At 61.5% G+C, this 57,671-nt stretch carries 43 protein-coding genes and 2 riboswitches (1 of these 45 only partly in view); of the genes, 22 read left to right on the top strand and 21 right to left on the bottom strand.

Annotation, left to right across the window (positions count from 1 at the left end; genetic code table 11):
- Positions 1-2: 2 nt before the first annotated feature.
- The 6 genes from NPS56_RS18565 to NPS56_RS18540 all read right to left on the bottom strand — a co-directional run bounded on the left by NPS56_RS18565 (position 3) and on the right by NPS56_RS18540 (position 5,330).
- Positions 3-665, bottom strand: coding sequence for an amino acid ABC transporter permease (locus tag NPS56_RS18565; RefSeq protein ID WP_274075951.1), 663 nt, complete (start codon positions 663-665; stop codon positions 3-5).
- Between the two features lie 47 nt (positions 666-712).
- A complete protein-coding gene (locus NPS56_RS18560; RefSeq protein ID WP_274075950.1) occupies positions 713-1,561 on the bottom strand; it encodes a transporter substrate-binding domain-containing protein in 849 nt (282 codons plus the stop codon).
- Between the two features lie 266 nt (positions 1,562-1,827).
- Entirely contained in the window at positions 1,828-2,109 is a 282-nt protein-coding gene (locus NPS56_RS18555; protein WP_274075949.1) for a type II toxin-antitoxin system RelE family toxin, read from the bottom strand.
- On the bottom strand, positions 2,099-2,347 hold the full coding sequence (locus tag NPS56_RS18550; protein WP_274075948.1) for a type II toxin-antitoxin system Phd/YefM family antitoxin: 249 nt from the start codon (positions 2,345-2,347) through the stop codon (positions 2,099-2,101). The genes NPS56_RS18555 and NPS56_RS18550 overlap by 11 nt, the downstream gene beginning before the upstream one ends.
- Positions 2,348-2,598: 251 nt before the next feature.
- Entirely contained in the window at positions 2,599-4,158 is a 1,560-nt protein-coding gene (locus NPS56_RS18545; protein WP_274075947.1) for a TerC family protein, read from the bottom strand.
- 305 nt (positions 4,159-4,463) lie between these two features.
- The gene (locus tag NPS56_RS18540) at positions 4,464-5,330 is read right to left on the bottom strand and encodes a LysR family transcriptional regulator (RefSeq protein ID WP_274075946.1); all 867 of its coding nucleotides are present in this window, start codon (positions 5,328-5,330) and stop codon (positions 4,464-4,466) included.
- Between the two features lie 103 nt (positions 5,331-5,433).
- On the opposite strand from NPS56_RS18540, the gene NPS56_RS18535 reads away from it, so the two are divergent.
- Positions 5,434-6,978 (top strand): MFS transporter, encoded by a 1,545-nt coding sequence (locus NPS56_RS18535; RefSeq protein WP_274075945.1) that lies wholly within the window; start codon positions 5,434-5,436, stop codon positions 6,976-6,978.
- A gap of 155 nt (positions 6,979-7,133) precedes the next feature.
- Here the strand turns inward: NPS56_RS18535 and NPS56_RS18530 are convergent, their stop codons facing one another.
- The 4 genes from NPS56_RS18530 to cobW all read right to left on the bottom strand — a co-directional run bounded on the left by NPS56_RS18530 (position 7,134) and on the right by cobW (position 13,725).
- On the bottom strand, positions 7,134-7,679 hold the full coding sequence (locus NPS56_RS18530; protein ID WP_337994665.1) for a vWA domain-containing protein: 546 nt from the start codon (positions 7,677-7,679) through the stop codon (positions 7,134-7,136).
- Positions 7,680-7,798: 119 nt separating this feature from the next.
- The gene (locus NPS56_RS18525; RefSeq protein WP_274075944.1) at positions 7,799-8,797 is read right to left on the bottom strand and encodes an ATP-binding protein; all 999 of its coding nucleotides are present in this window, start codon (positions 8,795-8,797) and stop codon (positions 7,799-7,801) included.
- 32 nt (positions 8,798-8,829) lie between these two features.
- The gene (cobN, locus tag NPS56_RS18520; RefSeq protein ID WP_274075943.1) at positions 8,830-12,654 is read right to left on the bottom strand and encodes a cobaltochelatase subunit CobN; all 3,825 of its coding nucleotides are present in this window, start codon (positions 12,652-12,654) and stop codon (positions 8,830-8,832) included.
- 3 nt (positions 12,655-12,657) lie between these two features.
- Positions 12,658-13,725 carry a cobalamin biosynthesis protein CobW gene (gene cobW / locus NPS56_RS18515; protein WP_274075942.1) on the bottom strand — a complete coding sequence of 356 codons (1,068 nt, stop codon included), beginning with the start codon at positions 13,723-13,725 and terminating at the stop codon, positions 12,658-12,660.
- 99 nt (positions 13,726-13,824) lie between these two features.
- Positions 13,825-14,036: riboswitch (cobalamin riboswitch) on the bottom strand.
- Positions 14,037-14,212: 176 nt separating this feature from the next.
- A riboswitch (cobalamin riboswitch) is annotated at positions 14,213-14,436 on the top strand.
- Positions 14,437-14,557: 121 nt separating this feature from the next.
- On the opposite strand from cobW, the gene NPS56_RS18510 reads away from it, so the two are divergent.
- The 4 genes from NPS56_RS18510 to cobM all read left to right on the top strand — a co-directional run bounded on the left by NPS56_RS18510 (position 14,558) and on the right by cobM (position 16,707).
- A complete protein-coding gene (locus NPS56_RS18510) occupies positions 14,558-14,752 on the top strand; it encodes a CbtB domain-containing protein (protein ID WP_274075941.1) in 195 nt (64 codons plus the stop codon).
- 11 nt (positions 14,753-14,763) lie between these two features.
- A complete protein-coding gene (locus NPS56_RS18505) occupies positions 14,764-15,468 on the top strand; it encodes a CbtA family protein (protein ID WP_274075940.1) in 705 nt (234 codons plus the stop codon).
- On the top strand, positions 15,465-15,878 hold the full coding sequence (locus NPS56_RS18500; protein ID WP_274075939.1) for a cobalamin biosynthesis protein: 414 nt from the start codon (positions 15,465-15,467) through the stop codon (positions 15,876-15,878). The genes NPS56_RS18505 and NPS56_RS18500 overlap by 4 nt, the downstream gene beginning before the upstream one ends.
- An 82-nt stretch (positions 15,879-15,960) precedes the next feature.
- Positions 15,961-16,707 (top strand): precorrin-4 C(11)-methyltransferase, encoded by a 747-nt coding sequence (gene cobM, locus NPS56_RS18495; RefSeq protein WP_274075938.1) that lies wholly within the window; start codon positions 15,961-15,963, stop codon positions 16,705-16,707.
- Positions 16,708-16,829: 122 nt separating this feature from the next.
- Here cobM and nfuA read toward each other — a convergent pair whose 3' ends face one another.
- Positions 16,830-17,414, bottom strand: coding sequence for a Fe-S biogenesis protein NfuA (gene nfuA, locus NPS56_RS18490; protein WP_007912592.1), 585 nt, complete (start codon positions 17,412-17,414; stop codon positions 16,830-16,832).
- Between the two features lie 192 nt (positions 17,415-17,606).
- A complete protein-coding gene (locus NPS56_RS18485) occupies positions 17,607-19,904 on the bottom strand; it encodes a fatty acid cis/trans isomerase (protein WP_274075937.1) in 2,298 nt (765 codons plus the stop codon).
- Positions 19,905-20,060: 156 nt separating this feature from the next.
- Between NPS56_RS18485 and metH the strand changes: the two genes are divergently transcribed.
- Positions 20,061-23,771 (top strand): methionine synthase, encoded by a 3,711-nt coding sequence (metH, locus tag NPS56_RS18480; protein WP_274075936.1) that lies wholly within the window; start codon positions 20,061-20,063, stop codon positions 23,769-23,771.
- Between the two features lie 65 nt (positions 23,772-23,836).
- On the opposite strand, the gene NPS56_RS18475 is transcribed toward metH, so the two are convergent.
- Positions 23,837-30,433 (bottom strand): NEL-type E3 ubiquitin ligase domain-containing protein, encoded by a 6,597-nt coding sequence (locus NPS56_RS18475; RefSeq protein WP_274075935.1) that lies wholly within the window; start codon positions 30,431-30,433, stop codon positions 23,837-23,839.
- 122 nt (positions 30,434-30,555) lie between these two features.
- On the opposite strand from NPS56_RS18475, the gene NPS56_RS18470 reads away from it, so the two are divergent.
- On the top strand, positions 30,556-30,774 hold the full coding sequence (locus NPS56_RS18470; RefSeq protein WP_274075934.1) for a DUF2970 domain-containing protein: 219 nt from the start codon (positions 30,556-30,558) through the stop codon (positions 30,772-30,774).
- Here the strand turns inward: NPS56_RS18470 and NPS56_RS18465 are convergent.
- On the bottom strand, positions 30,771-31,844 hold the full coding sequence (locus NPS56_RS18465; protein ID WP_274075933.1) for an ABC transporter substrate-binding protein: 1,074 nt from the start codon (positions 31,842-31,844) through the stop codon (positions 30,771-30,773). The two genes, NPS56_RS18470 and NPS56_RS18465, sit on opposite strands and share 4 nt — an antisense overlap.
- Before the next feature lie 523 nt (positions 31,845-32,367).
- On the opposite strand from NPS56_RS18465, the gene NPS56_RS18460 reads away from it, so the two are divergent.
- Positions 32,368-34,026 carry a nitrite/sulfite reductase gene (locus tag NPS56_RS18460; RefSeq protein WP_274075932.1) on the top strand — a complete coding sequence of 553 codons (1,659 nt, stop codon included), beginning with the start codon at positions 32,368-32,370 and terminating at the stop codon, positions 34,024-34,026.
- On the top strand, positions 34,010-34,504 hold the full coding sequence (locus NPS56_RS18455; RefSeq protein ID WP_274075931.1) for a DUF934 domain-containing protein: 495 nt from the start codon (positions 34,010-34,012) through the stop codon (positions 34,502-34,504). The genes NPS56_RS18460 and NPS56_RS18455 overlap by 17 nt, the downstream gene beginning before the upstream one ends.
- A 68-nt stretch (positions 34,505-34,572) precedes the next feature.
- Here the strand turns inward: NPS56_RS18455 and NPS56_RS18450 are convergent, their stop codons facing one another.
- Complete coding sequence (locus NPS56_RS18450; RefSeq protein ID WP_274075930.1) at positions 34,573-38,400, bottom strand: dermonecrotic toxin domain-containing protein; 3,828 nt, start codon at positions 38,398-38,400, stop codon at positions 34,573-34,575.
- A gap of 177 nt (positions 38,401-38,577) precedes the next feature.
- Positions 38,578-39,600: a protease SohB gene (gene sohB / locus NPS56_RS18445; protein WP_274075929.1), complete on the bottom strand. Its 1,023-nt coding sequence runs from the start codon at positions 39,598-39,600 to the stop codon at positions 38,578-38,580.
- A gap of 201 nt (positions 39,601-39,801) precedes the next feature.
- Between sohB and NPS56_RS18440 the strand changes: the two genes are divergently transcribed.
- From NPS56_RS18440 to NPS56_RS18415, 6 genes are all read left to right on the top strand, one after another.
- Positions 39,802-40,512 carry a histidine phosphatase family protein gene (locus NPS56_RS18440; RefSeq protein WP_274075928.1) on the top strand — a complete coding sequence of 237 codons (711 nt, stop codon included), beginning with the start codon at positions 39,802-39,804 and terminating at the stop codon, positions 40,510-40,512.
- Positions 40,513-40,590: 78 nt separating this feature from the next.
- Positions 40,591-40,905, top strand: coding sequence for an SCP2 sterol-binding domain-containing protein (locus NPS56_RS18435; protein WP_008059234.1), 315 nt, complete (start codon positions 40,591-40,593; stop codon positions 40,903-40,905).
- Between the two features lie 294 nt (positions 40,906-41,199).
- The gene (locus NPS56_RS18430; RefSeq protein ID WP_274076004.1) at positions 41,200-43,047 is read left to right on the top strand and encodes an amidohydrolase; all 1,848 of its coding nucleotides are present in this window, start codon (positions 41,200-41,202) and stop codon (positions 43,045-43,047) included.
- Positions 43,048-43,268: 221 nt separating this feature from the next.
- Positions 43,269-44,132: a LysR family transcriptional regulator gene (locus tag NPS56_RS18425; protein WP_274075927.1), complete on the top strand. Its 864-nt coding sequence runs from the start codon at positions 43,269-43,271 to the stop codon at positions 44,130-44,132.
- Between the two features lie 748 nt (positions 44,133-44,880).
- Positions 44,881-46,032 carry a sterol desaturase/SRPBCC family protein gene (locus NPS56_RS18420; protein WP_274075926.1) on the top strand — a complete coding sequence of 384 codons (1,152 nt, stop codon included), beginning with the start codon at positions 44,881-44,883 and terminating at the stop codon, positions 46,030-46,032.
- On the top strand, positions 46,029-47,120 hold the full coding sequence (locus NPS56_RS18415) for an SMP-30/gluconolactonase/LRE family protein (RefSeq protein WP_274075925.1): 1,092 nt from the start codon (positions 46,029-46,031) through the stop codon (positions 47,118-47,120). The genes NPS56_RS18420 and NPS56_RS18415 overlap by 4 nt, the downstream gene beginning before the upstream one ends.
- 123 nt (positions 47,121-47,243) lie before the next feature.
- Here NPS56_RS18415 and NPS56_RS18410 read toward each other — a convergent pair whose 3' ends face one another.
- Together NPS56_RS18410 and NPS56_RS18405 are read right to left on the bottom strand one after the other, a co-directional pair.
- Positions 47,244-47,486, bottom strand: coding sequence for a hypothetical protein (locus tag NPS56_RS18410; RefSeq protein WP_274075924.1), 243 nt, complete (start codon positions 47,484-47,486; stop codon positions 47,244-47,246).
- A gap of 97 nt (positions 47,487-47,583) precedes the next feature.
- A complete protein-coding gene (locus NPS56_RS18405) occupies positions 47,584-47,814 on the bottom strand; it encodes a DUF465 domain-containing protein (RefSeq protein ID WP_274075923.1) in 231 nt (76 codons plus the stop codon).
- 218 nt (positions 47,815-48,032) lie between these two features.
- Between NPS56_RS18405 and NPS56_RS18400 the strand changes: the two genes are divergently transcribed.
- Entirely contained in the window at positions 48,033-48,554 is a 522-nt protein-coding gene (locus tag NPS56_RS18400) for a DUF4142 domain-containing protein (RefSeq protein ID WP_274075922.1), read from the top strand.
- A 60-nt stretch (positions 48,555-48,614) separates the two neighbouring features.
- On the opposite strand, the gene NPS56_RS18395 is transcribed toward NPS56_RS18400, so the two are convergent.
- Positions 48,615-48,803, bottom strand: coding sequence for a hypothetical protein (locus tag NPS56_RS18395; RefSeq protein ID WP_274075921.1), 189 nt, complete (start codon positions 48,801-48,803; stop codon positions 48,615-48,617).
- A gap of 213 nt (positions 48,804-49,016) precedes the next feature.
- Between NPS56_RS18395 and NPS56_RS18390 the strand changes: the two genes are divergently transcribed.
- Genes NPS56_RS18390 through NPS56_RS18365 form a run of 6 tightly spaced genes read left to right on the top strand, consistent with a single transcriptional unit; the run spans position 49,017 to position 54,441 of the window.
- Positions 49,017-49,868: an STAS domain-containing protein gene (locus tag NPS56_RS18390; RefSeq protein WP_274075920.1), complete on the top strand. Its 852-nt coding sequence runs from the start codon at positions 49,017-49,019 to the stop codon at positions 49,866-49,868.
- 1 nt (position 49,869) lies between these two features.
- Complete coding sequence (locus NPS56_RS18385) at positions 49,870-50,232, top strand: STAS domain-containing protein (RefSeq protein WP_274075919.1); 363 nt, start codon at positions 49,870-49,872, stop codon at positions 50,230-50,232.
- Complete coding sequence (locus NPS56_RS18380; RefSeq protein ID WP_274075918.1) at positions 50,229-50,633, top strand: anti-sigma regulatory factor; 405 nt, start codon at positions 50,229-50,231, stop codon at positions 50,631-50,633. The genes NPS56_RS18385 and NPS56_RS18380 overlap by 4 nt, the downstream gene beginning before the upstream one ends.
- Positions 50,630-51,640 (top strand): ATP-binding protein, encoded by a 1,011-nt coding sequence (locus tag NPS56_RS18375; protein WP_274076003.1) that lies wholly within the window; start codon positions 50,630-50,632, stop codon positions 51,638-51,640. The genes NPS56_RS18380 and NPS56_RS18375 overlap by 4 nt, the downstream gene beginning before the upstream one ends.
- Positions 51,633-52,508: a sensor histidine kinase gene (locus tag NPS56_RS18370; protein ID WP_274075917.1), complete on the top strand. Its 876-nt coding sequence runs from the start codon at positions 51,633-51,635 to the stop codon at positions 52,506-52,508. Before NPS56_RS18375 ends, NPS56_RS18370 begins: the two co-directional genes overlap by 8 nt.
- Positions 52,498-54,441: a response regulator gene (locus NPS56_RS18365; protein WP_274075916.1), complete on the top strand. Its 1,944-nt coding sequence runs from the start codon at positions 52,498-52,500 to the stop codon at positions 54,439-54,441. The genes NPS56_RS18370 and NPS56_RS18365 overlap by 11 nt, the downstream gene beginning before the upstream one ends.
- A gap of 83 nt (positions 54,442-54,524) precedes the next feature.
- Here the strand turns inward: NPS56_RS18365 and NPS56_RS18360 are convergent, their stop codons facing one another.
- Complete coding sequence (locus NPS56_RS18360; protein ID WP_274075915.1) at positions 54,525-57,158, bottom strand: excinuclease ABC subunit UvrA; 2,634 nt, start codon at positions 57,156-57,158, stop codon at positions 54,525-54,527.
- A gap of 138 nt (positions 57,159-57,296) precedes the next feature.
- A protein-coding gene (locus NPS56_RS18355) for a hybrid sensor histidine kinase/response regulator (protein WP_274075914.1) crosses the window boundary here: on the bottom strand, positions 57,297-57,671 show its 3' end. 1,737 nt of this gene lie beyond the right edge of the window; the window shows 375 of its 2,112 coding nt (coding positions 1,738-2,112); its start codon lies off the right edge, out of view; the stop codon is at positions 57,297-57,299.

The following is a 57,671-nucleotide window of genomic DNA, read 5'->3' as shown; positions in this document are numbered from 1 at the left end:
TCCTATCGGCGGATCGCCAGGCGCTGCTCGAGGTAGCGCAGCATCATGGCAATGAGGTAGCAGGCCGCCACATAAAGCGCCGTGGTCACCAGCCAGGTTTCAATCACCCGGTAGCTCTCGACATTGATCTTGCGCGCGTAATAAGTCAGCTCCGGCACGGCGATCGCGGCCGCCAGCGAGGTGTCCTTGAACAGCGAAATGAAGTTGTTCGACAGCGCCGGCAACACATTGCGCAGCATCACCGGCACGGTGACGTAGGCCTTGACCTGCCATTCGCCCAGGCCGATGGCCAGGCCGGCTTCGCGCTGGCCCTTGGGAATGCTCAGCAGACCGCCGCGGAACACTTCGGTCAGATAGGCCCCGGCGTACAGCGACAGGGTGATGATGAACGACGGAATCTTGTCCAGGCGAATCCCCAGGCTCGGCAAGGCGAAGTAGATCAACAGGATCAACACCAGGATCGGCGTGTTACGGATCACCGTGACATACACCGAAGCCAGCACCCGCAACGCGCGATGCTTCGACAGCAAGGCAAACGCCATCAGCAGGCCGATCACGCAGCCAATGGCGATCGACATCAGCGCCAGTTCAAGGCCCAGGCCGAGCCCCGCCAGCAAGCTGTCGAAATCGCGCCATACGGCGGCAAAGTTCAACTGATAATTCATGGTCGGCAGTACCTTGAGCGGGGCGCGAACGCCCCGCCCTCACGGGATCATTTGAATTCGGCGGGAAAACCGATGGCTGGCGTCGGCAGGTCGACACCGAACCACTGCTTGAACGACGCCGCGTAGGTCGGGAACTCAACGCCGGTCATGGCTTCATGCAGGGTGGTATTGACGAAGTTCAGCCAGTCCTGATCGCCGCGCTTGACCGCGCAGGCATAGGTTTGCGGGCTCCAGGCATAAGCCGGGCTCCGGTAGCGGCCAGCGTTCTGCACCATCAGGTACTTCACCGAAGACTGGTCGGTGGCCGCCGCATCGGCACGGCCGGAGTTCACCGCCTGGTACATCAGGTCGACGCTGTCGTACTGATCGACCTTGGCCTTGGGCAGTGCCTGGTGCACCAGCTCTTCGGCGTAGACGTTTTGCAGCACCGCCACGGTAACGCTGTCCCCCGCGGCTCGCATGTCGTCGATTTCCTTGTACTTGCTGTTGGCCGGCAACAGCAGGCCGACGCCTTCACGGTAGTACGGCAGCGTGAAGGCCACCTGCTGGGCACGGCTGGCGGTCACGGTGATGAACTGGCAGCTCATGTCGACCTTGTCGGTCAGCAGGTTGGGGATCCGCGCATCGGACGACTGCACCACGAACTCGACCTTGCTCGGGTCGTTGAACAGGCCTTTGGCGACCATGCGCGCAATATCGATATCAAAGCCCTGCAACTTGCCATCCGCCCCCTGGAAATGCCAAGGCGCGTTGGTACTGCCGGTGCCCACGATCAGCTTGCCGCGGGCAAGAACACTGTCGAGCTTGCCGTCCGCCGCCTGGGCCACGCCCACGACTGCAGCAGACGCTGCAAAAAGAAGAACACACGCTTTGAACAAGGAAGGTCGGCGATGCATGGCAAGCACTCCAGGGTGATGTTTATTCCGCTATACCGGAATACGGTATGTAACAACGGAATAGACAGCAGAAAGTGTGCCACAGGTTGTGGACGAGATGTAGGGGGAATGAAAAGTGTTTTGAATCAGGTGGATGCGTGAAAACCGGGAAACAACTCAGCGAAAGGGACGATTTTAGAAGCGCTACCGTTGGCTACGGGGGGCGGGTAGCAGGTTCACAACTAGTGCGCCCTTGCTTGTGAAACGAGCAGTCACGCAGCGATTACTTAGCGGGTGCCAGCGTCTTTATACACATCACCCCGCTCTCTTTTTCCGATCGCAATGACAGTCACCACCAGCACTTCATCCACGACCCGATAAACCAATCGATATCCGGCACTGCGTAGCTTGATCTTGTACGCGTTTCCTAGACCGCTCAGACGGTCCGCCGGTACGTGTGGATTGACCAGTCGCTCTTGAAGCTTCTTTTTGAACTGCTCTCGAAGATTTACCCCCAGCTTCCTCCACTCCTTCCAGGCCTTTTCGGAAAACTCCAACTCATAGGTCATCAATCGAAACCTTTATCGTCGGATCGTTTTCTCGCTCTCTACAAAGGGCAACCAACTCCAGATCTTCTAACCGGTTCATCATCGCCTCGTATTCTTTGGCCGGGACGCAATAGAACGCGGGCTCGTTGCGGTTGAGGATCGCGACGGACGACCCTCCACCGGCTGCGACTGTACCCATCGGGTTTTTCTTGAGCTCCGAGATACTCGCTACTACATGCGAAAGCACGATATGCGGCATGAAAGTGTTCCTTAGAGTGCTATTAGAAGTGCTAAAAATAGCACTCGCAAGCAAATCTGACCTCACTACTTTTGCCATAAGACCCCTTAATATCGATTGTTGAGAACGTGCAAAAGTTAGCACTTTGTGCGCTTCTCAGTTTCCGAGAGTCCTATGGGGCAAGTCCTGAAGTCAGGTGAGGGAGTGTCTGAACTTCTGTAGGAAAATTCTCCAGAACGCGGCACTCGATCCACACAAGGCCCGGCAATGAATCAACCGCCCAAACGCACCAGAGATACCCGCGTCACCCGCCGCTCTTCAACCGACATGACGGTCAACCGCCAACCTTCCCACTCGTGGCTATCCCCGATCATCGGCAGCCGATCCAGCAGGCTCACCACCAAACCGGCCAGGGTTTGATAGTCGTCGGTCGGTTGTGCCGCAAACCCGGTCCGCTGATGCACCCGCGCCAGGTTCAATGCGCCGCTGACCACGAAACCGCCCTTCTCCTCGACCACGTCCGGGCCTTCGATTTCGCTGGCGTCGGGCAGCTCACCGGCTATCGATTCAAGAATGTCGGTCATGGTCAACACGCCGACGAAGTCACCGAACTCATTGACCACGAACGCGATGTGGGTCGAGGCCTTGCGCATCTGTTCCAGGGCATTGAGGATCGAATAGCTGTCCAGCAGGTTGATGGTCTGGCGCGCCAGGTGTGCAAGATCGGGCTGGTTGCCGCCCAGGTATTCCTTCAACAGCTCCTTCTTGTGTACGAAGCCCAGTGGCTCATCCACCGCGCCGTCGCGAATCAGCGGCAGCCGCGAGTAGGACGAATGCATCAGCCTTGTACGAATCGCCTCGGCGTCTTCAGCCAGGTCGATGTGATCGACGTCGGCGCGTACGGTCATCAAGCTGCGGATCGGCCGCTCGGCCAGTTGCAGGACACCACTGATCATCACCCGCTCACGACGATCGAACAGCTGTTCGCCCGGGGCCTCACCGTTATCCAGCATGTCGGCAATGTCTTCACCAACCTCTTCCACCGCCAACTTGCGCCCGCCGAGCAAGCGCATCACCGCATGGGCGGTACGCTCACGCATCGGTCGCAAGCCCTGCATCGAGCGCTTGCGGCGTGCCCGGGCGATCTGGTTGAACACTTCGATCAGGATCGAGAAACCGATGGCCGCGTACAGATAACCCTTTGGAATGTGGAAGCCCAGGCCTTCGGCGGTCAGTGCAAAGCCGATCATCATCAGGAAGCCCAGGCACAGCATGATCACTGTGGGATGCGCGTTGACGAAGCGGGTCAACGGCTTGCTGGCGACGATCATCAGGCCAATGGAAATGATCACCGCGATCATCATCACAGCGAGCTCGTCGACCATGCCCACTGCGGTAATCACCGCATCGAGGGAGAACACCGCATCGAGCACCACGATTTGCGCCACGATGGGCCAGAACAGCGCGTAAGTCGTGTTGGACGTGCGCTCGCCGACATGGCCTTCGAGCCGTTCATGCAGCTCCATGGTCGCCTTGAACAACAGGAACACACCGCCGAACAGCATGATCAGGTCACGCCCCGAGAAGCTCTTGTCGAATACCTCGAACAGCGGCTGGGTCAGGGTCACCAGCCAGGAAATACTCGCCAGCAGGCCCAGGCGCATCAACAAGGCCAGGGACAGCCCGATGATTCGCGCGCGGTCGCGCTGTTCGGGTGGCAATTTATCCGCCAGGATCGCGATGAACACCAGATTGTCGATGCCCAGCACCAGCTCCAGCACAATCAACGTCAACAAGCCCAGCCACGCGGTGGGGTCAGCTAACCATTCCATTTAAACGTCTCGATCTCTTCAGTGAATTCAGAATGCCGGGCACGGCAAGGCACGGCGCAGAGGCCGGGGAAGTGCAATGACAGGGAGATCGGGACGCCAGAAGACCGGATGTTTCGCGTACATCAAGACCGCGCGTTGGCGCGAGGGGAAAGGATAACTGGGGGGCTCCGTAAGGGTGTTCATGCAAGTCCTGAAAAGGAAAAAGGACTTGAATCGTACAGGCGATAGAGACAATTCCTACAGCTGGAAACTATTTCAAGATCTGTAGCAACCCTGGAGTTGTGTTGCTCTGGAGGCGATGCTTTTCAACCATTCTTCACTCGCTCGATGTACCGCACCACAGCAGGGGACTTTTCGAACCGCCGATGAATCAACGCCAGCCATGACGATGCCTTGCAGTCGTTGATCTGGCGATAAACCACATTCGGCAAACTGACGTGGCCGACCACCGACTCCGGCACCACCGCCACGCCCTGCTCCAGGGAAACCAAGGCAATCACCGCCACCAGCCCACCGGGCTGCGCACCGAGTTTCGGGACGAAATGACCTTGGGAAGCGACTTGCAATGTACCCACGACCTGTTCCGGGAGAATGAAGTTTTCATTCTGTAAATGCGCCGAATTGATCACCGGCAAACGGTTCAGCCACGAGTCGACCGGCAACGCCAACACAAAGCCTTCGTCGCTCAACTGCACAGCCTCGATGCCCTCGGGCAGGGCCAGCGGGCAACGGATATAGCCCAGGTCGAAGCGCCCTTCAAGGATCATGTTCGCCAGGCTGGCCATGGGGCTTTCCCGCACATTGAGGCTGACATCCGGGTACTCGGCGGCAAATCCCTGCACCTGTTTTTGCAGCAGCCCCGAATACACCGCCGACGCGACATAACCCAGTTCGATGTGGCCGATATCGCCACGCCCGGCACGTTGGGCGTTTTGCTGGGCGTATTCGAATTGCCGCACCGTCGCCTCGGCTTCGATCAACAGTGCGGCGCCGGCTTCGGTCAAGCTGACTTCACGGGTCTGGCGCACGAACAGGCGCGTGCCCAGTTCGTTTTCCATGTCCTGGATCTGCCGAGTCAAGGTCGGCGGTGCGATGCCGAGTTGCTCGGCGGCGCGAGTGAAGTTGCCTTGCCGGGCAACAGCGAGGAAATAGCGGAAATGACGGATATCCATCGATGCATTAGCTCAAAGGTAATGAAGTGACGGTGCGCGCCTAACAAAGGCCGCGTCAGCCAGCGATAAGCTGCACTCAACCTCACAGTAGAGAACCCTGGCCATGTCCGTCAAACCCAAGGTGAGCCCGCGCCTGACCTTGCTCACTGCCTCTGCGGTATGCTCGCTGATCGTGCTCGACACCAACATCGTCGCCGTTACCTTGCCCAGCATCGCCCGGGACCTGGGGGCGAATTTCGCCGACATCGAATGGGTGGTCAGCGCCTACATGCTGGCCTTCGCCGCGCTGTTGCTGCCCGCTGGCAGCCTGGCCGATCGCTTTGGCCGGCAGAAAATGCTGATGTGGGGGCTGGGCATTTTCATCCTTGCGTCGATTGGCTGTGGGGCAGCGCCGAATGCACTGTTTCTCGACATTGCCCGCGCCATCAAGGGCGTCGGTGCGGCGCTGCTGTTGACCTCAGCGCTCGCCTCCATCGGCCACACCTTCCACGATGAAGTCGAACGGGCCAAGGCCTGGGCATTCTGGGGCGGTTGCATGGGCGTGGCGATGACGGCGGCGCCGACCCTGGGCGGCTTGATCACCGAGTACATTGGTTGGCGCTGGATCTTCTATCTCAACCTGCCTGTGGGGATGGTGCTGATGGTTATGGTCTGGCGCGCGGTGCCGGAATCCCGCGATGCCCAGGCTGCGCGCCTCGATCCGTGGGGCAGCCTGGCCTTCAGCGCCAGCCTGTTGTGCCTGATCTGGGGCTTGATCGAAGCCAACCGGATCGGCTGGGACAACCCCGTCACCTACACCCGCCTCGTGGGCGGCGCCCTGTTGCTGGGGTTGTTCGTGGTGATCGAGCGCCTGCAAGAGCGGCCGATGATCGATCTGCAACTGTTCCGTCACCCGCGCTTCATCGGCGCGCTGCTCGGCATGTTTTCCTACGCCGCGTGTGCCCAGGTGATGATGACCATGCTGCCGTTCTACTTGCAGAATGGGCTAGGTTTTACCGCCATTTCCGCCGGGCTGGGCATGCTACCTTTTGCCGTGACCATGCTGATCTTTCCGCGCATTGGTGCACGCCTGGCGGGACGTGTGACGCCGGCAAACATGATGGCCATCGGACTCACCTTGGTGGGCAGCGGTAATTTGCTCAGCGCCTGGGCGGTCAATAGCGGCGGTTACCTGCCCTTCGCCCTGGCCATTGCCGTGACGGGTGCCGGCGCGGGACTGCTCAATGGCGATACGCAAAAAAACATCATGGCCTGCGTGCCTAGGGAACGCACCGGCATGGCCTCGGGCATGAGTACGACGATGCGCTTCAGCGCGGTGATGCTGGCGATTGGTGTGTATGGTGCGTTTCTTTCGGGGCATAGCGAACAATTGCTGCACGACGGCCTGGCGGCACAGGGTGGGCAATGGCTTGAACAGACCCAAGGGGTTGCCTCGCGGGTGGTGGCCGGTGACATGGCGGCGGCGTTGAGTCTGGTGCCGGAGGCTGCGCGGTCGGTGGTCGAGCCGCTGGCGAGAGAAGCGTTTGTGGGTGGTTTCAGTCTCTTGCTTTGGGTCGCGGGGTTGGCGGGATTGTTTGGTGCGTTGGTGGTGGGCTTGCTGATGCGCAACCCGATTCCAGTGCCCCGGACTGCACTGGTGCTTGAGTGACGCGTACCTGGCAATTTCAGCTTTGAACCTGAGGCCCTCATCGCCAGCAGGCTGGCTCCCACAGGGGAATCCGGCGTTTATGATTTCTGTGTCTCACCCGCATCACTGTGGGAGCCAGCCTGCTGGCGATTGGGCCAGCACAGACAACGCAGAACTCAGCTGGGAAGCAGTTCGTCGATATGCCGATATTCAGATTGCAATTGCGCCGCCAATACCTTGCTGCGTTCGAGACGAATCGGCCCGCGTTCGATGTCGATCACCAATGCAGGACAATCGAGCGTGGGCAACGACGGCCATTCTTTCAGACGGCCATCGGTCACCAGCAACAAGCGTTGCTGCTCCGCCGGAAAGCGCTTTTGCCGCACGGCCAGCCAGCGCCCCGCTTCACCCAGCGCCGCCAGCAACGGCGTACCGCCACCGGCGCCCAGGCCATCGAGCCATTGGCGCAACCCCGTCGACGCTTTCAGCCCCTGCACCTGCCACTTCGGCAGCGCACCGCTGGCCGTCAGCAAGGCCAGGCGCGCGCGCTGTCGGTAGGCGTCGTCGAACAATTGCGCCAGCAAACCCTTGGCATCACTCAAGGCTTGATGACGCCGGGTGGACGCCGAGGCATCGACGATCACCAGCCACAGTTCATGAGCCGAACGCGTGCGTTGCTGGAACAACACGTCCTGGCGCTGGCGCGGCCGACCGTTGAGCAGCGTGCCTGGCCAATTGATCGAGCCACCATCGGCCGCGTGACGTTTACCCTGTTTGCCGGAATCGAGCCGTCCGGCACGGGGTCTGGCATTCGCCCCCGCGTCAGATCGAGGGCGAATGCCTAGGGCTTTTTTGGCCAGCTCGGCACTTCACGTCGCGCACCCACCGGCAGCGCTTGAGCGGGCATTTCGCCCCACTGGCCCTGGCCTTCGCTGGGGTTGGAATTCTGCCCGGACTGGGCCTGGTTCTGTTGTGGTGCAGGTGGCGTATGCTCTCGACGACGATGGCGCAGGGCAAACTCGGCGACCGCGTCGATATCCTCTACATCAATCGATGCAGCCCCGCGCCACGCCGCATGCGCACGCGCCGCGCGCAACCAGACCAGATCGGCGCGCAAGCCATCGACACCGGCGGCGAAGCAGCGCTCGGTAATCTGCGCCAGCGCTTCGTCGTCGAGGGGAATGCCCGCCAATGTGCTGCGGGCTTTTTCGCAGCGCTCACGCAACGACTGCTGCTGGCTCTCCCATTCGGCGCAGAATCGTTGCGGATCACTGTCGAAATCCAGGCGCCGACGGATGATCTGCCCGCGCTCGGTCGGGGCGGTGTGACCACCGAGGACGACGTTCAAGCCAAAGCGATCGAGCAATTGCGGACGTAACTCGCCCTCTTCCGGGTTCATGGTGCCGATCAGCACGAACTTCGCCGAATGCCGATGGGAAATACCGTCGCGCTCAACCAGATTGGTGCCGCTGGCGGCCACGTCGAGCAGCAGGTCAACCAGGTGATCGGGCAGCAGATTGACCTCGTCGACATACAACACGCCGCCGTCAGCCTTGGCCAGCACACCCGGGGAAAATTGTGCGCGACCCTCACTCAGGGCCGCGTCGAGGTCGAGGGTGCCAACCAGGCGTTCTTCGGTGGCCCCCAAGGGCAAGGTGACGAACTGGCCGCTGGCCAACAGGTCCGCCAGGCCGCGGGCCAGGGTCGACTTGGCCATGCCGCGCGGGCCTTCGATCAATACGCCGCCGATCTTCGGGTCGATGGCGGTCAGGTACAGCGCGAGCTTCAGATCGTCGGCGCCGACCACGGCGGAAAGCGGGAAATGGGGGGTGTCGGTCATTGTTCAATCTCGGTCATGGTCGGTGGTGTTTATCAGCTGTCTTCTTCTATATCCAGCAACAGGTTTTCCAGTGCCTCGCGGTAATCCCCCGGCTCTTTCCACATCCCTCGCTGTTGCGCTTCGAGCATGCGTTCGGTCATGTCGCGCAGGGCATGAGGGTTGTGCTCACGCACGAAATCCCGCGTACCCGGATCGAGCAAATAGGCATCCGCCAGCAGCGCGTACTGGTGATCGTCGATCAACTGCGTGGTGGCGTCGAAGGCGAACAGGTTGTCCACCGTCGCCGCCATTTCGAAGGCGCCTTTGTAGCCATGGCGCTTGACCCCGTCGATCCACTTCGGATTGGCCGCCCGGGAGCGGATGACCCGGTTCAGCTCTTCCTTCAGTGTGCGGATCTTCGGCAAGTCCGGCTGGCTGTGATCGCCGTGATAACTGGCCGCTGCCTCGCCACGCAGGCTTTCCACGGCGGCCAGCATGCCGCCCTGGAACTGGTAGTAGTCATTGGAGTCGAGCAGGTCGTGCTCGCGGTTGTCCTGGTTTTGCAGCACGGCTTGCATCTGGCCCAGGCGCTGGGAGAACTGCTCACGGGCTGCGGTGCCTTCGTCGGAACCGCCGTAGGCGTAGCCGCCCCAGTTCAGGTAGACCTCGGCCAGGTCCTCGCGGCTTTGCCACAGTCGACCGTCGATGGCGCCCTGCACACCCGCGCCATAGGCGCCGGGTTTGGCGCCGAAAATGCGCCATCCGGCCTGTCGCCGGGCAGCGTCTTCATCCATCCCCGATTGCAGCAGCGCCTGACGTTCGGCGCGAACCTTGGCGGCCAGGGGATTGAGGTCGTCTGGCTCGTCCAGCTCGGCCACCGCTTGCACGGCGGCATCGAACAGCCGGATCAAGTTGGCAAAGGCATCGCGGAAGAAACCCGATACACGCAGGGTAACGTCCACCCGCGGTCGATCAAGCAAGCTCAACGGCAGGATTTCAAAGTCGTCTACCCGCTGACTGCCGGTGGCCCAGACCGGGCGCACGCCCATCAACGCCATGGCCTGGGCGATGTCGTCGCCGCCGGTGCGCATGGTCGCGGTGCCCCAGACCGACAGGCCGAGTTGACGCAAATGATCGCCATGGTCTTGCAGATGGCGTTCAAGAATCAGGTTGGCCGACTGGAAACCGATGCGCCACGCGGTGGTGGTTGGCAGGTTGCGCACGTCCACCGAATAGAAGTTGCGCCCGGTCGGCAGCACGTCGAGGCGACCGCGACTGGGTGCGCCGCTTGGGCCGGCGGGGACGAAACGGCCACTGAGGGCGTCGAGCAGGCCGCGCATCTCCGCCGGACCGCAAGCATCGAGTCTGGGGGCGACGACTTCGCGCAGATGGTCGAGGATGGCGTTCACTTCAGACCAACTCGCCTCCTGTGGGAGCCAGCCTGCTGGCGATGGAGTGCCAGCCACATTGATGTCGACTGACACTCCATCGCCAGCAGGCTGGCTCCCACAGGAGATCACCTGTGTGGCGAATAGCTCGAGACGTTCGCGGGTATCGCCGGTGGTGCGCCAGGGTTCCTCGCTTAGCGATAATAATGCGTTGGGGCGCGGTCCGCTCCATGGGTCGGCCAGCGCACAATCCAGCGGATCGAAGCCCAATTCGAACGCCTTGGCCAACGCCCGCAGCAGACTCGACTGTGCACCACGACCATCGCCCCGGGGAATACGCAACAGCGCGAGCAAGGTATCGATGCGCAGCCGTCCCACCGGGGATTCGCCAAACACGTGCAAACCATCGCGGATCTGCGACTCTTTCAAGTCGCACAGGTAGGTGTCCAGGCGTGGCAGCCAGATCGCCGCGTCGGCATCGCTGTCGAGTTTTTCGTCCAGCTGCAATTCGCGATCAATGTGCGTGTCGCGCACCAGTTGCAGGATATCGCGCTGCAATTCCCGGGCACGGCGCGGGTCGAGCAATTGCGCCTCGTAATACTCGTCGGCCAACAGTTCGAGGTTGCGTAGCGGCCCGTAGGTTTCGGCGCGGGTCAGCGGTGGCATCAGGTGATCGATGATCACCGCTTGCGTGCGGCGCTTGGCCTGGGCGCCCTCGCCCGGATCGTTGACGATGAACGGATAGATGTTCGGCAGCGGCCCGAGCAGTGCATCCGGCCAGCAGTGCTCCGACAGCCCGACGCCCTTGCCCGGCAGCCATTCCAGGTTGCCGTGCTTGCCGACGTGGATCACGCCATGGGCACCGTAGGTGTTGCGCAACCAGAAATAGAACGCCAGGTAGCCGTGGGGCGGCACCAGGTCCGGGTCGTGGTACACCGCACTCGGGTCCACCTGATAACCCCGCGCGGGCTGGATGCCGACGAAGGTCAGGCCAAAACGCAACCCGGCGATCATCATTCGCCCGCCACGGCACATCGGATCGCTGTCCGGCGCACCCCAGCGGTCCAGCACGGCCTGGCGGTTGGCTTCGGGCAAGGCATTGAACATGAGCCAATAGTCGTCCATCGCCAGGCTTTGCTGGCACGGACGCTGGTCGAGGGTATCGAGGTCGTTGCTGACACCGCCGAGCAATTGCTGGATCAACGCGGTGCCGCTGCCTGGCAACTGCGCCGGTAGCGGATACCCTTCCCTGTGAAGCGCACGCAAGATGTTCAGCGCTGCGGCCGGGGTATCGAGGCCAACGCCATTGCCGATACGACCATCGCGGGTCGGGTAATTGGCCAGGATCAGCGCAATGCGTTTTTGCCCGTTGGGTACCCGCGCCAGCTCGATCCAGCGCCGCGCCAGTTGCGCGACAAAGTCCATGCGTTCCGGCTGCGCGCGGTAGCAGACCACGTCGGACTGACTGCGCTCGCTGCGCCAGGCCAGGTCCTTGAAGCTGATCGGCCGGCTGATGATGCGCCCGTCCAGTTCCGGCAACGCAATGTGCATCGCCAGGTCTCGCGGGCCAAGCCCCTGTTCGCTGGCGCGCCAGCCCGGTTCGTTGTCCTGGGCACAAATGGCCTGGATCACCGGGATATTGCGGCGAAACGGTCGCAAGTGCGGTGCTTCAGGGCTCGATTGGGCGAAACCGGTAGTGTTCAAGATCACTGAGGCTGAAGTTTCATCCAGCCAGTCCTCGACTACGCAAAGGCAGCCAGGCTCTTTCAAACTGGCCAGCGCAATCGGCAACGGGTTCAACCCCGCCGCCTGCAGGCGCTGGCAGAAAACATCGATGAACGCGGTGTTCGCCGCCTGCAAATGCGAGCGGTAGAACAGCACCGCCGCCACCGGTTGACCGGCCTGCCAGTCGGCTTGCCAATCGCTCGGTTGCGCGGGGCTTTTTCGCGGGTGGTAAATCGCCGTTCGCGGCAGGGTTTGCGGTTCGGCCCAGGCGTAGCCGCGATCCAGCCAGCGATTGGCCAGACAGCGGAAAAAGTCGAGGGCATTGCCCATGCCGCCCTGGCGCAGAAATTGCCAAAGCCGGTCACGATCCTCAGAACCTACGGTGCTGAGGTCGCTGAGCTCCGGGTCCGGGCGGTCATCCCCTGGTACCAGAATCAGCTGCACGCCGCGCTGCGACAGCTCCACCAGCCGCTCGACGCCATAACGCCAATAGGCAATGCCGCCGTGCAGCGAAATCAGAATGACTTTGGCGTGGCGCAACACTTGGTCGACATACAGGTCGACCGACGCATGGTTCTGCACCTGCATCGGGTTGGCCAGGCGCACGCTCGGGTAGTCGTCGGGCAACTGCTGCGCCGCTTCGGCGAGCAGCGCCAGGCTGGAGTCGCCGCTGCACAGGATCACCAGCTCGGCGGGGGTTTGTCCAAGGTCGGCAATGTTGTCATCCGACACGAATCCGCCGGGCTGGGTCCTGAGCAGGTGCATGGGTTACACGCTGAGCGCGGCGCGCAATTGCGCTTCGAGCAAGGTGGCGTCCAGTGCCTGGCCGATCAATACCAGGCGCGTGGTACGTGCCTCTTCAGCGCCCCACTGGCGGTCGAAGTGTTTGTCGAAACGGGTGCCCACGCCCTGGATCAGCAAACGCATAGGCTTGTTCGGGATCGCCGCGAAACCCTTGACGCGCAGGATGCTGTGCTCGACCACCAGTTGGGTCAACGCATCCATCAGCAGGCTTTCGTCGGCTTGCGGCAGTTCGATGGAGATGGAATCGAAGGCGTCGTGATCGTGGTCGTCATGATCATCGCCATCGTGGTGATGATCATGGTGGCTGTGACGGCTGTCGATGTGCTCTTCGGAACCGGCGCCAAGGCCGATCAGCACGTCCAGCGGCAAGCGACCGCTGCTGGCTTCGATAACTTTCACCGCCGGCGGCAATTCCTCGGCGACTTCCAGGCGCACGCGAGCCAGGTCTTCAGGGCTGATCAGGTCGGCTTTGTTGAGGATCACCAGGTCGGCGCTGGACAATTGGTCGGCGAACAGTTCGTGCAGCGGTGATTCGTGGTCCAGGTTCGGGTCGAGTTTGCGCTGGGCGTCGACCTGATCCGGGAAGGCGGCGAAGGTGCCCGCCGCCACGGCCGGGCTGTCGACCACGGTGATCACCGCATCGACGGTGCAGGCACTGCGAATTTCCGGCCACTGGAAGGCTTGCACCAGCGGTTTTGGCAGGGCCAGGCCCGAGGTTTCGATCAGGATGTGGTCGAGATCGCCGCGACGGGCCACCAGTTCGCGCATCACCGGGAAGAACTCTTCCTGCACGGTGCAGCACAGGCAGCCGTTGGCCAGTTCATAGACACGGCCGTTGGCTTCTTCTTCAGTGCAACCGATGGAGCACTGCTTGAGGATTTCGCCGTCGATGCCCAGTTCGCCGAACTCGTTGACGATCACCGCGATGCGGCGGCCCTGGGCGTTGTCGAGCATGTGCCGTAGCAAGGTGGTCTTGCCCGAGCCGAGGAAGCCGGTGACGATGGTGACGGGGAGTTTGGCCAGTGTTTTCATCGGATGCCCTTTGGCAAGGTGGCGGGCATACGGGACGAGGACCGGCCACGCACAAGCGCGCCAGAAGCGTTCGCCACCGGATCACCCCGCCCGGTTGTAGTGAGAATCTGTATCGAGGCAGGTCTCCTGGCTGACGGTGTGCTGGCCTTCAAGCCTGGCATTCGCTGCGCCTTCCCGCGGGCTCGGACTTGAGCGTGCAGTGGCGTGGCAGCGAACATCACCGTTCACAGTTGCGGGGGCAGCCGCGGCATTGACCGCGTTCCCTTCTTAGCTTCGACAAACGCCGAAGAACCTCGAATGCGCAAGGCTACGCATGGTAATGGGGCGGGTCAATGTCTTGTGGTGCCTGTACGGGCCCCTTCGCGAGCAAGCCCGCTCCCACATGGAAATGCGATCACCTGTGGGAGCGGGCTTGCTCGCGAATGAAGCGACTCGGTCCCGAGTTGAGAACCCTTGCCAATTGACGCCCGCCCCTCGCCCATGCTCTCCTACGCACCTTGTTACGGGTGCCCTTCACAGGGTGAAACGGGAAACCGGTGAATCATGTGCTTTACTCAAGCCCATGTCAGTCCGGTGCTGCCCCCGCAACGGTAAGCGAGCGAAGCGTCAGATCCACTGTGCCAATGTGGCATGGGAAGGTGACGCTTGCAGGTCAAGGCTAACGCCTGCCCCCTCGTGAGCCCGGAGACCGGCCCGCAACACAAAGTGACCAACACGATCACTGACTCAACAAACCCGCGGTGGGCGGGCGCTGTTCGGACTTCTGCGCGCTCGGTCGTGCGCCGTCCTGCCTGCGCTCTTATTCCCCGCTGACAGAACAGAGGGAAGCGCCATGTCGATCATCAGCAGCACCGGCCACAGCACCACCACCAGCAGCACCACTACCCTGACTCAACGCCTGACCGCCGCCGCTTGCGCGTCGATTCTTGGCGCGTGCCTTGTGTATTTCGCCGGTTTCTCGCACATCGAAGCGGTGCACAACGCCGCTCACGATACCCGCCACAGCGCTGCGTTCCCGTGCCATTGAGACCTGCTGACATGATCAAGCGTATTGCGCAAACCGCAGGTTTCAGCGGGCTGCTGGCTGCCCTGCTGCTGACCCTGCTGCAGAGTTTCTGGGTTTCTCCGCTGATCTTGCAGGCCGAAACCTACGAGAAATCGGAACCTGCCGCCGTTGAAGTCCACGAACACGCCGCGGGCGTCGCTGCCCACAGCCACGACGCCGAAGCCTGGGAGCCGGAAGACGGCTGGCAGCGCGTGCTGTCGACCACGGGCGGTAACCTGGTGGTGGCAGTCGGTTTCGCCCTGATGCTCGCCGGCCTCTATACCCTGCGCGCGCCGACCAAGACCTCCCAAGGCCTGCTCTGGGGCCTGGCCGGTTACGTTACCTTCGTGTTGGCGCCGACGCTCGGCCTGCCGCCCGAGTTGCCGGGCACCGCGGCGGCGGATCTGGCGCAACGGCAGATCTGGTGGATCGGCACGGCCGCCTCCACGGCTGTCGGCATCGCGCTGATCGTATTCAGCCGAAACTGGCTGATGAAGATCCTCGGCGTGGCGATCCTCGCCGTTCCGCACGTGATTGGCGCACCGCAACCGGAAGTGCATTCGATGCTCGCCCCAGAGGCCCTGGAAGCTCAGTTCAAGATCGCTTCGCAGTTGACCAACGTGGCGTTCTGGCTGGCCCTGGGCCTGACCAGCGCCTGGTTGTTCCGCCGCAAAAGCGACGGTCAATACCAAGCATGACTGAACTTGGCACAGCGCCGACCCTGGTGGTCGGCCTGGGCTGCCAGCGTGGCTGCCCCGTCAGCACGCTGCGGGCATTGCTCGACCAGGCATTGCAGGCGCACCAGATCGAACTGCATCAGATCAAGGCCCTGGCCAGCATCGACCAGAAGCGCGGCGAACCGGCCCTGAGCGAACTGGCCGAGCAGCTTGGGCTGCAGATGATGTATTTCAGCAGTGAACAACTGGCGGGCTATCACCCCCGACTCAGTCACCATTCGGACATCGCCTTTGAACGGACCGGGTGCTATGGCGTGGCAGAAAGCGCCGCCCTGGCGCTGGCCGAACAACTGGCCAACGCCCCGGCCAAATTGCTGATCCCGCGACAAAAATATGCCCAGGCCACCCTGGCATTGGCCGGCGCCGCGTAAAATCCCCGATAATCCACGCATTCGATCATGAGCAATCTTCATCTGAAGCCTTGCCCACCCCCTTTTTTCACAGGAACCGACGATGACCGTCTACTTTATTGGCGCAGGTCCCGGCGACCCCGAACTGATCACCGTCAAGGGCCAGCGGCTGATCCGCAGTTGCCCGGTGATCATCTACGCCGGCTCGCTGGTGCCCGCCGCAGTGTTGGAAGGACACCGCGCCGAACAGGTGGTCAACAGCGCCGAATTGCACCTGGAGCAGATCATCGAACTGATCAGCGCGGCCCATGCCAAGGGTCAGGACGTGGCTCGCGTGCATTCCGGTGATCCGAGCCTGTATGGTGCCATCGGCGAGCAGATTCGCCATTTGCGTGAACGGGATATTCCTTTCGAAATCATTCCCGGTGTCACCGCAACGGCAGCCTGCGCGGCGCTTCTGGGCGCAGAACTGACCTTGCCGGACGTGTCACAGAGCGTGATCCTGACACGCTATGCCGACAAGACCGTGATGCCCGCCGGAGAAGAACTGGCCAGCTTGGCGCAGCACGGGGCGACCATGGCGATTCATCTGGGGGTCAATCACCTGGCAAAAATCGTCGAGGAGTTGCTACCGTTTTACGGCGCCGACTGCCCGATTGCGGTGATTCACCGGGCGACCTGGCCGGATCAGGATTGGGTGGTGGGGACGCTTGAAGATATTAACGGGAAGGTTGAAGCCAAGGGGTTTCGGCGTACGGCGTTGATTCTCGTGGGTCGGGTGTTGGGCAGTGAGCATTTCAGTGAGTCGTCGCTGTATCGTGCTGGACATGCGCATTTGTATCGGCCATAGGGCCTCTTCGCTGGCAAGCCAGCTCCTACAGATCTGGTGTTGACCGCGATAGGGCCAGTGGATTTCACCCATAAAAAAACGGCGCTCACGGGGCGCCGTTTTTTTATGCCGCAGCGAACACCTTAGTAGTAGGCGTTTTCTTTCTGCGTGTGGTCGGTCACGTCACGCACACCCTTGAGCTCGGGAATACGCTCGAGCAAGGTGCGCTCGATGCCTTCCTTCAAGGTCACGTCGGCCTGGCCGCAGCCCTGGCAACCGCCACCGAATTGCAGGACGGCGATGCCGTCTTCGACCACGTCGATCAGGCTGACCTGGCCGCCGTGGCTGGCCAACCCAGGGTTGATCTCGGTTTGCAGGTAGTAGTTGATGCGCTCGTTGACCGGGCTGTCGGCGTTGACCATCGGCACTTTGGCGTTTGGCGCCTTGATGGTCAGCTGGCCGCCCATGCGGTCGGTGGCGTAGTCGACTACTGCATCGTCCAGGAAAGCTTCGCTGAAATGGTCGATGTAGGCGGTGAAGCTTTTCAGCCCCAGCGCGGTGTCTTCGGGTTTTTCTTCGCCCGGCTTGCAGTAGGCAATGCAGGTTTCGGCGTACTGGGTGCCAGGCTGGGTGATGAAGACGCGAATGCCAATGCCCGGGGTGTTCTGCTTGGAGAGCAGATCAGCCAGGTAATCGTGGGCGGCGTCGGTGATGGTAATAGCGGTCATGGAAACTCCTCGCAGGCTTGGACGCAGTTTACGCCAATCATCGCCGCGGACAAAGTCCTAGTATTTTTGTCGGGAAAAGATGCGGAGCTTACCCCTGTGGGAGCGGGCTTGCTCGCGAAGGCGTCATGTCAGACAACATCAATGGTGACCGCTCCACCGCCTTCGCGAGCAAGCCCGCTCCCACAAGGGGTTCTAGAGGTTCTCGTAGCGATTCATGTCCAGCACGCCCTCTTCCACCGGTTCGGTTTCGTGGATATAGCGACTCAAATCATGGAAATACTGCCAGAACTGCGGGTGGCTGCGACGGATCCCCCAGCGCTCGACGATTTTCTCCAAACGATTGGCATCCTTGGCATTCTCCATCTCATCGACAAATTGTGGCACTTGATCGGCGGGGATATTGAACATGAAGTTCGGGTAACTGCTCAGAACCCCGGGGAAAATGGTCAGCGTGTCGAGCCCCGGCTGGTACCGTAGCGACTCACCGAGCAGGAACGCCACATTACTGTGCGCGCGGTTGCGCAGCAGGCTGTAGACCACACGCTGACCGCTCGCGGTTTCGACCCGCAGCATGGTCGCTTCCGGCAGTAGATCGATGACCCTGAGCCCGGCAGCCGGCCGTGAGGCCAGGCGACTCAACGACTGCTCGGCGGCCTGCAGCGCTGGATCGATGTTCGGCCGCGAGCAATAGGCGCCTTCGCAGCGGTTGATCGGATCAGGCCTGGCATCCAGCTCGCCGTAGCGTGCCAGCAGCTGCATGGCGAAGTCGCGCTTGGGGTCCTGTTCGTTGAGCTTCAGTGCAGTCGGCGTGTCGTCGTCGATGGACTCATAGTCCAGCCACATCTTGAATCTCCCGCTGTTCTGGTACCAGTCGTCGAGGTACCCCTCCCGCGAGTCAGCCGGCATCAGGCGCAGGAAATTCTGCTCGGCGCCATTGCGGATCAGGTCGAAATACAAGCGCGTCTGGGCCTGGTGGGACACATTGCCGAACACGTCGAAATTCACCGCCAACTGATAATAGGTGCGCTCCAGCAGCGGGAAATCGAACAGCCACATCGTCTGTGGCACGTCGCCGATCAGGCCCTTGGTCACCGCGGCGCTGTCGAAGTGGCGGAAAATGCTCAGCAGCGCGTTATCGTTGCCGGCCCACAGGCTCGACCAGCTTGGCGGCGGCAGATCGGCATAGCTGTCCCGGCGCAGGGCTTCGTATTCGTTGCGTTTGTCGCGGTAGTCGTGCCACAAGGTGAGGACGCTGCCAACGTCGTCGTTCTGCCCTGGCATCGCCAGCAACGGCGTGGCCTGGCCGCGATAGTTCGGGTCGGTGATGTAGAGGTCGTGTTCCGGCGCCTGGAACAGCGCCCAGAAGTTGTCGCGGATCACGTCAGTGGCGATCTGCCCCCGGCAGACCGGGCCGCGAATGAAGGTGCGCACGAAATACTCGGCGTTATCGAGCATGAACTGATAACGCGCCTGGGCCGGGATCGCTTCGAAGGTGGAAAAGGGGTTGGCCCGGCGTTCCGGGCCGTAACCCGGCAAGGCATTGACCTGCCAGTTGCCGTTATAGAAGAGGCTTTTGACCCGTGCCAGCTTCGCCGCACTCAGCGGATAGGTGATGTGCGTCTTGTGCACGATCACGCCCTGCACCGGCCACAAGCGGTAATACACCTGGGTGCCGGGGTCGTCGTTCGGCCGACGGGTATTGATCAGGTCGATGGGCTGGCCGGTGGGCGTGCGCGAACGCACCCACTGGAAGAAATGCCCCGGCTCGCCATCCTTGAAATAAATGTGCGCGAGAAACCAGTGCTCGAACAACCAACGCCCTACCAGGCTCTGCCGTGCGCCCGGTGCATTGAGCAGGTTTTCCCACTGCACCACCTGCAACGCTTCTTTCACGCTCGGCACCAGGGCCTGTTCATCGATCGGCGCACCGGAAGCCAGCCAGCGTTGCAGCGTCTGGTACTGCTGGTCGGTCAGGCCGGTGACCGCCAGGGGCATGCCTTCCTTGGGGTGAGCGCTGGCATATCCGTCGAACTCGCCCGGCAAGGCGCACATGTTCTCGCGATTGAGACCCAGGACGATGTCCGCAGGCAATTTGGCATTGGGTTGCAACGCATTGCTGTGCCCCAGTTCCAGCATGCGCGCCATCAATGCGGCCTGGCTGCCCTGGGCGTCGAGCACCGAATAGAAGCCTTTGTGTTGCCAGGCGCGCTTGCCGAATGCGTCAAAGAACAGCCGGCTCGGCGCCACCGCCTGGCTGCGATCGCCGTCATACACCGGGACTTTCGTCGCGCCACGGGCCGCGCCCTCCCCGCTGCCCAGGTTGAGCTGACAGGCGGCGTCGTTACAGGCGTGGCAGGCCACGCACTTTTCAGTGAAGATCGGCTGGATGTCGCGACTGTAGGAAATGCCGGCGGATAGCGCCGGGTCCTGCGCAACCGCGCCCCAGCTTAATAGCAGCAATACACTGCTGATGACGACGCGATACGACATGTCCCTGGTCCCGATCCTTTAGAAAACGCCGAGATTCTACCGGGCTGGCCGCCACACCAACATGAGCGATATTCATGGAAAACCCGGACATGCTCTAAAAGCGCACAGGTTTGCTATTATCCCGGCCCTTCGTCATGGTCTTTCCGAGTAGTCCCAATGTCCGATCGCAGCGTTCGCCTCCAAGCCCTCAAGCACGCCCTCAAAGAGCGCATCCTGATTCTCGATGGCGGCATGGGCACGATGATCCAGAGCTACAAGCTCGAAGAGCAGGATTATCGTGGCAAACGCTTCGCCGACTGGCCGAGCGATGTCAAAGGCAACAACGACCTGTTGGTGCTCACCCGCCCGGACGTGATTGGTGGCATCGAGAAAGCCTACCTGGATGCCGGTGCCGACATTCTGGAAACCAACACCTTCAACGCCACCCGGATTTCCATGGCCGATTACGGCATGGAAGAACTGGCCTACGAATTGAACGTAGAAGGCGCTCGCCTGGCGCGCAAGATCGCCGATGCGAAAACCCTCGAGAACCCGGACAAGCCGCGTTTCGTCGCCGGCGTGCTCGGTCCTACCAGCCGCACCTGCTCGCTGTCGCCGGACGTGAACAACCCCGGCTATCGCAACGTGACCTTCGATGAACTGGTAGAAAACTACACCGAAGCCACCAAGGGCCTGATCGAAGGCGGCGCCGACCTGATCCTGATCGAAACCATCTTCGACACCCTCAACGCCAAGGCCGCGATCTTCGCCGTACAGGGCGTGTTCGAAGAACTGGGCATCGAGCTGCCGATCATGATTTCCGGGACCATCACCGATGCCTCCGGCCGTACGCTGTCCGGCCAGACCACCGAAGCCTTCTGGAACTCCGTGGCCCACGCCAAGCCGATTTCGGTAGGCCTGAACTGCGCACTGGGTGCCAGCGAGTTGCGCCCGTACCTGGAAGAGCTGTCGAACAAGGCCAACACCCACGTTTCCGCGCACCCGAACGCCGGCCTGCCCAACGAGTTCGGCGAGTACGACGAACTGCCGGCGCAAACCGCCAAGGTCATCGAAGAGTTCGCCCAAAGTGGCTTCCTCAACATCGTCGGCGGCTGCTGCGGCACCACGCCGGGCCACATCGAAGCCATCGCCAAGGCCGTGGCCGGCTATGCGCCGCGGCAGATTCCGGAAATCCCCAAGGCTTGCCGCCTGTCGGGCCTGGAGCCGTTCACCATCGATCGCAACTCGCTGTTCGTCAACGTCGGCGAGCGCACCAACATCACCGGCTCCGCCAAGTTCGCCCGGCTGATCCGTGAAGACAACTACACCGAAGCCCTGGAAGTCGCCCTGCAGCAGGTCGAAGCCGGCGCCCAGATCATCGACATCAACATGGACGAGGGGATGCTCGATTCGAAGAAGGCCATGGTGACCTTCCTCAATCTGATTGCCGGCGAACCGGACATCTCCCGCGTACCGATCATGATCGACTCCTCCAAGTGGGAAGTGATCGAAGCCGGCCTCAAGTGCATCCAGGGCAAGGGCATCGTCAACTCGATCAGCATGAAGGAAGGCGTCGAGCAGTTCATCCATCACGCCAAGCTGTGCAAGCGTTACGGCGCCGCCGTGGTGGTGATGGCTTTCGACGAAGCCGGCCAGGCCGACACCGAAGCACGCAAGAAAGAGATCTGCAAACGCTCCTACGACATTCTGGTCAACGACGTCGGCTTCCCACCGGAAGACATCATCTTCGACCCGAACATCTTTGCCGTGGCCACCGGCATCGAAGAACACAACAACTACGCCGTGGACTTCATCAACGCCTGTGCCTACATCCGCGACGAGCTGCCCTATGCCCTGACGTCGGGCGGCGTGTCCAACGTGTCATTCTCGTTCCGCGGCAACAACCCGGTGCGCGAGGCGATCCACTCGGTGTTCCTGCTGTACGCGATCCGCGCCGGCCTGACCATGGGTATCGTCAACGCCGGGCAACTGGAGATCTACGACCAGATCCCGGTGGAACTGCGCGACGCCGTCGAAGACGTGATCCTCAACCGCACCCCGGAAGGCACCGATGCCCTCCTCGCCATCGCCGACAAATACAAGGGCGACGGCAGCGTCAAGGAAGCCGAGACCGAAGAGTGGCGCAACTGGGACGTCAACAAGCGCCTGGAGCATGCCTTGGTCAAAGGCATTACCACGCACATCGTCGAAGACACCGAAGAGTCGCGCCAGTCGTTCGCCCGCCCGATCGAAGTGATCGAAGGCCCGCTGATGTCCGGCATGAACATCGTTGGCGACCTGTTCGGCGCCGGCAAGATGTTCCTGCCGCAAGTGGTGAAGTCCGCCCGGGTGATGAAGCAGGCCGTGGCCCACCTGATCCCGTTCATCGAGGCGGAAAAAGGCGACAAGCCGGAAGCCAAGGGCAAGATCCTCATGGCCACGGTCAAGGGCGACGTGCACGACATCGGCAAGAACATCGTCGGCGTGGTGCTGGGCTGCAACGGCTACGACATCGTCGACCTCGGCGTGATGGTGCCGGCGGAGAAGATCCTGCAGGTGGCCAAGGAACAGAAGTGCGACATCATCGGCCTGTCCGGCCTGATCACCCCTTCGCTGGATGAGATGGTCCACGTGGCTCGCGAGATGCAGCGCCAGGACTTCCACCTGCCGTTGATGATCGGTGGCGCCACCACCTCCAAGGCGCACACGGCGGTGAAGATCGAGCCCAAGTACAGCAACGACGCGGTGGTGTATGTCACCGACGCCTCCCGTGCTGTCGGCGTGGCGACCCAGTTGCTGTCCAAGGAACTCAAGGCCGGTTTCGTCGAGAGAACCCGCGAGGAATACATCGAAGTCCGCGAGCGCACCGCCAACCGCAGCGCCCGCACCGAACGCCTGAGCTACGCCGCCGCCATTGCGAAAAAACCGCAGTTCGACTGGAGCACCTACGAGCCGGTCAAGCCGACGTTCACCGGCGCCAAAGTGCTCGATAATATCGACCTGAAAGTGCTGGCCGAATACATCGACTGGACGCCGTTCTTCATCTCCTGGGACCTGGCCGGGAAATTCCCGCGCATCCTGGAAGACGAAGTGGTCGGTGAAGCCGCCACCGCGCTGTACGCCGACGCTCAGGAAATGCTCGCCAAGCTGATCGACGAAAAACTCATCAGCGCCCGCGCAGTGTTCGGCTTCTGGCCGGCCAACCAGGTGCGCGACGATGACATCGAAGTCTACGGCGATGACGGCAAGCCATTGGCCAAGCTGCATCACCTGCGCCAGCAGATCATCAAGACCGACGGCAAGCCGAACTTCTCCCTCGCCGACTTCGTCGCGCCCAAGGACAGCGAAGTCACCGACTACGTGGGTGGCTTCATCACCACCGCCGGGATCGGCGCCGAAGAAGTGGCCAAGGCCTACCAGGACGCTGGCGACGACTACAACTCGATCATGGTCAAGGCCCTGGCCGACCGCCTCGCCGAGGCCTGCGCCGAGTGGCTGCACCAGCAGGTGCGTAAGGAACACTGGGGCTACGCCAAGGACGAGACGCTCGACAACGAGGCGTTGATCAAGGAGCAATACAGCGGCATCCGCCCTGCTCCGGGCTATCCGGCCTGCCCGGATCACACCGAGAAAAGCACGCTGTTCGCGTTGCTCGACCCAGAGGCGAGCGAAATGAAAGCCGGCCGCAGCGGCGTGTTCCTCACCGAGCACTACGCGATGTTCCCCGCGGCTGCCGTCAGTGGCTGGTACTTCGCTCACCCGCAAGCGCAGTATTTCGCCGTGGGCAAGATCGACAAGGATCAGGTGCAGAGCTACACCTCGCGCAAAGGCCAGGAGTTGAGCGTGACCGAGCGCTGGCTGGCGCCGAACCTTGGCTATGACAACTGATTGATTTGCAGCCTTGGGCTCTGGAGGCGGACCTGCGCCGACTCCAGAGCTTTTTGCGCTGACGATCAGGCCTGAGCGCCCAACTCGGCTACCTCACGTTCGCTGAGTGTGGTCAGCAGTTGCAGGCGCTCGGCTTTATTGGCCGTATCCAACGCCTCCATCTCCTGCAGATAGGCCGTATTGAGCTGCGGGTATTTATCCTCCAGCTCACTGGCCTTGGCCTGGAAGCCCTGCTGCACCCGGGTAAATTCCCCCGGGTATTTCTCCTCCAGGTAATCGCGCCAGTATTTGCGCGCCGTCAGTTGCTCGATGAACACCGGGGTCCGTTCCCTGGCAAGGATCGATGCGTACGCCTGGTCCAGATCCCCTGTCGTCACCTGCGCCAGGTTCTCATACAACATGCCTTTGGGCTGGTTGGGCAATCCAAGACGCCGGGCCAGGCCGACTCGATAGGCCAGGCGAATCTCGGCAGGATCGATATTGGGTCTGAGCTGGATACGCGTACTGGCGATCTCTTCGACCTGCGCCAGGCGGAACAACTCCCTGGACAGTTTCAGCAGCTCGCGACCCTTGTGTTCCGGGGCAATGGACTTCAAGGCATTGAACTCATGGACCTCGACTTCCAGCTCGTTGAACAACAGGATCCGACCATCGCCACAGGTCACGCGATTCCTCAATGCCCTCGACAGGTCCATCAAGCGCCTGCCCAGCGCTTCATCGCCATGGGCGGCTTCCAGGACACGCCAGACGCGCTGCGTCAGATCCAGGCGATCGGCGACGAAGTCCTGGGTGTGCTGAAGTTGCGAGAGGATGTATGAAAAGTCGTGGGTAGTGTCCTGCTCCATCAAGTCGCTCCACACCTGGTGTTTTTCCGAGTCGGCCGCCACGCCGGAAAACCATCGGGCTTTCTGTGCCTGCGGCGATTCATGGTCGGGATGATCCTCCTCGTCGGAGGCCTCGGAACCCTCGGAAGATTCAGGCCCGAAGCCCTCCAGATGGCGTTCAATCTGTTGCGAGGTAAAGCCCAGGCCTCGGCCAGTTTCCTGCAGGTACTCCTGCAATCGTATGAGTTCCACCTGTTCCAGGTAAATGTTATCGGACAAGTTGGTGCCAGCCATCAAGGCTGCGTGCCCTGGCAGAAACGCATCGGGAGGAATGATCTGTATTCGGTTGCCACTCAGGTCCAGGGTTGCCAGCGCTGGCGCTTGCAGCACACCTTGCGGCCAATCCCAAAGAAGGTTACCGCTCACATCCAGCGCTTGCAGCTGCTCAAGACCGGTGACATCGAGACTGACCAGCCTGTTCACGCTCAGGTCCAGCGATTGCAAATGCCTCAGGGAGCGCACTTGACGCTGCCACTCATCACTGGCGCCAAGATCGTTATAGCTGGCGCTCAAGCGGATGAGGTGTTCACATTGCCCCACTGCGTCGGGCAACGCGCCCAGGCGGTTGTGATTGAGCGTCAAGCTGCGCAACTTGGGAAACGCACGCAGGAACCCATCCGAGTTTTCCGTGAGCCCGACACCGCTCAGGTCCAATGCACCGACATGCTCGAACGAAACCGGCAAGGCCGGCAAATCACCGATGACCAGGCCGGCAAAGTCCAGCACGGCATCAGTCGCTGCGCCCTCGGCCGCAGGCGCCTCGCGCAAGGTCGCCCGCCAGCACTCCAGGAGCTGGTTAGCCGCCCGGCGGCGGTCCAACGCGCCCACCCAGCCCTGATGGCCGCGAAAGGCCGGGACATCGATCCAGTCATTCAACTGCTTGATCAATTGCGTCCGCTGTTGCTGCCACTGGACCAGCCGGGCTTCAATTTCCAGAGCGCTCATGCCCCGGGTGAGCCAGGCATCAATCCGTTCAACGGCTTGAGCAGCGCCGAGTTGAGGATCAAGACGTTGCAGCCTGGCGGCCGCTGTCCGGGGCACGTCACCTTCGCCCGGCTCCAGGTGCAACGGCAGTATCAGGTCCGGGCGCTCCGATACTTCAATCGGATAGAACTCCGGATCGCCTCCGGTTCGTCCGGCAGACAGGTGCAATCGTTCGATACCCAGCGGGTTGCGCGATGCCGTGCGGTCAGCGTATGTCCGTACCGACGTCAACGCTTGCGGACTCAGCCGGCAACCTTGCAGCGAAGTCGCCGCCAACAGCTGGTCATGCCCGGCCAGGGCCGCCGCGGGGATGTCCGTGATGCCGCTGTGATTCAGGGCCAGACGGCGCAGGTTGGGCAACGCCAGCACACCCTCGGGCCAGTTGCGGATATTGCTATGGCTCAGGTCCAGGCTTTGCAGGCCCGTCATCGAACCGACCTGCAAGGCGCCGACCCGGTTGTAGGCCAGGTTCAGGGTTTCCAAGGCGGTCATACGGTTCAACCGCGCTTGCGCCGACGCCGTGATCGTCAGCTGATTATATGAGAGGTTCAACTCGCGCAGTTGCCCGAGCCCGTCAAGTGCCTGGGGCAGCCCGGTCAGCCGGTTGGCGCTGAGGTCGAGTGCGCGCAGCTGGGGAAATCCACTCAGAAAATCACTGACGTGCTCGGTCGATAGCGCGCTGTTACTGAGCTTCAGGCTGCGCACATGAGCAAAGACCGTATCGCCAAGCTCGGGTAAATCGCCCAACGGTCCAAATCCCGTCAGGTCCAACCCTTCAAACAGCGCGTCACCTTGCCCCCACGACGGGCCTGCCACAGGCTGGGCGGGTGCATACCGGGCACGTAGCCCCTTGAGAAAGCATTCGCGGATCTTTTCAGCGATCAGCGCGCGGTGGTGTAACTCCATCTGCCTGCCGTCAACCCGAACAACCCTATCCTTCCAGGCGTCCAACGACTGACTCAATGCCAGCTGCTGCTGATGCAGTGCCTCGACCTGATCCAGTAATGCCCGTCCGGACAGCCCGTCTTTACTGAATTGCGCCATTGCGTCCGATGCAAAGGTGTCATCATTGGGTGCCAGTTCTGACAATCGCCCCCTGCAGTACCTGGCAACCATTTGCGGCTCGTTGAGTAAATGGGCCGGGTTGTCGTGCACATAACCATAGGCTTTCTTGAAGGCCTGCGGTTCCAGCGCAGCCCAATTGAGCTGCATGCGTCGCCATAGCGACTCATTGCCACTGAACAGCTCGTCAGGCAGCGACCTGATCGGCATCCGTCGTAAATCGAGGGTTTCCAGCCTGCTCAAGCCGAACACCCCGTTCGGCCATTCGGTCAGATCCCCCGCCAACCTCAGGGACCGCAGATTGGTCAGCGTGCTGAAGTCCATGGCGCCCATATTGCCCGTGAGCGCCAACTGCTCAAGCTGAGTCATCCCTTCGAGCGCCTGCACCAATGGCGGCGCAAAGGTCGGCAACGGGCTTTCAAGCGCCAGCTCGGTAATAGCCGTCAATCCCGGCAGTTTCTCGGCCAAGGCAGCCATATCCTGCCCTCGCACGGAAATCTCCAGTTTTTTGAGCTTCGCAAACCGCCGCAGCAGCGCAACGCCCGAATCACCGATGAGCTGATCACTGGTCAGTCGTACGCTACGCACATGAGTGAAGTCGGCATCCAACTCGGGCAACGCGTCAGCCCCACTTAAATTCAGCTCAAAAGCAGGCTCCAATCCTCGATCAAGACCGTTGCGCCAGCACTGGATCAACCGATCGGCGATGACCCGGCGCGACGGCCCACCCGCAGGGGCCTGCACGCCAGCGTCGACCCAGTTGTTCAAGGCGCGATCCAATGCCTCGAACTCCCGTTGGCGGTTGCTCAACAGATTGAACACTTGCCGATCGGTGTCTCCCGCGCTCAGGCGGCCTCTGACGAACTGACTGGCTTGCGCATCGGAAAGGTTCGGGTAGAGGTCTCGCACCCTGGAGACCAACGCGCCGTCCGGGAAACCGACCCCACGGCCACTGGCCAGGTATCCGAGGCGGCCATCGGGCAATCGCAGCGACGGCCCGGCGCCATTCAACGGGCGCTGCTTGAGGATCAGCGACATCTCGTGGCGATGAGCACCGGCATAATTCGCCAGTTTGTTTTGCAAAGCCTGGACTTGATTGCCATCCAGGTTCGCCCGTGCCGCTTCGGGCAAGTACTCCAGCAGCGATTCGAAGAGATTGCGGCCATGGACGGGCAAATTGTTGAGAGCCCTGCCCTGCGCGTCATAGGCGCGAAAGTAACAGTCGCCCTTGACCAGGTAATAGCGAATCGTCGCACTGTCGCTGCCGACGCTGTCCAGCAGTGGGCCCTTGATCGAACCGGTACGCATTTCCACGCGTATATCAGCCGACCAGCCGGGCAACTGCTCCAGACAGTGCAGCGCCAGACGGTCGCTGGCCAATGACGCCATGTCTTGCAGATGCAAACCGCAGAGCGCCCGATTCAGGCTGGCTTGCTGTAGATGGGCGCAAATCTCGCTGGCCTGGCGCAAGGGTATTTTCGCGGTGTCGCGCAATTGGGCCAGCTCGGCAGCACTGGCATTGTCCAGCACCTGTCGCGCGCCCTCCGGCGACAGCGTCGGGAAACTGCGTTGCAGTCGCTCAATAACAGCCTCGTGAGCACTCCCCTGTCGATCGCCTCTGAACCACCTGATGGTCTCGGCCAACAGCGGCGGCGGTGGCTGGTGATCGATGTGCATCTGGCGCAACGCGTCATCACTGACGCCGCTGACCTCGGCAATCTGCTGCAACTGCGCATCGGAAAAACCGTCCATCTGCGGCCCCATCCGCCGCAACAGTGTCGAGCGATCCCACTCCAGTGGCCGTTCCAGCGTGTGACGCCAGGCGCCGTGCTGGTTGTGCCGCAAGACAGGTTGATAGGCCTGGGGGTCGCTGGGGTGTTTGATCCGCCATTGTTGCAGCGCCGGGTCGAAGGTCTTTTCGTAGACATTGCCCTCTTGTCGAATGTAGGTCCTGCCCCCGATCTTGTACTGCCCCAAAGCGTTCGGCTCAATTCCATCCAGGGAAACACTGCTCTTGTAGGGGGCCAGATCCGGACTCCACAAACGCGGCTCGCCAAAAGGCGTGGCGATCCGGGTCATGCCATTGACAAACCGTGAGGTCGTGATCGGTGGTGCCTTGTGGGCCACCGCACCCAACACGGCCATGAACGCCACGTTCTGCAAAACCGAACTGAGGTGGCCCCAGGCCTCCTCGGCGTCTGCCTCTTTCCACGCTTGCATCCCCTGGTAAACCTCGTAGGTCAATTGCACGGCGGTGACGGCCAGCATGACCTCGCCCAACCCTGGCACGAAAAAGGCTGCCACGTTCAAGACGCTCAGCCCACATTCGGCATAGTGTTCGAGTCGGGCAATCCAGGCCTCGTGGTCAACCTCGGCGGTGGGTATTGCCAGCAACCTGGCGTTGGACTTCACCCGGGCCAGATGAAACTCATAACAGGCGCCAAACACTTCGCCATCCATGAAGGTTTCATCCATGCCCAGGTCGACTTCCTCGTTCCACACTTCTACATACATGCCATTGCGGAACGCCTCCGGGTCATAAGGCGGGCCGGGATAAACCGGGGCCGGGTCCCACTTCTGGACCTTGAGCTGGGCCTTGAGCCTGCGATAAAAACGGCTCGATTCATCCTGTGCGACAAAGCTGGTGAAGAACCGCTGGTAACTGTACGTACGCAGCTTGATCGCAAGGTCCCGGGCAAACTCGCGGCCCGAGCCGTACGCTTTGAGAGGGCTGACGGGATCGCCCGGGATGTAGACGATGATCCGGGTATCATCTATTTGGGTGGGCAGCAAGGATGAAAACGGCAGAAGACCGAGCCAGGGATTCTGCAGGGCCGCCCTGGTTCGACGCGACGCAGCGCCAATGATCAGCACGTCGTTCAACTCCGAGCCAAAAACATGCAACCGACTGTAGGCGACCAAGGCCCCATCGAGCCGCACGGGCGAGGCTCCGTCGAGTAGCGCCAACACCGTGGCATGGTCCGCAGGGTCAATATTCGACTGTAGCAACGCGACATGCGCCTGCACGCGCATCCTGTCCTTGTTCGCCGCAATCGTCTGCTGGCGGACAGTCGCCGCCTTGTCGGGCGCATCGAACACGGCACTCAGGTGGTCCTGATACTGCTTGCCCACGTCCAGCTCGCGGCACAGGCTGGCGAACGCCGCGGGCTCGATCGACAACTTGTCACGGATGCTGTAGCGCACCTTCGCAAACGGGTAGTGCTCGCTTTGATCGTAGCGGTGACTTTCCAGTGCCCCTGCAGGCGCCAGCGCGCTGGTCTCCTGCAAGGCCACTTCGTCAAAGGGCTCGTCCTCTTCGAAGTTGCGCAGCGCCGCCTGCAACAATGACTGCTCTTCGGCCCGATTGGGCGAGCGCAGATGAAACAGCGCCGTGTCGGTCACATCCGGCGCCTGGCCGAATGTTTTCTGTAGCGCATCGGTCAGCAATGGCTTGGCAAATTCGGTAATGCCCTGCAAATCCTTGAGCGTCGTGGCCAGCGCCTGAGTGGAAACATTGCTCCGTGCCTGGCTGTCGAGCAAAGCCTGGCGCAACGCCGGTGACGCCTTGGCATACAGTTCGGGGTAAGCCTCGATGAAACGCTGGGCAGGATTGCGCGCCAGTGTCATGGCCTGCAGATGGGGGGTGGCCAGGTGACGCGTCCAGTCGGGAACACGGCTCTTGATAAACGGGACATGAAACCCGGATTCAGCGGGTGTGGAAAGGTCCGGCATGATGTGATTCCTGTTGCTCGATTGAGAGCGGGTCAGGACATCACGGCCATCCGCCGGCGTGGCGGTACATAGTTATGGGGTTTGGCTATGCTTAGCTCTCACACCTTGGTGAAGAGGGGTTTATGGACGATCCAGCCGACAACAAGCCGCCGACCTTCTGGCAAATGCTTCACAGCGTCATGGCGGCGGCGTTCGGGGTGCAGAGCGGGAAGAACCGGGCGCGGGACTTTACCCACGGCAAGCCCAGTCATTTCGTGGTCCTGGGGATTGTGTTCACGGCGGTGTTCGCCTTGACGCTGTATGGCATCGTGCAACTGGTGCTGCATCTGGCCGGCATTTAACGCATCAGGGTTTGCAGGCTGAACGGATAGCGATACGACGTCGGCCGGCCTTTGGCTGACAGTCGACGGAAGTTCACACCGTAGGCCGGTGATTCGCCCATGGCCAGCAATCGCCGGGCCTGTGCCATGTCGATCAGTTGCAGCAACGGGATCCGCCGGTCCCGGCCGCCGTAATGGTCGAGATCCACACCCTGATCCACGTCATGCAACTCCACCAACGCCCAGCCACCCAGGGTGAAGTGCCCGCCCACCAGCACGCTGAGGCGTCCGTCGAGCAACGCCTGTAACGCCGTCGGCGAGCTGTTGACCGCACTGAACAAGGCATCCTTGCCCGGAACCCCGCCCGTCTCCGAATACGCCTGCATGGCGCCAAACGCCATTTCGTCATTGGCTGACCACACCAGCGAGACCTTCGGGTAACGCCGGAACAGCAGCCCGGCCTGTTCATACGCCCGCTCCCGGGTCCAGCCGCTGTAAACCAGCTGGCGCAAGCGCACGTGCGGGTGCTCGGCCAGGGCCCGCAGCATGCCCTGTTCGCGCAGCTGCGCCGAAGGGGTGATTTTCAGGCCGGAAAATGCCAGTAGCTCGATGACCTCCCCGGGCGCCACGGGGGGATGCTGGCGAATCAGTTCCTTGAGCATCAGGTAGCCGCCCTCCTCGTCATTGGGCACCAGGCTGCCCAGGCGCTCAGGGCGCTCGCCCAGCAGGCTCATCTGGTTGGCAGTCAAGGACGCGTTGACCATGAACAGCTTCACCCCGCTGCCCTCGGCCAGGCGAATGATCTGCGGGGCGACGTATTGTTCGTTGACGAACACCAGGTAGTCCGGACGCCCGGGGCCTTGCAGCGCCACACGCGCTTGCGCCAGGGTAAGTTCCGGCATGCGTTGGGAGTAGAGAATCCGCAGGTCGATGCCCAGGTCCGTGGCTGCCGCCTGCATGAACTGCGAATAGCTGACCCAGAAGGCTTCTTCGGTCGTTCCGGGGTTCAGGAACAGCACCGATTCCGCTCGGGCAGCAGTGCCGTGAACCGCGCCGAACAGCAGCAGGAAGGAGTAGAAGAACTTGAGCATTGATCGTCCGAGCCCCCGGAAATTCGCCGCGCATTATAGCCAGCGAAACCCCGGAAAACGGCGTTTATTCGGGTTTTTGTCCGACAATCGTCGGAATGGGACCCGGACGGGTTGGTTTATTGGTGACTGACCCAGAATACCGCAGTGCCAACGACCAGGATGATCAGGAACAGGATCGCCCAGGCATCGACCGAACTATCGCTTTTCGTTGCTTTGGTAGGGTTGCTCATTGCATCGCCTCTTGTCGGTTTTATCGGTGATTGCATAAAGACTCGATCACATTAAAGACGACGATTGCCCGCACCACAAACAGGGTCTTTGCAACAACGATTCTCATTAGTCCTTTTGGTTCTTTACATATACTCAAACATCACTTTTGCGCATAACCGCAAACTGGTATCTTGCCCCGGCTCCGTAGGGAGTGCGCGGCCGTGCGCGCAGAATTGCAGAGGTTTTATCGGACTCCGGCAAGCACAAAAACGCAGCGGTATCCGAGCGACCCAAGCCTGAGAACAGGACTTATATGTACGTATACGACGAATACGATCAGCGGATCATCGAGGACCGCGTCAAGCAGTTCCGTGATCAGACCCGACGCTATCTGGCAGGCGAGCTGAGCGAAGAAGAATTCCGCCCCCTGCGCCTGCAAAATGGCCTTTATATCCAGCGTTTCGCGCCGATGTTGCGAGTCGCCGTGCCTTACGGCCAGCTGACTTCGCGGCAAATGCGAATGATGGCCAGGATTGCCCGCGACTACGACAAGGGCTATGCGCACATCAGCACCCGGCAGAACGTGCAGTTCAACTGGCCGGCCGTGGAAGACATCCCGGACATCCTGGCTGAACTGGCAACTGTGCAGATGCACGCGATCCAGACCAGCGGCAACTGCCTGCGCAACGTCACCACCGACCAGTTCGCCGGTGTCGCTGCCGACGAATTGATCGATCCGCGCCCATGGTGCGAGATCGTCCGCCAGTGGACCACCTTCCACCCGGAATTCGCCTACCTGCCGCGCAAGTTCAAGATCGCCGTCAACGGTTCGACCTCCGACCGTGCCGCCATCGAAGTCCATGACATCGGCCTTGAGCCGGTGCACAACGCCGCTGGCGAACTGGGTTTCCGCGTGCTGGTCGGCGGTGGCCTGGGCCGTACGCCGGTCGTCGGTGCGTTCATCAACGAATTCCTGCCGTGGCAGGACCTGTTGAGCTACCTCGACGCCATCCTGCGGGTCTACAACCGCTATGGCCGTCGCGACAACAAGTACAAGGCGCGGATCAAGATCCTCGTCAAGGCGCTGACCCCTGAAGTCTTCGCCCAGAAAGTCGATGCGGAAATGGAGCACCTGCGCGGTGGCCAGACCACGCTGACCGAAGCCGAAGTGCATCGCGTCGCCAAACACTTCGTCGACCCGGACTACAAGGCGCTGGACGACCAGGCCGCCGCCCTGGCCGAACTCGACCAACAGCACCCGGGCTTTGCCCGCTGGCGCGCACGCAATACCCTGGCCCACAAGAAGCCAGGTTATGTTGCCGTGACCCTGTCCCTGAAGCCGACCGGCGTCGCCCCGGGCGACATCACCGACAAGCAGCTCGACGCCGTGGCCGACCTGGCCGAGCGCTACAGCTACGGTCAACTGCGCACTTCCCACGAGCAGAACATCATCCTGGCCGACGTCGAGCAGGAAAAGCTGTTCACCCTGTGGGGCGAGTTGCGCGAGCAAGGTTTCGCCACGCCGAACATCGGCCTGCTGACCGACATCATCTGCTGCCCGGGTGGCGATTTCTGCTCCCTGGCCAACGCCAAGTCGATCCCGATCGCCGAATCGATCCAGCGCCGTTTCGACGACCTGGACTACCTGTTCGACATCGGTGAACTGGACTTGAACATCTCCGGTTGCATGAACGCCTGTGGTCACCACCACGTCGGCCACATCGGCATCCTCGGGGTGGACAAGAAAGGCGAAGAGTTCTACCAGGTGTCCCTCGGCGGCAGTGCCAGCCGTGACGCCAGCCTGGGCAAGATCCTCGGCCCGTCCTTCGCCCAGGAAGCCATGCCTGACGTGATCGAGAAGCTGATCGACGTGTACATCGAACAACGTACCGAAGACGAGCGTTTCATCGACACCTACCAGCGTATTGGCATCGACCTCTTCAAGGAACGCGTCTATGCAGCGAATCATTAAGAACAACGAAGTCGTCGACGAAACCTGGCACCTGCTGCCCAAGGATTTCAGCATCGACGAAATCACCAACTGCGACGACTACATCGTCCCGCTGCAGTTGTGGCGTGAACACAGCCGCATGCTCCTGGCCCGCGACGGCGGCCTGGGCATCTGGCTGGACGCCGATGAAGAAGCGGAAGAAATCGGTGAAGACGTGGCGAGCTTCCAGGTCATCGCCCTGAACTTCCCGGCCTTCACCGATGGCCGCAACTACTCAAACGCCCGGCTGCTGCGTGACCGTTACGGTTTCAAAGGCGAGCTGCGGGCGATTGGCGACGTGCTGCGCGACCAGTTGTTCTACCTGCACCGCTGCGGTTTCGATGCGTTCGCGATTCGCCCCGATAAAGACCCGTACGAAGCCCTGGAAGGTCTCAAGGACTTCTCGGTGACCTATCAGGCCGCCACCGACGAACCGCTGCCGCTGTTCCGTCGCCGCTGATCGTCCAGCCTTGAACCCCGTTCGGGGTTCAAGGCTCCCTCCTTGCAGGCACCACGGATAAAATCCGTTCAAAGGCCTGCGATTTGTTCCAGCATCCTGAAAGCCACCCATGGGTTTTCCAGCCGCCCACGCACCGCGATCAATCGACTCCATACGATCTCTGAAGCATCCGCCTCCTCCAGGAGTCGCCAGACGCGTGCCTGCAGTGTCGGATACGCGACCCGGAAGTCGGGGGTCAGGCTTAGCCTGTCTATTGCGCTCAAGAACCGCGTACCGGAGGGTTTGCCTGCCAACCGCTGCCAAAGTGCTTGCCGGGATTGTTGCAGCGCTGCGTCGCAGTCTCGGAGCCAAGCCATAGGCTGTCCATAGTCGGCGCCTGGCGCGCCCAGCCATAAATTGATCCCCGTTTGCTCACGATGAATGATCAGACGGCGCAGCGTGTCCTCGTCCGTCAATGGATTGCCCCACAGCAGCACACGATCCACCGAGACAGCCTGATTCATCACCGCGGGCGGAATCCGCGCAATCTGGTTGTCACGCAAATCCAGTGAGATCATGTACGGCTCATCCCTGATGCCGTAAGGGCACCGGGTAATTTGGGTGTTGTTCAAGTTCAGCCGCCGCAAGTCATTCATCCGCAGCAGCACAGGGGGTACTTCCAATGGATTGTCACTCAGGTCCAGGGTGTGAAGCCTGACCAACCCGCTCAACTGCCCTGATGTCTCTACGGTGAACTTCAGGCCGGTGGACTTGAGATTGAGCGAAGTGAGACGCGTCAGACTGAAGATGGCCGTCGGCAGTACAGTCTGCCCATTGCCCTGGGCGTCGAATTCAATCAGTTCGGCGCTTTCGAGATCCAAGGTCTGCAGATTCGGAAAACACTCCAGGAACCCGTTCAAGGTTCCACGTTCGGCCACATGGAAGCGTGGCATCGATAACTCGACGACATGGTTGAACCGGATGTTCAGGACCGGCAATCGGTGATAGTTCTCGAAGCCCATGTGGAGCCTGAATCCAACAAGTTCTGCGCCTTCATAAACGCGCAGGTCGTCTTTCGCACGCCTTTGCCAGATGTCTTTAAGCTCGTCAGCCAGCTCGATCCTGGTTTCCCGTTCGTAGTTGATCGCGTTCTGGACCAGCTCTTCGTTATGCTCTTCGATCTCCTCATCCGCCAGCCCCTCTGCCCCGTCATCGTCTGCGTCGAGGAAGTCAATGTCCATGTCCTCGATGTCGTCCATCACCTGATCGATCCAGGCATTCAAGTCCGTGTTGAGCTGCTGGAACTGTTGTTTCAGCCAATCGATGTGTGCCTGCGCACCGCCACCGGTACGCTGTAGCAGTTCGTCGGCTTCAGTATCGGTGAAATCCGGGTAGATCTCCTTGAGTTGCAGCCTCATCATTTCGTGCGTCAGCGCCGCGCCCTGCGGCGTACCGGGGAAACCGCCGCCACGCAGCCCTTGCGTCTCGAAGGGCAGGCCGCTGTCCATCCTGTGCAGTCCGAGCACCAGCTCCGGGCGTGGCAATGCCTGCTTACCGACTTGCAGCCGCAACGCCAATGCCGGGTCAACCGCAGACAGTTGCAATGCCGAACGCTCGTCCTCGGACAAGACTTCGACAAGCGCTGCATAAAAGTCTATCTGCCCGGCTCGCCCCTGGTAATGGCCATCCACCTTGATCAGTCGACGGACGCTCGAGGCGTCAAGCGCGCCGCTACGGTCCAGCATTGGGCCGATGACGGAGTGCTCGCGCACTTCAATTCGCAGGCTCCTTGGCCATCCGGGCAGGTTTTTCAGCGAATGCAGGGCCAGGGTGTCCGATTCCGCAGTGACCTGCGAGCGAATGTACAAGCCTTCATAGGCACGATTGAGCCGCACATGCTCCTGATATTGCAGGGCCTTTTGGTTCAGCTGCTTGAATGCTTGCCGCACGCGTGCAGCGTCCACCGGGCTCTGGAGGTCCACGCCATAGCGCTCGAGCATTTGTTCGATGGCGCTCCTGGGCAGGCCAGGGTATTGCCGCTGGAACAACCGCACCCACTGATGTTCCGAGTGCTGAAGCGCCTGGTACCGGGTGGAAAACAGCTCGGCGCGCGCGCGTTGAGATATTGCCGCCTGCCCGAGTTCCTGATCGATCCTGAATCGGCTGATGGTATCGGCCAGCAAGGGCGTCGGCGAGCGCCCACTGTTCATCAGGCGCAGCATGTCATCATCGATTTCGCTGACCTTGCCGATCTGCGCCAGCACTTCATCGCTCAAGGATGCCACTGAGGGTCCGATTCCGCGCAGAAGCTGCACACGGTTCAGCGCTGCGGGATCCGCCGGCGCTGAAGGCTCCGCGGCCTGATCCGGCAATGGCCTGGCATCGCCCGCATTCTGGCCTGGTTCGCGGGAACGCTCGGCAATGGCGCCTGCCTCAGCATCGTCCTTCAGCACCGCGCCTACGCCCGCCAGCGGCAGCGCGTTGAGCAAGCCAAACACTGTTCGGGTGACGCCCGCCCCTCGATCATCCGCGGTTTCACCGTTGACCGCCTGATCAAGACCATAACCGGCGTCGATGATGCCGGCCAGCGCCAGCAATCCTTCGCCACCGGGGACGAACAGCGCCAGGGGGCCAAAACGGTTGATCCACTGCACCACAGGTTCGACGGCGGCACTCAGGTTATCCCGATTGACCTGGGCATCGTCACGAATGGTTTTGACACTGGCCAGGGAGGCCTCCTTCATGGCCAGCACCAGTTGGGCAAACGGGTCGGCGCCTGCTGGCGAGTCGTCGAAGGCGATGTAGCGGGCAGGTTCCCAGAAACCGTCGTCATTGAAGAAACCCGCTTCGTTGGTCAACCGGTGTTGCCGCGGATAGACCGCCATGCCGTCCAACGCCGTCACCACACCCGCATGGAACGTACCGTCCTTGCGGTCCTCCTCGGCAAAGTGCGCAGCCAGGGCCAGTTTCGTCGCGTCACTTTTGCCCTGCTCCACCACCCATTGATGCAGTTGCCCGGCATCGCCGAAGATGTGCAGCGGAGAAGAGTTACCTGGGATGTACAAAACAATCCGGCCATTCGGATCACGCCAGCCCCAGATATCCTTCGAGCTGTAGCGATAGAGCTTCAGGCGACCCGACTTCAGATTCGCCAGCCTGCAGCCCGGTGCCTGCAGTTGTTCGAGTTTCAGGGTTGCCCATGCCTGGTCAGGCGGCAGTCCTGCCGCCTGCAGGGCCAGTTCCAGACCTTTCTGGCTCAGGCTTTTCTCACGAAACTGCAGAAAAGCAGCCATGACGAGGGCGGCTTTGGCCGAGGTTTTCAGGGCGTTCGGTTTGGCTGCGACGATCTCGGCGTCCGCTGGCCAGGTTTGCCCGAGATAGGCCTGGTACAGGCCCTGGAGATCCAGTCCCCAGACCCACTGCTTGAAATCGGCGGGCCTAACGGCGATCTGAGTGGCGGGTCCGTAGCCTTGCGGCACAGTCTGGCGGTAGATGCCTTCATAGCTGGCGTGGTTGCCGCTGCCAATGTCGGCAAACTCGTCAACGTGGGCCACGATCCTTATCGACGGCCCGACATCCGGTGGCGTGTACAACCCAAACGCGGATTCACCGAAGCGCCCGTCGCCCTCGGTCTGATAGTTGGACAGCAACGCTTGCACCAGGGACATGGAACTTGCCACCCGTCCCTGGTGGATGCCGTTCTGCGCAGGATGCCCCTTGTAATCGTAATCCAGGGTCACCAGCTGGGCTGTCGCCGGATCGATGTACTGGCCCCACTGTTTTTTGATCAACTGCTCGCCAAACTGACCGGGGGTTTGCGGCAGGGAGATGGCCAAAGCGGTTTTCAGTTCATCGCGCATTCGCAGAAGCGGCGAGGGATCAGGGCTTGCAGCATTGGCGGGAGGTATTTCATTCATGGTGCATTCCTTTGCGCTCATTTCAGGAACACCACCATACCCGGCCCCGATCCCCCTAAAAGCGGGAGCAATCGTCAGGGGGCTTAGGAAACTTCCCTTCTTCGCAAGGAATTTGGATCGCCCTGAAAGAAAAAAACCGTGGAATTACCCACGGTTTTTTTTCAACGACCCAGGAAATTACCAGAAGCGTTGCTGGGTCAAGCGACTCCACCAGCTCAGCAGCACACGATCAACCGAACCGCTGGCCGCCATGCCAATGCGCTCCTGCAGGCTTTTGCGTTCGGCGTAATGCAGGTGATAAAGCTCGGATTGCTTGGCGCGCTCGGCCAGGTACTCGTCACTGGTCTTCAGTTCGTCCACCAGTTGCTTGTCCAGCGCTGCAATGCCCAGCCAGATTTCACCGGTGGCCACATCGTCGATGGCCAGTTGCGGGCGATAGCGGGCAACGAAGTTCTTGAACAACTGATGGGTAATGTCCAGGTCTTCCTGGAATTTCTCCCGGCCCTTCTCGGTGTTTTCGCCAAATACCGTCAGGGTGCGTTTGTATTCGCCGGCGGTCAGCACCTCGAAGTCGATGTCGTGCTTTTTCAACAGGCGATTGACGTTGGGCAACTGCGCGACCACACCGATCGAGCCGAGGATTGCGAACGGCGCGCTGATGATCTTCTCGCCAATGCACGCCATCATGTAGCCGCCGCTGGCCGCGACCTTGTCGATGCACACGGTCAGCGGTACGCCGGCCTCACGGATACGGGCCAACTGCGAGGACGCCAGGCCGTAGCTGTGGACCATGCCGCCGCCGCTTTCCAGGCGCAGTACCACTTCGTCCTTGGGCGTGGCGAGGGTCAGCAGCGCGGTGATTTCGTGGCGCAGGCTTTCAGTGGCCGAGGCCTTGATGTCGCCGTCGAAGTCCAGCACGAACACCCGCGGTTTGGCCTCGGGCTGCTTCTTCTGTTTTTTCTCGCTCTTGACCTGGGACTTGCGCAAGGCCTTGAGCTGGTCCTTGTCGAGCAAGGTTTGCTCCAGGCGTTCGCGCAGCCCCTTGTAGAAATCATTCAGTTTGCTGACCTGCAACTGGCCGGCGGATTTGCGTCGACCTTTGCTGCGCAAGGCCGCAAAGCTGGCCAGCACCACCAGGATGGCGATCACCAGGGTCACGGTCTTGGCCAGGAAAACGGCGTACTCGGACAAAAACTCCACAGGGACTCCTTAAACGTTGCGCGGCATGCAAGTGCGCGGGATATCACCAGCATACCCATGCGCCGCGCCTGCGACCAGTCGTGAAACCTCTGGCAACAGGGCTGTAACGGGCATTTCAAACAAGCGTATGTTTTTTCATTGACAGCTCAGCGCCATCCTCATAACCTCGCCAAACCTTCAACGTACCGGGACGACGCGGACGTGGGCAGCATCTATTTGATTCGACATGGCCAGGCCTCCTTTGGTGCAGACGATTATGACGTCCTGTCGCCCACCGGTATTCGCCAGGCGGAAATTCTCGGCCAGCACCTCGCCGAACTCGGTATCAGCTTCGATCGGTGCCTGTCGGGCGACTTGCGTCGCCAGCAACATACGGCCAACAGCGCACTGGAACAATACGCCGCCGTGGGCCTGCCGGTGCCGATCCTGGAGACCGATTCGGCGTTCAATGAATTCGATGCTGACGCGGTGATCCGCGCGCTGTTGCCGGCCATGCTGCCGGACGAGCCCGACGCGCTGAACATCCTGCGCAACGCCGCACAGAACCGAAGCGAGTTCCAACGCATCTTCGCCCTGATCATCGAACGCTGGCTCGCCGGCACCTATGACACGCCGGGCCTGGAAAGCTGGCTGGGTTTTGTCGAGCGGGTTCAGGCCGGCTTGCAGCGCATCCTCGAACAAGCCGACAACACCCAGAAAATCGCCGTGTTCACCTCCGGCGGCACCATTACCGCCCTGCTCCACCTCATTACCCAAATGCCTGCCAAACAGGCGTTTGAACTGAACTGGCAAATCGTCAATACCTCGCTCAACCACCTGAAGTTTCGTGGTCGCGAGGTGGCCCTGGCTTCCTTCAACAGTCATGCGCACCTGCAACTGTTGAAGACCCCCGAACTCATCACGTTTCGCTGAGTCCGGACTATTGTGACCCTGGCTGTAATCACCCAGCTCTAATTACCCTGCTCTAATTACCACAAAAAGGATCAAACCATGACCTCCGTAGCTGATGCCGTACAAGCAATGAAAGCCAAGTTCAACCCAGCCGCTGCTGCCGGTCTGGACCTGGTCTTCGGTTTCCGCATCGACGACACCAAGAACTTCTCGCTGGTCGTCAAGGACAGCACCTGCGAGCTGCTGGAAGGCGAAAACCCGGACGCCCAGGTGACCCTGGTGATGGACGGCGAAACCCTGCAAGGCATCGTCAGCGGCGAAACCGACGGCATGCAAGCGTTCATGGGCGGCAAGCTGCGCGCTGAAGGCGACATGATGCTGGCGATGAAACTGTCCGAGCTGTTCCCGGCCTAAGCGCGCCGCTTGCGGCTTTCGCAAGCGCGCCTGGCTGCAAACGAATCCCGCCCCTTGTGGCGGGATTCGTCGTTTTCGGCGTTTGAAAACCACTCACTGCGAATTTGCCGACTATATTCCTTCTGGCCGCATGCGGCTGGCTTCAGCTGTTTGCCCTCAACTCACGTTGCGCAGAGCACTGATATGAGCCCACCCGAGGAACACAACGGCGTCAACCGCCGTCACGTACTGCAAGGTCTTGGCGCAGGCGCCGTCGGTGCCTGGATCAGCCCGCTGTTCGCAGGGAGTAAAACCATGCCAGACACCCCCGCCGACCTTATTCTCTACAACGGACGCCTGCACACCGTCGATCGCAAGAAACCCCAGGCCAGTGCCGTCGCCATCAAGGACGGGCGCTTCGTGGTGGTCGGCAGCGACGCCCAGGCCATGGCGTTGCAAGGCCCCGGCACGCAAGTCATCGACCTGCACGGGCGCACGGTGATCCCCGGCCTCAATGACTCACACTTGCACCTGATCCGTGGCGGCCTCAACTACAACCTCGAACTGCGCTGGGAAGGCGTACCCTCGCTGGTCGATGCCTTGCGCCTGCTCAAGGACCAGGCCGACCGCACGCCAACGCCGCAGTGGGTACGGGTGGTCGGTGGCTGGAACGAATTCCAGTTCGCCGAAAAGCGCCTGCCCACGCTCGACGAATTGAACAAGGCCGCCCCCGACACGCCGGTGTTTGTCCTGCACCTGTACGATCGTGCTTTACTCAATCGCGCCGCGCTGAAAGTGGTGGGATATACCCGCGATACGCCGAACCCGCCAGGCGGCGAAATCCAGCGCGATGCCAACGGCGATCCCACTGGCATGTTGATCGCCCGGCCCAATGCAATGATTCTCTATTCGACGCTGGCCAAAGGACCGAAACTGCCGCTGGAGTACCAGGTCAACTCGACCCGGCAATTCATGCGCGAACTCAATCGCCTGGGGGTCACCAGCGCGATCGACGCCGGCGGTGGTTATCAGAATTACCCGGACGACTACCAGGTCATCCAGCAGTTGGCCAAGGACCAGCAACTGACCGTGCGCATCGCCTACAACCTGTTTACCCAGAAGCCCAAGGAAGAACTGACCGACTTCAAGAACTGGACCAGTACCTCGCGCTACGGCCAGGGCGACGATTTCCTGCGGCACAACGGTGCCGGGGAAATGCTGGTGTTCTCGGCGGCGGATTTCGAAGACTTCCTTGAACCGCGCCCGGACCTGCCGGCTTCCATGGAACAGGACCTGGAACCGGTGGTACGGCACCTGGTGGAGCAACGCTGGCCGTTTCGCCTGCATGCCACCTACAACGAATCCATCAGCCGCATGCTCGACGTGTTCGAAAAGGTCAACCGCGACATTCCGTTCGACGGCTTGCCGTGGTTTTTCGACCACGCCGAAACCATCACCGCGCAGAACATCGAGCGGGTCAAGGCGCTGGGTGGCGGCATCGCCATCCAGGATCGCATGGCCTTCCAGGGCGAGTACTTCGTCGACCGCTATGGCGCCAAGGCGGCCGAACACACGCCGCCGATTGCCCGCATGCTGGCCGAAGGCGTACCGGTGGGTGCCGGCACCGATGCGACGCGGGTCTCGAGCTACAACCCCTGGACTTCGCTGTACTGGCTGGTCAGTGGCCGCACGGTCGGCGGCCTGGCGTTGTACCCGCAGGGCTTGAGCCGTGACACCGCGCTGGAGTTGTTCACCCATGGCAGCGCCTGGTTCTCGTCCGAGCAAGGCAAGAAGGGTCAGATCAAGGTCGGGCAACTGGCGGACCTGATTGCCTTGTCAGGGGACTATTTCCATATGGAGGCCGAAGGCATCAAGGGGATCGAATCGGTGCTGACCCTGGTCGATGGCAAGATCGTCTACGCCAGCGTCGAGTTCGAAAAACTCGGGCCGCCGCCCATCCCCGTGGTACCGGAGTGGTCGCCAGTGACCAAGGTGCCTGGGCACTGGAAAGCATCGGCGCCGCTGACGGCCCAGGTTCATCAATGCGTCGGGGCGTGTGCGGTGCATGCGCACAGTCATGAGCGGGCGCGCTTGTCGAATGCGCCGGTCAGTGACTTCCGTGGGTTCTGGGGGGCGTTTGGCTGTTCGTGTTTCGCGTTCTAAACGACAATCTCGCTAGCATCGCAACCCAATGTGGGAGCGGGCTTGCTCGCGAAGGCGGTAGTTCAGTCAACATTTCCGTTGATTGACATGACCCCTTCGCGAGCAAGCCCGCTCCCACATTGGATCTGCGTGGAAGGTGCATTCTTCATCGCTGAACACCACCTGTGACAGCTGGCGAAGCCTGCTCTTACAATGCGAGCATTTCCTGCACCGGCCACCCCATGGACATCGACCTCGCCCGCACCTTCCTGGAAATCGTCCGCCACGGCAGCCTTGCCGCGGCCGCCGAGAAACTCCACGTCACCCAGACCGCGATCACCGCGCGGGTACAGAAGCTCGAAAGCCACCTGGGCAGCACGCTGTTCGTGCGCAACCGCGCCGGGGCCCGCCTGACGCCCAATGGCGAAGCCTTCGTGATCTATGCCAATCAACTGGTGGAAACCTGGGAGGCCGCGCGCCGGGACTTGCCCTTGCCCGAGGGGTTCCACGACGTCCTGCACATCGGTGGCGAGGTCAGCCTGTGCAATCCGTTGATGCTCCGTTGGGCCGGCGTGCTGCGCGACAGGATTCCCGGCCATGCGCTGCGCATGGAAATCCGCGACGGCGAAAACCTGCTGCGCCAACTGGAGCTGGGCGTGCTCGATGCGGCGCTGGTCTATCAACCCGAATACTGGCCGCGCCTGCAGGTCGAGCAGATCCTCGAGGAAAAACTCATCCTCGTACGTCACCCCGAGCGCCCCGAACCCTATGTGTACATCGACTGGGGCCAGCACTTTCGCCGCCAGCACGACGCCGCCCTGCCGGAAAAAGCCAAGGCGGCGCTCAGTTTCAACCTTGGCCCCCTGGGGTTGCAGTACATCCTCGAACACGGTGGCAGCGGCTACTTCCGCACCCGGGTGGTCCAGAGCTACCTGGAAAGCGGCATGCTGGAGCCTGTGCCCAAGGCCCCGGAATTCAGTTACCCGACCTACCTGGTCTACTCCCGCGACCGCGACTCGCCGGCGCTGCAACGGGCCTTCGACCTGCTGCGCGAGGTGATCAGGAGCGATGATGATTGGTCGCAGCGGTGGAATCCGCTGACTTGAGTAGGCTTTGAATACTGCACTGTTCTTTCGGGCGCCATCGCTGCGATGCGGCGACCCGACAAGCCAGCTCCTACAGGGGAACGCGTACCCACCCAACAACGAGGTCGAGCGTTAGCTCGCCTCGCTTTGGCTTTGGCTTTTGATCTGGCTTTTGATTTTCTTGCCCCATCGAGAGGCCGAGTGGAGGTTCTGCGCAGTGGGCCCACGGAGCAGGACCGGAGCGAGGGCATGCCGAGCATTAGCGAGGCACCGAACGCCAGGGGCAAGAGCCCTTGGTTACTTGGGGCCGGGCGGCGTTCCGTTTTTCCAAGTGACTCGCTGTAAGAGCGAAACCATAAGCGGCCGTTACCGCAGGAATGGATATGTACTCGGTTAGCAAATATAGCTCGTCTGTCAGGACGCCATCGCCGGCAGGCCGGCTCCCACAGTAGATCGGGTACAGCCGCGAGAGATTGGTTGGCTGTGAGGCCGTCATCGCCGGCAAGCCAGCTCCTACAGTTTGATCGGGTACAGCCGCGAGAGATTGGTTGGCTGTGAGGCCGTCATCGCCGGCAAGCCAGCTCCTACAGTTTGATCGGGTACAGCCGCGAGAGATTGGTTTGCTGTCATGCCGCCATCGCTGGCAAGCCCGCACAGTGGATCGGATACAACCGCGGGAGATGGGGCGGCAATAAAATCCAGCGGCTGCCAGCCAAAACCGCGGGATCGACTAATCTGCTGGAGATAACAAAAAAGACAGGTGATTGCAGTGAGGCAGACCACCGAAGCATTCCGCGCCCGTTACCGTTGCGACATTCATCCCCGTTATAACCCCTGGCTGCATGGCACCTTCGTACTGGTGTTCGGCCTGGTGGCGATCGGCGTTTTCTGGAGCACCGTGCACCAGGTAACGCTCCTCGAATGGCTGTCGGTACCGGTGGCCTTGCTGTTCTTCAATCTCGTCGTGTACCTGGTGCATCGGCACCTGGGCCATCACAAGAAAAGCTTCGCGCGGATGTTCTATGCCCGCCACGCCGGCGACCACCACAGCTTTTTCGCCCCCGGCCACATGACCTACGAGAGTGCTCGCGACTGGCGGGTGATCCTGTTCCCGGCCTGGCTGATCGTGCTGCACACACTGCTGGTCACCCTGCCCCTGTGGTGGCTGCTCAAGCCCCTGGATGCGAACGTTGCCGGACTGGTTGGCGGCTGTCTGGTCCTGGGGTACCTGACCTATGAAGTGTTCCATGCCTGTGAGCATTTGCCGGCGCACAACCGGATCACGCGCCTGCCCTGGATCCGCCAGATGCGGCGCCTGCATGAACTGCATCACCGCCGCGAAATGATGCAGCAGCGCAATTTCAACATCGTTTTTCCGTTGATGGATTACCTGTTCGGCACCCTCTATTGGGAGCCGGAACCGGAACCGGACTTCCAGCACCTGAAGAGAACGCCCATGACCCGCATGCAACATAAAGTCGATATCGCCGGTGATCCCATTACCGTGCTGGCCTATGCCAGCACCGTGATCCACTGGCCGGATTGGCATCCCTCTTCCCTCAGGATCGATGGCCAGAACGGGCCCTTGCATGCCGGCGCGCGGTTCGAGGAGGACATCCGCGCCGGTGGGCGTGACGGACACTTGAGCTGGGTGGTCGATGAGTATCTGCCTGGACGCCGCTGGATTGCCCGGGCCCATGGCGATAATGGTCTGTCATTGTTGCTGACCTACGAATGCGCGGCCGAGGGCGATGGCACGCGCTTTGTTCGCACGCTGGAATACCGGTTCAGTGGATTGGTGATGCGCATGGCCAACCAGTTGCTGCTCAAGCGACGGATCGAACGGGAATCGGCGGCGTCGATGCTGGCACTTCGCGAAACCGCAGAAAGATACCTGGCGCCGACAGGAGTGCGTGCGTGAGCCGAACGATCAGGTTTCATCATTGGCTGTTGCTGCTGATCGTTGTCCTCGTCGCCTTCCTGCTGTTGATGCCGACCAAGGTCAAGCCCGTCGCCTGGACCCCGCAACCGGCGCCGTCACTCAGCAGCGGCCCGTACGCGGACAACCAGCGCCTCAAGGGCGTGGAGCGCGTCGGCGCCGCAGACATCGACGGCCCCGAAGCGCTGCTCATGGAAAACAACGCGCTGATCACCGGCTTGCATGATGGCAGGGTCATTCGCACCAGCCTGGACGGCCAGGACACCAAGGTCTTGGCCGACACCGGCGGCCGCCCCCTGGGGTTGGCCCGCCACCCCAATGGCTTGCTGGTGATCGCCGACGCCGTGAAGGGCTTGTTGTCGCTGGACGCCCAGGGTCGCCTGGTGGCCTTGACCACCGACGCCAATGGGGTGCCGTTTGGTTTCACCGACGACGTGGCCATCGACAAGCCCGGGCACTACGCCTACTTCAGCGACGCCTCCAGCCGGTTCGGCTACGGCAAGGACGGCCAGGCCATCATCGAACATGGCGGCGACGGGCGCTTGCTGCGCTATGACTTCCAGACCGGCAAGACCTCGGTGCTGCTGGACAAGCTGGAGTTTGCCAATGGCGTCACCCTGGGGCCGGACGATGCCTATGTGCTGGTCAACGAAACCGGCGCGTATCGCATCACTCGCTACTGGCTGAGCGGGCCGAACGCCGGCAATCATGACCTGTTCATCGACAACCTGCCGGGGTTTCCCGACAACCTGGCCTTCAATGGTCGCGACCGCTTCTGGGTGGCGCTGTATGCGCCGCGCAACGCCTTGCTCGACAAAACGGCGGCGCACCCTTTCGTGCGCAAGATGATCGCCCGAGCGATGACCCTCCTGCCCAGGCCGGTGGAAAAACGCGCCTTTGTGCTGGGGCTGGACCTTGAGGGCAAGGTGATCGCCAACCTGCAGGACGGCAGCAGCGACAGCTACTCGCCGATCACCACCGTGCGCGAGTATGGAGAGTGGTTGTATCTGGGCTCGTTGAAAGCGAAAAACATGGCGCGGTTGCCACTGAGCACGGCGTTGCAGAATTAACGCAGATCCAAATGTGGGAGCGGGCTTGCTCGCGAAGAGGCCATTACATTCAACTTCTATGCTGAATGGGACACCGCTTTCGCGAGCAAGCCCGCTCCCACAAGGGGATCTGTGGTTTCTGGGTTATCGCGGATCGGCCTCGCCATCGCGCACCGCATTATCGGTTTCTTCCCGCACCCGCTCCCGATCGATGTCAGTGCCGTCGTCCTGATCCATGGGAATGGCACCTTCATTGTTCGGCAATTCATCAATGCCCGGCTCGTCCTCCGGATTGACCGCAGTACGGCCGGGGCTCAAGGGTTCGGGATGGGTCGGAATGGGGTCGTAGCCCCCTTGTTCTTCGCTGGGAAATTTTGGGTCGGACATGAGGCACCTCGCATGAAGCCGCGTCATCGGGCTCTAGACATTCGAGGTGCCGGTCAATATCGCCGTTCCAATTATTCAGCCACCGATTGTCGGTGGCTCACGGCAACTGGAGTTGCTTGACGATCTTGTCCTTGACCTCCAGGCGCTTCGCCTTGAGCTTTGTCACCGTGTCATCACTGGATTTGGCTTGCTCTGCCTTCACCACTTCGGCGTCCGCCTGGGAGTATTTGTTGATCAGTGAATCCAGTAACGGATCCTTGGTGCGTTTCTGCTGGATATCTTCCTTTGTGCAACTCAAATCCTGATAAAGGTCATGGGGCACCGGCATGGAACACCTCCGTTTGTTAATCGGTAGCAAACGCGATTGATTGCGTTCGCCAACTATCAGAATGGCCTTGGTTGGCCCGTTCTGTCGACCACCTGTCAGACCAGCGGTGTCCGTTCGTCGTCCTGTCGCAAATGCGATAAAACCTTTGCCCTACCCGCGACCTCCACAGCATAACGATCAACTCGATCGCCCATGAACTACCGTGTGGAGAAGAACCAATGGACGGATTTAACCTGCGCCACCTCACTCTGGCCATCGCCCTGAGCACCACCATGGGCGCGGCATTCGCGGCAACCGATAACGATTTTGTCGACAAGGCAGCCGAAGGCGGCATCGCCGAGATCGAGACCAGCCGCCTGGCCCTGGAAAAAAGCCAGTCAGCCGATATCAAGGCGTTCGCCAACATGATGATCACCGATCATTCCAAGGCCAACGATGAACTGGCGACCATCGCGAAAAAGAATGACATTGAAGTGCCGGACACCACGACACTGGTGAAACAGGCCAAGGAAAAGCTCCTCGACATGCGTGACGAGTCCTTCGATTCGGCCTACGCCAACAACCAGGTCAAGGCACACGAAAACACCATCGAACTGTTCAAGAAACAAGCCAATACCGTGACCGACGACAAGACCAAAGGCGCCACGGAGCTCAAGGGCTTTGCGCAAAAAATGTTGCCGGGGCTGGAAAAACATCTGGAAATGGCGAAGAAACTTCAAGCCGCGCATCCGGACAAGTAATCCGCTCATCAAACAAAAAGACCGCATGAATCCATGCGGTCTTTTTGTTTGGGGCCGAGCCTAACCGCCGTCGGTATCGATATCGGCATCCGTGTCATCGCCAGGCTTGGGGCGATCAGGATCAGGTTTGAAGCCCGGGCTGAACTCGTTGTCGTTATCGCTGTGCACATTTTTCTGATCGACCGCTTTGTCGGCACTTTCCGGCTCGGGGGTCTTGGCGTTTTCGTCTAGTTCATTTTCATCTTTCATAAGTACCTCGTGCGTCGCGTTCGAAACCGTCGGGTCATAACCGTTCGAACTCCACCACGCGACCAACGTTCCCTTCGTCTTTGTCCTACAGTCCTTGTGTATCGGATGAAAATACCTGTCGAACGCAACAACTATTTCATCCGCCAAATGTCATTGCTTTGCGCCGGTCATTTTTTGGGGAATCGGCCGCACACATTCAAGGAGACAAGTCCCATGGCGGCACTGCAAACCAGCACGCTCGATGCGATGAAGAACAACCAGGCACAACTGCTGACCGAATGGAAAAATGGCCTGGAGTCCAGCGGCGCCACGCGCAATCTCAAAGAGCAGGACCTGCAACAGCAGGCCTCGGAATTCCTGCAGTTGGTGATCTCGGGCCTGCAAAATGGCAACGGCCAGAACATTGCCACGCCCGGCTGGGATGAAATTCGCCAGTTCCTCGACAAGCTCTCCCAGAGCCGTGCCCAACTCGGCCAGGATTCTCACCAGACCGCCAGCTTCATCTTCTCGCTCAAGGGTCCGCTGTTTGCCCTCCTGCAGAACCATTACCAGGACAGCCCGGCGCTGTTGGCCGAGCAACTGTGGGAAATCTCCGAATTGCTCGACGCCCTGGGCATGCACACCATCCGCACCTTCCAGAAATCCCGCGAGGCGGTGATCAAGCGCCAGCAGGAAGAACTGCTGGAGCTGTCGACCCCGGTGGTCAAGCTGTGGGACGGCGTCCTCGCCCTGCCTATGATCGGCACGCTGGACTCGCAACGCACCCAGGTGGTGATGGAATCGCTGCTGCAGCGGATCGTCGACACCGGCTCGGAGATCGCCATCATCGACATCACCGGTGTTCCGACCGTCGATACCCTGGTGGCCCAGCACCTGCTCAAGACCGTCACCGCCATTCGCCTGATGGGGGCCGACTGCATCATCAGCGGCGTTCGCCCGCAGATCGCCCAGACCATCGTGCACCTGGGCCTGGACCTGCAAGGCGTGGTGACCAAGGCCAACCTGGCCGATGCCCTGAAACTGGCCCTGACCCGGCTGGGACTGACCGTCAGCAAGGCGCATTGAGATGGAGCGCATTCCGATTCTGCAAATGGGCGACTTCCTGCTGGTGACCATCCAGGTGGACATGCATGACCAGTTGGCCCTGACCCTGCAAGACGACCTGTCCGAGCGCATCAGCCGGACCTCCGCCCGCGGCGTGCTGATCGATATCTCCGCCCTGGACATGGTGGATTCGTTCATCGGCCGGATGATCGGGACCATTTCCGGGCTGTCGAGCATCATGGACGCCCAGACCGTGCTGGTCGGCATGCAGCCCGCGGTGGCCATCACCCTGGTGGAGCTGGGCCTCACCCTGCCCGGCGTGAGTACCGCGCTGAACGTCGAGCGCGGGATGAAACTGCTTCAGGCACGAGTACGCGAACAATGACTGTGCGCAGCAGCGGCACTCATCCGATTCACATCGAGCAGGACGTGGTCCTGGCCAGACAACTGGCGCGCAAACTCGCCCAGGAATGCGGCATGCGCCTGATCGACCTGACCAAAATGGTCACCGCGGTCAGCGAGTTGGCGCGCAATACCATGGTGTACGGCGGTGGCGGCGACATGGACTGGCAAATCCTCGATGAAGACCCGCGCATTGGCCTGCGCCTGGTGTTCCGTGACGAAGGCCCGGGCATCCCCGACATCAAGCTGGCCATGACCGATGGCTGGACCTCCGGTTCCGGGCTGGGCCTGGGCCTGACCGGCGCCAAGCGCCTGGTCAATGAATTCGAACTCGACACTGCGCCAGGAAAGGGTACTCGCGTGACGATTACCCGATGGACATGAACTTCGGTGGAACGATGACCCAAGTGCTGGTCATCGAGGACAACAGCCAGATCGGACATGCACGGCGCACCGCGCAAAAACTCGCAGAGCTTCATGGCTTCGACACCACGGACGCGGGACGGGTAGCGCTGGTCGCCACCGAACTTGCCAGCAATATTCTCAAGCACGCCACCCGCGGCGAATTGCACCTGAGGGTCTTGCCCCGGGTTAGCGGTGCCGGCATCGAGATGCTCGCCATCGACCGCGCCCAGGGCTTTGACCTGCAGGCCTGCCTGGCCGACGGGTTTTCCACCGGCGGCACCCAGGGCATCGGCCTGGGCGCAGTGTCGCGCCAGACCGAGGTGTTCGATGTGTATGCCGATTCACGGGGTGCCGTGCTGCTCACGCGCTTGTACCCACGCACGGACAAGGCCGCGGACCTGCGCATCGGTGTCAGCCAGCATTCGTTGCGCGACGATCCCGCCTGCGGCGATACCTGGCACCTGGCGTTCGACGGACCACGCATCAGCGCCCTGGTGATCGATGGCCTGGGCCATGGCGAAGAAGCCGAACTCGCCGCTCGCGCTGGCGAAAAAGCCTACGCGCTGCAGCCCTTCGCCTCACCGTTGCTGGCGCTGGAAGACATTCATCAGGCCATGACCGGCACCCGTGGCGGTGCGCTGGCCATTGCCCAGTTCGACGCTGGCCGCGATGCGTTGCAGTTCGTCGGCATCGGCAACATCGGCGCCTGCCTGGTCGCACCGGACAAGTCCCGCGGCCTGGCCTCTCACCCCGGCATCGTCGGCGGGCAATATCGAAAGGCGCAACCCTTTGACTATGCTCAAGTGAGCGGACAATTGCTGATCATGTACAGCGACGGCCTGCAGTCGCGCTGGAACCTGGCGGACTACCCTGGCCTGGTGCACCGCCATCCGGCCGTGATTGCCGCCATCCTGCACCGCGATTTCTGCCGTGGACGAGACGATGTCACGGTACTGGTCATTGCCCTGGAGGCAGCCCATGGCTGAAATGCCCATGAGTCAAATCGACGAACAAGCCGCCATGATCGCGCGCTTGCAGGGTGAAGCCAACGCCCTGCGCGCCGAGCTGGATGAAACCAACCAGGGCGTACTGGCGCTGTATGCCGAACTCGACAACCAGGCCGAACAGCTGCGCCAGGCTTCGGACCTGAAAAGCCGCTTCCTGTCCTACATGAGCCATGAGTTTCGCACGCCCCTGGGTTCGATCCTGAGCATCGCCAGCCTGCTGAGCGATGAACTCGACGGGCCCCTCAGTGACGAGCAGCACAAGCAGGTGGCCTTCGTCAGCAATGCCGCGCGGGAGCTGAGCGACATGGTCGACGACCTGCTGGACCTGGCGAAGATCGAAGCCGGGCGCATCACCATTTCCCCGGCCTGGTTCGACATGTTCGACCTGTTCGCCGCCCTGCGCGGCATGTTCAGGCCAATTGTCGATACCAGCGCCGTGGACCTTATCTTCGAGGAGCCGGTGGGCCTGCCCCGGCTGTACACCGACGACAAGAAGCTCGCGCAGATCCTGCGCAACTTCATTGCCAACTCGTTGAAGTTCACCACCCGGGGCGAAGTGCGGGTCTCGGCGCGACTGGAAAACGATGACTACGTGCGTTTCGCCGTCAGCGACAGCGGAATTGGTATCGCTCCAGAGCTACATGGCGCATTGTTTGAAGACTTCTCCCAGGTCGACTCTCCGCTGCAAAAACGCCTGCGTGGAACCGGGCTCGGGCTGTCGCTGTGCAAACGCTTCGCGCTGCTGCTGGGGGGCGAAGTCGGGGTCCAGAGCACACCGGGCGTGGGCTCGACCTTTTTCGTGATCATCCCGCTGGCCATCGCCATGGAGCCTGCCGATGAAACGTGACCTGCGCTTGCTGATCGTCGACGACAACGTCGCCACGCGCTATGCCCTGCGCCGGCGCCTGGAACGCCACGGCTATGAGGTGCTGGAGTCCGGCACGGGCAGCGAAGGCCTGGAGTTGATCGCCAGCGTGGCGATCGACGCCTTGATCCTCGACGTCAACCTGCCAGACATGAGTGGCTTCGACATCGTTCGTAAACTGCGCTCGGAGCCTGTTACCGCCCTGCTCCCGGTGATTCATGTGTCCGCAGCGTCGATCCAGACCGGCGACATCATCACTGGCCTCGACGCCGGCGCCGACGCCTACCTGATCCACCCGGTGGACCCGGATGTGTTGCTGGCGACCCTGCGCACCTTGCTGCGGGTGCGCGAAACCGAGAATGCCCTGCGGGAAAGCGAGGCGCGCTTTCGCGAGATTTTCGTCAATGTTTCGGCCCCCATCGCCGTGCTGGATGCCCAACTCAAGGTCCACGAGTGCAACCATGCGTTCGCCCAACTGATCCAGGACAACCTCGACCCCGAAACCCTGCGCCAGTGTTTCGCCGACGACCAGTGCGCGGTCATCGAGGAACTGCGCCTGCGCCTGGCCTATGGCGAACGCTGGAAAGGCACCTTGAGCATGAGCGTGCAGGGGGAGATTCGCGAAACCGAGTGGCAGATTTCACCCTACCGCACGCCAGAATTGAGCCTGGTGTTCGTCGAAGATGTCACCGAACACCGGCACCGCGAACGCTCGCACCTGGCACGACTGGACGACGCCACGACCCAACTGGCCAACGAAGTCGCCGAACGCGCGCGCACCGAAGCCCAGCTGTTGCAGGTGCAGAAAATGGACGCCTTGGGCAAGCTGACCGGCGGCATTGCCCACGACTTCAACAACCTGCTCACCGGCATCATCACCAGCCTGGAACTGATCCAGAAGCGCGTTGCCGAGTCACGCACCGACAAGGTCGCGTTCTATGCCGAAGCGGCGCTGAACTCGGCCATGAGTGCCGCCTCCCTGACCCATCGCCTGCTCGCGTTCGCCCGTCAGCAGCCCCTCGATACCCGGCCCGTGGACATCAACGAGCACATCCGCTCCCTCGAGGAATTGCTGGTGCGCACCATCGGCGAACGCATCGCCCTCAAGCTTGAACTGACGAGCAAACCCGCCATCGCCCTGGTCGATCCGATTCAACTGGAAAGCGCTGTGCTCAACCTGGTGATCAACGCCCGGGATGCCCTGCCCCAGGGCGGCAATATCTGGGTCAACACCTATGCCGCCTATTCCCACGGCGACCCCAACCTGGCCGATGGTGCCTATGTCGCCCTGTCGGTGCGCGACGATGGCACCGGTATCGAACACCATGTGATCGACAAGGTGTTCGACCCGTTTTTCACCACCAAGCCCCTGGGCCAGGGCACCGGGCTCGGCTTGTCGACGATCTACGGTTTCGCTCGCCAGTCAGGGGGCGATGCGCACATCCGCAGCGTGGCGCGACGCGGCACCGAAGTCACCATCATGTTGCCGGCCAGCGCCGACCCTACCGCCGCCGCCGTCGAAGCGGCGACGCAGCCTGCCGAGGGTGGCGGTGAACATGTGCTGATTGTCGAGGACACGCCGTCGGTGCGCATGTTCGTCGCCGAAGTGCTGGTGGATGCCGGCTATCGTTGCACCCAGGCGGCCGACATCGAGGGCGCCCTCGAACGCCTGCAGAACGACGAATCCATCGACCTGTTGCTGACCGATGTCGGCCTGCCGCGCATGAGCGGCCGGGAACTGGCCGACATCGCTCGTGGCTGGCGCGAGCACCTGCCGATCCTGTTCATGACCGGCTATGCCGAAACCGCGATCAACCGCCAGGTGTTTCTCGGCGACGGCATGGAGATACTGATCAAGCCGTTCCAGATCAATGAGCTGCTGGACAAGGTACGGCGCACCATCAACGGCGCCTGATTAAAAGATCGCAGCCTGCGGCAGCTCCTACAGGGGTACGCGTTTCCCTGTAGGAGCTGCCGCAGGCTGCGATCTTTTGATCTTCAATGCCCAAGAACCCTGGCGAGAAATGGCGCTGTTCGGCTCTTTTTGCTGCTCGCGACTTTCCGCGGCTCCCCCGCCACCACAACCTTGCCCCCCTGATCCCCCGCCCCCGGGCCGATATCGATCACCCAGTCACTCTGCGCCACCACGCGCATTTCATGTTCGACGACGATCACCGTGTGCCCAGCCGTCACCAGGTTGTTCAACTGCTCGAGCAGACGATCGACGTCGCGCGGGTGCAGGCCCGTTGTCGGTTCATCGAGCACGTAGAGCGTCGCCCCGCGCTGGTTGCGTTGCAGCTCGGTGGCCAGCTTGATGCGCTGGGCTTCACCCCCGGACAGCTCGGTCGCCGGTTGGCCGAGGCGCAGGTAGCCCAGGCCGATATCGCGCAGCACCTCCAGGGACCGACGCACCGCCGCTTGTTCGGCGAACACGTCCACGGCCTGGTCCACGGTCAGTTGCAGCACCTGGGCAATGGTCAGGTCCTGCCAGGTGATCGCCAGCGTCTCGGGGTTGTAGCGCGCGCCGTGGCAGGTCGGGCATGGCGCGTAGACGCTGGGCATGAACAGCAATTCGACGCTGACAAAACCTTCGCCTTCACAGGTCGGGCAGCGGCCCTTGGCGACATTGAAGGAAAACTGCCCGGCGTCGTAACCCGCCGCCTGCGCCTCGGGCGTGGCGGCGTAGAGCTTGCGTACATTGTCGAACAGCCCGGTGTAGGTCGCGAGGTTAGAGCGCGGCGTACGGCCAATGGGCTTCTGATCGACCTGCACCAAACGCTTGATCGACGCCAGCCCCGCCGCAACCTGCCCGCCACTGACGGTCGGCGCTTCATCTTCCAGGCTCAGTTCCTGCGGTTCGCTCTCAGTGCCCGGACGCCCCAGATGCGCACCGACCAGCTCCAGCAACGCCTGGCTGACCAGGCTGGATTTCCCCGAGCCCGACACCCCGGTCACCGCCGTGAAACAGCCCAACGGAAACTCGACGCTGAGGTTGTCCAGATTGTTGCGCGTGACGCCTTCAAGACGCAGCCAGTCGCTGGCCTTACGCGGACGACGGGATTGGTTGGCGTGTTTGGCGAACAGGTAGGCGCGGGTCTGCGAATCCTTCACTGCTGCCAGCCCCGCCGGCGCACCGCTGTACAGCACCCGGCCGCCATGCTCGCCCGCCGCCGGGCCGACATCGATCAACCAGTCGGCGCGGCGCATGGTTTCCAGGTCGTGCTCGACCACGAACAGGGTATTGCCCGCCGCTTTCAAGCGTTGCAGGGCTTCGAACAGTGCTTCACCGTCGGCCGGGTGCAAGCCGGCCGAGGGCTCATCCAGCACGTAGATCACGCCGAACAACTGCGAGCCCAGCTGGGTCGCCAGGCGCAGGCGTTGCAATTCGCCAGACGACAGCGTCGGCGTACTGCGCTCCAGGGCCAGGTAACCCAGGCCCAGGTCGGTCAGGGTGCTGACCCGCTCCAGAAGATCCTGGGCAATGCGTTGCGCGGCGAGGCGTTTTTCCACTGAGAGATTCGGCGTGTGGCGTACATCCGGGGCGTTGGCATGGCCACTGGCACCGTGGGCCACGCGCTGTTCACGGGCCTCGCGGGTTTGCTGGTGAGTTAATACCTCTCCCGCCTCATCGCCCTCTTCGAGGTAATGCCGGGCCGCCACTGGCTTGAGTACTTCTGCCACTTGCAGCAAGGGCATTTGGGACAGTTCGCCGATGTCGTAGCCGGCGAAAGTCACCGAAAGGGCTTCGTGCTTGAGGCGCTTGCCGTCGCACAATGGGCAAGGGCTACCGAGCATGAAGCGCGAGACGCGCTTCTTCATCAACGCACTTTGCGAATGGGTGAAGGTGTGCAGGATGTAGCGCCTGGCGCCGGTGAAGGTGCCCTGGTAACTCGGTTCCATCTTGCGCTTGAGGGCCACCCGGGTTTCCTTCGGGGTGAGCCCGGCGTACACCGGCACCGTCGGGGTTTCTTCGGTGAAGAGAATCCAGTCACGCTGCTTCTTCGGCAGGTCGCGCCAGGGCACATCGACGTCATAGCCCAGGGTCACCAGGATGTCCCGCAGGTTCTGGCCCTGCCAGGCCATGGGCCAGGAGGCAACCGCACGCTGGCGAATGGTCAGGCTCGGGTCCGGCACCATCAGTGCTTCGGTGACCTCATACACCCTGCCCAGGCCGTGGCATTGCGGGCACGCGCCCTGGGGCGTGTTCGGAGAAAAGTCTTCGGCGTAGAGCATCGGCTGCCCCGGCGGGTAACTGCCGGCACGGGAATACAGCATGCGGATCAGGCTCGACAGGGTCGTGACGCTGCCCACCGAAGAGCGCGTGCTCGGCGTGCCCCGTTGTTGCTGCAAGGCCACCGCGGGCGGCAAGCCCTCGATGGAATCGACATCCGGCACGCCCACCTGATCGATCAGGCGACGCGCATAAGGCGCCACGGATTCGAAATAGCGGCGCTGGGCTTCGGCGTACAGGGTCGAAAACGCCAGGGACGACTTGCCCGAGCCGGACACCCCGGTGAACACCACCAGGGCATCGCGGGGAATGTCGACATCGACGTTCTTGAGGTTGTGCTCCCGGGCGCCACGCACCCTGACCATGCCGGAGGGAGGGTTGGAGGTGCGAGTGGAGGTCATGGGGCCAGCCTCGATCAAGGATTTGAAAAATATGATGACTGTGGGAGCGGGCTTGCTCGCGAATGCGGTGTGTCATTCAACATTGATGTGCCTGACATATCGCATTCGCGAGCAAGCCCGCTCCCACATGTACTGTGCTCAGCCGTTGAGAACAGTACGAATCATCTGCGTCAACGCTTGCGGCCCATAGGGCTTGCTCAGTAAATGGGTATCCGGGCTGAGCTGGTGGTTGCGCGAAATGATGTCACGGGTGTGGCCGGAGGTGAACAACACCGCCACCGGGGGTTCCTGTACCTTGGCCCATGCCGCCAGGTCCGAGCTTTTTATCAGGCCGGGCATGACCACGTCGGTGAAGATCAGGTCCACCGCCGCGCCCTCCAGCAACATCTGCATGGCAACGTCGGCATTGGCGGCGGTGAGCACCTGATAGCCTTCTTCGCGCAACAACTCCACGGTGGAAACGCGCACCGCCTCATTGTCCTCGACCACCAGGATCCGCTCGTTGGCGCCCTG

Origin of the sequence: Pseudomonas putida (assembly GCF_028682635.1) — a bacterium.
Classification (GTDB): Bacteria; Pseudomonadota; Gammaproteobacteria; order Pseudomonadales; family Pseudomonadaceae; genus Aquipseudomonas; species Aquipseudomonas putida_AE.
Note: the sequence above shows the minus strand (reverse complement) of the source record. Positions and strands in the feature narration are given on the sequence as shown.

Coding starts and splice junctions, on each gene's coding strand:
- NPS56_RS18565 (WP_274075951.1), bottom strand. CDS start 665: ATGAATTATCAGTTGAACTTTGCCGCCGTATGGCGCGATTTCGACAGC.
- NPS56_RS18560 (WP_274075950.1), bottom strand. CDS start 1,561: ATGCATCGCCGACCTTCCTTGTTCAAAGCGTGTGTTCTTCTTTTTGCA.
- NPS56_RS18555 (WP_274075949.1), bottom strand. CDS start 2,109: ATGACCTATGAGTTGGAGTTTTCCGAAAAGGCCTGGAAGGAGTGGAGG.
- NPS56_RS18550 (WP_274075948.1), bottom strand. CDS start 2,347: ATGCCGCATATCGTGCTTTCGCATGTAGTAGCGAGTATCTCGGAGCTC.
- NPS56_RS18545 (WP_274075947.1), bottom strand. CDS start 4,158: ATGGAATGGTTAGCTGACCCCACCGCGTGGCTGGGCTTGTTGACGTTG.
- NPS56_RS18540 (WP_274075946.1), bottom strand. CDS start 5,330: ATGGATATCCGTCATTTCCGCTATTTCCTCGCTGTTGCCCGGCAAGGC.
- NPS56_RS18535 (WP_274075945.1), top strand. CDS start 5,434: ATGTCCGTCAAACCCAAGGTGAGCCCGCGCCTGACCTTGCTCACTGCC.
- NPS56_RS18525 (WP_274075944.1), bottom strand. CDS start 8,797: ATGACCGACACCCCCCATTTCCCGCTTTCCGCCGTGGTCGGCGCCGAC.
- cobN (WP_274075943.1), bottom strand. CDS start 12,654: ATGCACCTGCTCAGGACCCAGCCCGGCGGATTCGTGTCGGATGACAAC.
- cobW (WP_274075942.1), bottom strand. CDS start 13,725: ATGAAAACACTGGCCAAACTCCCCGTCACCATCGTCACCGGCTTCCTC.
- NPS56_RS18510 (WP_274075941.1), top strand. CDS start 14,558: ATGTCGATCATCAGCAGCACCGGCCACAGCACCACCACCAGCAGCACC.
- NPS56_RS18505 (WP_274075940.1), top strand. CDS start 14,764: ATGATCAAGCGTATTGCGCAAACCGCAGGTTTCAGCGGGCTGCTGGCT.
- NPS56_RS18500 (WP_274075939.1), top strand. CDS start 15,465: ATGACTGAACTTGGCACAGCGCCGACCCTGGTGGTCGGCCTGGGCTGC.
- cobM (WP_274075938.1), top strand. CDS start 15,961: ATGACCGTCTACTTTATTGGCGCAGGTCCCGGCGACCCCGAACTGATC.
- nfuA (WP_007912592.1), bottom strand. CDS start 17,414: ATGACCGCTATTACCATCACCGACGCCGCCCACGATTACCTGGCTGAT.
- NPS56_RS18485 (WP_274075937.1), bottom strand. CDS start 19,904: ATGTCGTATCGCGTCGTCATCAGCAGTGTATTGCTGCTATTAAGCTGG.
- metH (WP_274075936.1), top strand. CDS start 20,061: ATGTCCGATCGCAGCGTTCGCCTCCAAGCCCTCAAGCACGCCCTCAAA.
- NPS56_RS18475 (WP_274075935.1), bottom strand. CDS start 30,433: ATGCCGGACCTTTCCACACCCGCTGAATCCGGGTTTCATGTCCCGTTT.
- NPS56_RS18470 (WP_274075934.1), top strand. CDS start 30,556: ATGGACGATCCAGCCGACAACAAGCCGCCGACCTTCTGGCAAATGCTT.
- NPS56_RS18465 (WP_274075933.1), bottom strand. CDS start 31,844: ATGCTCAAGTTCTTCTACTCCTTCCTGCTGCTGTTCGGCGCGGTTCAC.
- NPS56_RS18460 (WP_274075932.1), top strand. CDS start 32,368: ATGTACGTATACGACGAATACGATCAGCGGATCATCGAGGACCGCGTC.
- NPS56_RS18455 (WP_274075931.1), top strand. CDS start 34,010: ATGCAGCGAATCATTAAGAACAACGAAGTCGTCGACGAAACCTGGCAC.
- NPS56_RS18450 (WP_274075930.1), bottom strand. CDS start 38,400: ATGAATGAAATACCTCCCGCCAATGCTGCAAGCCCTGATCCCTCGCCG.
- NPS56_RS18435 (WP_008059234.1), top strand. CDS start 40,591: ATGACCTCCGTAGCTGATGCCGTACAAGCAATGAAAGCCAAGTTCAAC.
- NPS56_RS18430 (WP_274076004.1), top strand. CDS start 41,200: ATGCCAGACACCCCCGCCGACCTTATTCTCTACAACGGACGCCTGCAC.
- NPS56_RS18425 (WP_274075927.1), top strand. CDS start 43,269: ATGGACATCGACCTCGCCCGCACCTTCCTGGAAATCGTCCGCCACGGC.
- NPS56_RS18410 (WP_274075924.1), bottom strand. CDS start 47,486: ATGTCCGACCCAAAATTTCCCAGCGAAGAACAAGGGGGCTACGACCCC.
- NPS56_RS18405 (WP_274075923.1), bottom strand. CDS start 47,814: ATGCCGGTGCCCCATGACCTTTATCAGGATTTGAGTTGCACAAAGGAA.
- NPS56_RS18400 (WP_274075922.1), top strand. CDS start 48,033: ATGGACGGATTTAACCTGCGCCACCTCACTCTGGCCATCGCCCTGAGC.
- NPS56_RS18395 (WP_274075921.1), bottom strand. CDS start 48,803: ATGAAAGATGAAAATGAACTAGACGAAAACGCCAAGACCCCCGAGCCG.
- NPS56_RS18390 (WP_274075920.1), top strand. CDS start 49,017: ATGGCGGCACTGCAAACCAGCACGCTCGATGCGATGAAGAACAACCAG.
- NPS56_RS18385 (WP_274075919.1), top strand. CDS start 49,870: ATGGAGCGCATTCCGATTCTGCAAATGGGCGACTTCCTGCTGGTGACC.
- NPS56_RS18380 (WP_274075918.1), top strand. CDS start 50,229: ATGACTGTGCGCAGCAGCGGCACTCATCCGATTCACATCGAGCAGGAC.
- NPS56_RS18375 (WP_274076003.1), top strand. CDS start 50,630: ATGAACTTCGGTGGAACGATGACCCAAGTGCTGGTCATCGAGGACAAC.
- NPS56_RS18370 (WP_274075917.1), top strand. CDS start 51,633: ATGGCTGAAATGCCCATGAGTCAAATCGACGAACAAGCCGCCATGATC.
- NPS56_RS18365 (WP_274075916.1), top strand. CDS start 52,498: ATGAAACGTGACCTGCGCTTGCTGATCGTCGACGACAACGTCGCCACG.
- NPS56_RS18360 (WP_274075915.1), bottom strand. CDS start 57,158: ATGACCTCCACTCGCACCTCCAACCCTCCCTCCGGCATGGTCAGGGTG.